56 protein-coding genes (2 of these 56 running past the window's edge) are annotated in these 57,671 nt (G+C 50.5%); 16 read left to right on the top strand and 40 right to left on the bottom strand.

Annotated elements, in window-relative coordinates:
- The 4 genes in view from tatC to AC8GDC_RS03110 are tightly spaced (at most 9 nt apart) and all read left to right on the top strand, a layout consistent with a single transcriptional unit that may run on beyond the window.
- Positions 1–727 carry the 3' portion of a twin-arginine translocase subunit TatC gene (gene tatC / locus AC8GDC_RS03125; protein ID WP_506558425.1) on the top strand. The gene continues 65 nt to the left of window position 1, outside the view, so only the last 727 of its 792 coding nucleotides appear in the window; the start codon falls outside the window, past its left edge; the stop codon is at positions 725–727.
- Positions 728–735: 8 nt separating this feature from the next.
- Positions 736–3,180, top strand: a complete 2,445-nt coding sequence (locus AC8GDC_RS03120) for a DEAD/DEAH box helicase (protein ID WP_506558424.1) — start codon at positions 736–738, stop codon at positions 3,178–3,180.
- A 9-nt stretch (positions 3,181–3,189) separates the two neighbouring features.
- Positions 3,190–4,740 (top strand): apolipoprotein N-acyltransferase, encoded by a 1,551-nt coding sequence (lnt, locus tag AC8GDC_RS03115; RefSeq protein ID WP_506558423.1) that lies wholly within the window; start codon positions 3,190–3,192, stop codon positions 4,738–4,740.
- Entirely contained in the window at positions 4,737–5,441 is a 705-nt protein-coding gene (locus AC8GDC_RS03110) for a polyprenol monophosphomannose synthase (RefSeq protein WP_506558422.1), read from the top strand. The genes lnt and AC8GDC_RS03110 overlap by 4 nt, the downstream gene beginning before the upstream one ends.
- On the opposite strand, the gene AC8GDC_RS03105 is transcribed toward AC8GDC_RS03110, so the two are convergent.
- Both AC8GDC_RS03105 and AC8GDC_RS03100 read right to left on the bottom strand, forming a co-directional pair.
- Positions 5,438–5,800, bottom strand: coding sequence for an RNA polymerase-binding protein RbpA (locus AC8GDC_RS03105; RefSeq protein ID WP_506558421.1), 363 nt, complete (start codon positions 5,798–5,800; stop codon positions 5,438–5,440). The genes AC8GDC_RS03110 and AC8GDC_RS03105 overlap by 4 nt on opposite strands.
- A gap of 101 nt (positions 5,801–5,901) precedes the next feature.
- Entirely contained in the window at positions 5,902–6,678 is a 777-nt protein-coding gene (locus AC8GDC_RS03100) for a glycerophosphodiester phosphodiesterase family protein (protein WP_506558420.1), read from the bottom strand.
- An 86-nt stretch (positions 6,679–6,764) separates the two neighbouring features.
- On the opposite strand from AC8GDC_RS03100, the gene AC8GDC_RS03095 reads away from it, so the two are divergent.
- Positions 6,765–7,283, top strand: a complete 519-nt coding sequence (locus AC8GDC_RS03095) for a YczE/YyaS/YitT family protein (RefSeq protein ID WP_506558419.1) — start codon at positions 6,765–6,767, stop codon at positions 7,281–7,283.
- Positions 7,284–7,288: 5 nt separating this feature from the next.
- Entirely contained in the window at positions 7,289–7,747 is a 459-nt protein-coding gene (locus tag AC8GDC_RS03090) for an NUDIX domain-containing protein (protein WP_506558418.1), read from the top strand.
- Positions 7,748–7,831: 84 nt separating this feature from the next.
- On the opposite strand, the gene trpD is transcribed toward AC8GDC_RS03090, so the two are convergent.
- Entirely contained in the window at positions 7,832–8,896 is a 1,065-nt protein-coding gene (trpD, locus tag AC8GDC_RS03085; RefSeq protein WP_506558417.1) for an anthranilate phosphoribosyltransferase, read from the bottom strand.
- A gap of 83 nt (positions 8,897–8,979) precedes the next feature.
- On the opposite strand from trpD, the gene ctaE reads away from it, so the two are divergent.
- The 4 genes from ctaE to qcrB are packed head-to-tail and all read left to right on the top strand — an operon-like array spanning position 8,980 to position 13,113.
- Positions 8,980–9,606 carry an aa3-type cytochrome oxidase subunit III gene (ctaE, locus tag AC8GDC_RS03080; RefSeq protein ID WP_506558416.1) on the top strand — a complete coding sequence of 209 codons (627 nt, stop codon included), beginning with the start codon at positions 8,980–8,982 and terminating at the stop codon, positions 9,604–9,606.
- Positions 9,607–9,615: 9 nt separating this feature from the next.
- Positions 9,616–10,404 carry a cytochrome bc1 complex diheme cytochrome c subunit gene (qcrC, locus tag AC8GDC_RS03075; protein WP_506558415.1) on the top strand — a complete coding sequence of 263 codons (789 nt, stop codon included), beginning with the start codon at positions 9,616–9,618 and terminating at the stop codon, positions 10,402–10,404.
- A gap of 15 nt (positions 10,405–10,419) precedes the next feature.
- Positions 10,420–11,463, top strand: a complete 1,044-nt coding sequence (gene qcrA, locus AC8GDC_RS03070; protein WP_506558414.1) for a cytochrome bc1 complex Rieske iron-sulfur subunit — start codon at positions 10,420–10,422, stop codon at positions 11,461–11,463.
- A gap of 3 nt (positions 11,464–11,466) precedes the next feature.
- Positions 11,467–13,113, top strand: coding sequence for a cytochrome bc1 complex cytochrome b subunit (qcrB, locus tag AC8GDC_RS03065; protein WP_506558413.1), 1,647 nt, complete (start codon positions 11,467–11,469; stop codon positions 13,111–13,113).
- Between the two features lie 55 nt (positions 13,114–13,168).
- On the opposite strand, the gene AC8GDC_RS03060 is transcribed toward qcrB, so the two are convergent.
- The 6 genes from AC8GDC_RS03060 to AC8GDC_RS03035 all read right to left on the bottom strand — a co-directional run bounded on the left by AC8GDC_RS03060 (position 13,169) and on the right by AC8GDC_RS03035 (position 18,471).
- Complete coding sequence (locus AC8GDC_RS03060) at positions 13,169–13,555, bottom strand: RidA family protein (protein ID WP_506558412.1); 387 nt, start codon at positions 13,553–13,555, stop codon at positions 13,169–13,171.
- A 32-nt stretch (positions 13,556–13,587) separates the two neighbouring features.
- On the bottom strand, positions 13,588–14,001 hold the full coding sequence (locus AC8GDC_RS03055) for a cytochrome c oxidase subunit 4 (protein ID WP_506558411.1): 414 nt from the start codon (positions 13,999–14,001) through the stop codon (positions 13,588–13,590).
- Positions 14,002–14,004: 3 nt separating this feature from the next.
- Positions 14,005–15,690 carry an aa3-type cytochrome oxidase subunit I gene (ctaD, locus tag AC8GDC_RS03050; protein ID WP_506558410.1) on the bottom strand — a complete coding sequence of 562 codons (1,686 nt, stop codon included), beginning with the start codon at positions 15,688–15,690 and terminating at the stop codon, positions 14,005–14,007.
- Between the two features lie 5 nt (positions 15,691–15,695).
- On the bottom strand, positions 15,696–16,499 hold the full coding sequence (gene ctaC / locus AC8GDC_RS03045; RefSeq protein ID WP_506558461.1) for an aa3-type cytochrome oxidase subunit II: 804 nt from the start codon (positions 16,497–16,499) through the stop codon (positions 15,696–15,698).
- 169 nt (positions 16,500–16,668) lie between these two features.
- Positions 16,669–17,010 carry an iron-sulfur cluster insertion protein ErpA gene (erpA, locus tag AC8GDC_RS03040; RefSeq protein ID WP_506558409.1) on the bottom strand — a complete coding sequence of 114 codons (342 nt, stop codon included), beginning with the start codon at positions 17,008–17,010 and terminating at the stop codon, positions 16,669–16,671.
- A 51-nt stretch (positions 17,011–17,061) separates the two neighbouring features.
- Positions 17,062–18,471: a dipeptidase gene (locus tag AC8GDC_RS03035; protein WP_506558408.1), complete on the bottom strand. Its 1,410-nt coding sequence runs from the start codon at positions 18,469–18,471 to the stop codon at positions 17,062–17,064.
- Between the two features lie 43 nt (positions 18,472–18,514).
- Between AC8GDC_RS03035 and AC8GDC_RS03030 the strand changes: the two genes are divergently transcribed.
- A complete protein-coding gene (locus AC8GDC_RS03030) occupies positions 18,515–19,084 on the top strand; it encodes a DUF3043 domain-containing protein (RefSeq protein ID WP_506558407.1) in 570 nt (189 codons plus the stop codon).
- Between the two features lie 19 nt (positions 19,085–19,103).
- On the opposite strand, the gene AC8GDC_RS03025 is transcribed toward AC8GDC_RS03030, so the two are convergent.
- From AC8GDC_RS03025 to hisD, 3 genes are all read right to left on the bottom strand, one after another.
- Positions 19,104–20,117, bottom strand: a complete 1,014-nt coding sequence (locus tag AC8GDC_RS03025) for a quinone-dependent dihydroorotate dehydrogenase (RefSeq protein ID WP_506558460.1) — start codon at positions 20,115–20,117, stop codon at positions 19,104–19,106.
- A gap of 17 nt (positions 20,118–20,134) precedes the next feature.
- Positions 20,135–20,608, bottom strand: a complete 474-nt coding sequence (nrdR, locus tag AC8GDC_RS03020; RefSeq protein ID WP_506558406.1) for a transcriptional regulator NrdR — start codon at positions 20,606–20,608, stop codon at positions 20,135–20,137.
- 72 nt (positions 20,609–20,680) lie between these two features.
- A complete protein-coding gene (gene hisD / locus AC8GDC_RS03015; RefSeq protein ID WP_506558405.1) occupies positions 20,681–21,997 on the bottom strand; it encodes a histidinol dehydrogenase in 1,317 nt (438 codons plus the stop codon).
- A gap of 82 nt (positions 21,998–22,079) precedes the next feature.
- Between hisD and AC8GDC_RS03010 the strand changes: the two genes are divergently transcribed.
- Entirely contained in the window at positions 22,080–22,586 is a 507-nt protein-coding gene (locus AC8GDC_RS03010; protein ID WP_506558404.1) for a flavin reductase family protein, read from the top strand.
- Here AC8GDC_RS03010 and dnaE read toward each other — a convergent pair.
- The 21 genes from dnaE to AC8GDC_RS02905 all read right to left on the bottom strand — a co-directional run bounded on the left by dnaE (position 22,556) and on the right by AC8GDC_RS02905 (position 45,371).
- Positions 22,556–26,062, bottom strand: a complete 3,507-nt coding sequence (gene dnaE, locus AC8GDC_RS03005; protein ID WP_506558459.1) for a DNA polymerase III subunit alpha — start codon at positions 26,060–26,062, stop codon at positions 22,556–22,558. The genes AC8GDC_RS03010 and dnaE overlap by 31 nt on opposite strands.
- Before the next feature lie 102 nt (positions 26,063–26,164).
- Positions 26,165–27,082, bottom strand: a complete 918-nt coding sequence (locus AC8GDC_RS03000) for an RluA family pseudouridine synthase (protein WP_506558403.1) — start codon at positions 27,080–27,082, stop codon at positions 26,165–26,167.
- Complete coding sequence (locus AC8GDC_RS02995; RefSeq protein WP_506558402.1) at positions 27,079–27,585, bottom strand: signal peptidase II; 507 nt, start codon at positions 27,583–27,585, stop codon at positions 27,079–27,081. Before AC8GDC_RS02995 ends, AC8GDC_RS03000 begins: the two co-directional genes overlap by 4 nt.
- Positions 27,586–27,594: 9 nt before the next feature.
- Positions 27,595–28,221 (bottom strand): DivIVA domain-containing protein, encoded by a 627-nt coding sequence (locus AC8GDC_RS02990; RefSeq protein ID WP_506558401.1) that lies wholly within the window; start codon positions 28,219–28,221, stop codon positions 27,595–27,597.
- A 73-nt stretch (positions 28,222–28,294) separates the two neighbouring features.
- Complete coding sequence (locus tag AC8GDC_RS02985) at positions 28,295–28,582, bottom strand: YggT family protein (RefSeq protein ID WP_506558400.1); 288 nt, start codon at positions 28,580–28,582, stop codon at positions 28,295–28,297.
- 8 nt (positions 28,583–28,590) lie between these two features.
- Positions 28,591–29,019: a cell division protein SepF gene (locus AC8GDC_RS02980; RefSeq protein ID WP_506558399.1), complete on the bottom strand. Its 429-nt coding sequence runs from the start codon at positions 29,017–29,019 to the stop codon at positions 28,591–28,593.
- A 37-nt stretch (positions 29,020–29,056) separates the two neighbouring features.
- A complete protein-coding gene (locus tag AC8GDC_RS02975) occupies positions 29,057–29,743 on the bottom strand; it encodes a YggS family pyridoxal phosphate-dependent enzyme (RefSeq protein WP_506558398.1) in 687 nt (228 codons plus the stop codon).
- Positions 29,744–30,979, bottom strand: coding sequence for a cell division protein FtsZ (gene ftsZ / locus AC8GDC_RS02970; protein ID WP_506558397.1), 1,236 nt, complete (start codon positions 30,977–30,979; stop codon positions 29,744–29,746). It abuts the gene before it with no gap.
- A gap of 158 nt (positions 30,980–31,137) precedes the next feature.
- On the bottom strand, positions 31,138–31,905 hold the full coding sequence (locus AC8GDC_RS02965) for an FtsQ-type POTRA domain-containing protein (protein WP_506558396.1): 768 nt from the start codon (positions 31,903–31,905) through the stop codon (positions 31,138–31,140).
- Between the two features lie 67 nt (positions 31,906–31,972).
- Positions 31,973–33,358: a UDP-N-acetylmuramate--L-alanine ligase gene (gene murC / locus AC8GDC_RS02960; protein WP_506558395.1), complete on the bottom strand. Its 1,386-nt coding sequence runs from the start codon at positions 33,356–33,358 to the stop codon at positions 31,973–31,975.
- The gene (gene murG, locus AC8GDC_RS02955) at positions 33,355–34,431 is read right to left on the bottom strand and encodes an undecaprenyldiphospho-muramoylpentapeptide beta-N-acetylglucosaminyltransferase (RefSeq protein WP_506558394.1); all 1,077 of its coding nucleotides are present in this window, start codon (positions 34,429–34,431) and stop codon (positions 33,355–33,357) included. The genes murC and murG overlap by 4 nt, the downstream gene beginning before the upstream one ends.
- Positions 34,428–35,642, bottom strand: coding sequence for a putative lipid II flippase FtsW (ftsW, locus tag AC8GDC_RS02950; RefSeq protein ID WP_506558393.1), 1,215 nt, complete (start codon positions 35,640–35,642; stop codon positions 34,428–34,430). The genes murG and ftsW overlap by 4 nt, the downstream gene beginning before the upstream one ends.
- 4 nt (positions 35,643–35,646) lie before the next feature.
- On the bottom strand, positions 35,647–37,116 hold the full coding sequence (murD, locus tag AC8GDC_RS02945) for a UDP-N-acetylmuramoyl-L-alanine--D-glutamate ligase (protein ID WP_506558392.1): 1,470 nt from the start codon (positions 37,114–37,116) through the stop codon (positions 35,647–35,649).
- Positions 37,109–38,194 carry a phospho-N-acetylmuramoyl-pentapeptide-transferase gene (gene mraY / locus AC8GDC_RS02940; RefSeq protein ID WP_506558391.1) on the bottom strand — a complete coding sequence of 362 codons (1,086 nt, stop codon included), beginning with the start codon at positions 38,192–38,194 and terminating at the stop codon, positions 37,109–37,111. Before mraY ends, murD begins: the two co-directional genes overlap by 8 nt.
- Positions 38,191–39,588, bottom strand: a complete 1,398-nt coding sequence (locus AC8GDC_RS02935) for a UDP-N-acetylmuramoyl-tripeptide--D-alanyl-D-alanine ligase (protein ID WP_506558390.1) — start codon at positions 39,586–39,588, stop codon at positions 38,191–38,193. Before AC8GDC_RS02935 ends, mraY begins: the two co-directional genes overlap by 4 nt.
- Entirely contained in the window at positions 39,585–41,078 is a 1,494-nt protein-coding gene (locus AC8GDC_RS02930) for a Mur ligase family protein (RefSeq protein WP_506558389.1), read from the bottom strand. The genes AC8GDC_RS02935 and AC8GDC_RS02930 overlap by 4 nt, the downstream gene beginning before the upstream one ends.
- A 51-nt stretch (positions 41,079–41,129) precedes the next feature.
- Entirely contained in the window at positions 41,130–42,887 is a 1,758-nt protein-coding gene (locus tag AC8GDC_RS02925; RefSeq protein ID WP_506558388.1) for a peptidoglycan D,D-transpeptidase FtsI family protein, read from the bottom strand.
- 20 nt (positions 42,888–42,907) lie between these two features.
- Positions 42,908–43,378 carry a cell division protein FtsL gene (gene ftsL / locus AC8GDC_RS02920; protein ID WP_506558387.1) on the bottom strand — a complete coding sequence of 157 codons (471 nt, stop codon included), beginning with the start codon at positions 43,376–43,378 and terminating at the stop codon, positions 42,908–42,910.
- Positions 43,375–44,340 carry a 16S rRNA (cytosine(1402)-N(4))-methyltransferase RsmH gene (rsmH, locus tag AC8GDC_RS02915; protein WP_506558386.1) on the bottom strand — a complete coding sequence of 322 codons (966 nt, stop codon included), beginning with the start codon at positions 44,338–44,340 and terminating at the stop codon, positions 43,375–43,377. Before rsmH ends, ftsL begins: the two co-directional genes overlap by 4 nt.
- Before the next feature lie 76 nt (positions 44,341–44,416).
- Positions 44,417–44,848 carry a division/cell wall cluster transcriptional repressor MraZ gene (gene mraZ, locus AC8GDC_RS02910; protein WP_506558385.1) on the bottom strand — a complete coding sequence of 144 codons (432 nt, stop codon included), beginning with the start codon at positions 44,846–44,848 and terminating at the stop codon, positions 44,417–44,419.
- Positions 44,849–45,014: 166 nt separating this feature from the next.
- Positions 45,015–45,371, bottom strand: coding sequence for a DUF3040 domain-containing protein (locus AC8GDC_RS02905; protein WP_506558384.1), 357 nt, complete (start codon positions 45,369–45,371; stop codon positions 45,015–45,017).
- Between the two features lie 76 nt (positions 45,372–45,447).
- On the opposite strand from AC8GDC_RS02905, the gene AC8GDC_RS02900 reads away from it, so the two are divergent.
- Positions 45,448–46,560 (top strand): polyprenyl synthetase family protein, encoded by a 1,113-nt coding sequence (locus AC8GDC_RS02900; RefSeq protein WP_506558383.1) that lies wholly within the window; start codon positions 45,448–45,450, stop codon positions 46,558–46,560.
- Between the two features lie 10 nt (positions 46,561–46,570).
- Here the strand turns inward: AC8GDC_RS02900 and AC8GDC_RS02895 are convergent, their stop codons facing one another.
- Positions 46,571–46,918 carry an Rv2175c family DNA-binding protein gene (locus AC8GDC_RS02895; protein WP_506558382.1) on the bottom strand — a complete coding sequence of 116 codons (348 nt, stop codon included), beginning with the start codon at positions 46,916–46,918 and terminating at the stop codon, positions 46,571–46,573.
- A gap of 70 nt (positions 46,919–46,988) precedes the next feature.
- Here AC8GDC_RS02895 and AC8GDC_RS02890 point away from each other — a divergent pair, with 70 nt between their 5' ends.
- Positions 46,989–48,407 carry a LysM peptidoglycan-binding domain-containing protein gene (locus AC8GDC_RS02890; protein ID WP_506558381.1) on the top strand — a complete coding sequence of 473 codons (1,419 nt, stop codon included), beginning with the start codon at positions 46,989–46,991 and terminating at the stop codon, positions 48,405–48,407.
- On the top strand, positions 48,400–50,262 hold the full coding sequence (pknB, locus tag AC8GDC_RS02885) for a Stk1 family PASTA domain-containing Ser/Thr kinase (RefSeq protein WP_506558380.1): 1,863 nt from the start codon (positions 48,400–48,402) through the stop codon (positions 50,260–50,262). Before AC8GDC_RS02890 ends, pknB begins: the two co-directional genes overlap by 8 nt.
- On the opposite strand, the gene AC8GDC_RS02880 is transcribed toward pknB, so the two are convergent.
- From AC8GDC_RS02880 to AC8GDC_RS02870, 3 genes are read right to left on the bottom strand one after another with little or no spacing between them, the layout of a single operon-like run.
- Complete coding sequence (locus tag AC8GDC_RS02880) at positions 50,259–51,620, bottom strand: class II 3-deoxy-7-phosphoheptulonate synthase (RefSeq protein WP_506558379.1); 1,362 nt, start codon at positions 51,618–51,620, stop codon at positions 50,259–50,261. The two genes, pknB and AC8GDC_RS02880, sit on opposite strands and share 4 nt — an antisense overlap.
- Before the next feature lie 4 nt (positions 51,621–51,624).
- Positions 51,625–52,314 (bottom strand): lysophospholipid acyltransferase family protein, encoded by a 690-nt coding sequence (locus AC8GDC_RS02875; RefSeq protein ID WP_506558378.1) that lies wholly within the window; start codon positions 52,312–52,314, stop codon positions 51,625–51,627.
- A 46-nt stretch (positions 52,315–52,360) separates the two neighbouring features.
- Positions 52,361–53,311: an ROK family protein gene (locus AC8GDC_RS02870; protein WP_506558377.1), complete on the bottom strand. Its 951-nt coding sequence runs from the start codon at positions 53,309–53,311 to the stop codon at positions 52,361–52,363.
- A 143-nt stretch (positions 53,312–53,454) separates the two neighbouring features.
- Here AC8GDC_RS02870 and AC8GDC_RS02865 point away from each other — a divergent pair, with 143 nt between their 5' ends.
- Positions 53,455–55,287: an AMP-dependent synthetase/ligase gene (locus AC8GDC_RS02865; RefSeq protein WP_506558458.1), complete on the top strand. Its 1,833-nt coding sequence runs from the start codon at positions 53,455–53,457 to the stop codon at positions 55,285–55,287.
- Here the strand turns inward: AC8GDC_RS02865 and def are convergent.
- The 3 genes from def to AC8GDC_RS02850 form a co-directional block, all read right to left on the bottom strand.
- The gene (gene def, locus AC8GDC_RS02860) at positions 55,284–55,784 is read right to left on the bottom strand and encodes a peptide deformylase (protein WP_506558376.1); all 501 of its coding nucleotides are present in this window, start codon (positions 55,782–55,784) and stop codon (positions 55,284–55,286) included. The two genes, AC8GDC_RS02865 and def, sit on opposite strands and share 4 nt — an antisense overlap.
- A 6-nt stretch (positions 55,785–55,790) precedes the next feature.
- Positions 55,791–57,002, bottom strand: a complete 1,212-nt coding sequence (locus tag AC8GDC_RS02855; RefSeq protein ID WP_506558375.1) for a MinD/ParA family ATP-binding protein — start codon at positions 57,000–57,002, stop codon at positions 55,791–55,793.
- Positions 57,003–57,068: 66 nt separating this feature from the next.
- Positions 57,069–57,671, bottom strand: the end of a protein-coding gene (locus tag AC8GDC_RS02850) for a pyruvate carboxylase (protein WP_506558374.1). The gene runs 2,802 nt beyond the window's last position; 603 of the gene's 3,405 nt are visible here — the last part of the coding sequence; its start codon lies beyond the right edge, outside the window — the gene reads right to left on this strand; the stop codon is at positions 57,069–57,071.

Below are 57,671 nucleotides of genomic sequence, written 5' to 3'. Positions count from 1 at the left end.
TCGACTCTTTTGGTCTGCTTTGTTCATCATCGGCGGATCTGTCGCCGGATGGTTCATGTTCGATTTCGTGTTCAATGAACTGCAACGACCAATAGTTGAGCTCGCTTCAAAGCCTGGTAGCAACGTCACCATCAACTTTCCAACCGTCGTGTCTGCTTTTGATGTGCGCTTGCAGGTTTCGATTTTCCTTGGAATCTTGATGAGTGCCCCGGTTTGGCTTTACAACCTCTGGGCGTTCATTACTCCAGGACTAAAGAAGCGAGAGAAGCGCTACACAATCGGATTCGTGATCGCATCCGTGCCATTGTTTATCGGAGGAACTGCTCTGGCTTGGTCCTCACTGCCAACATTTGTGGTCGTGCTTGTTGGATTCACCCCAGACGGCGCAGCTAACGTAATCAACGCTAGTGAATACATTCTCTTCACAATTAGAATCCTGCTCGTTTTCGGTCTGGCCTTTGTCCTCCCAGTTGCCTTAGTGATGTTGAATTTCGCAGGAGTCATCACAGCCGAGAACATCATCAAGTCTTGGAGGATGGCAGTGTTTATCTCGGCTGTGGTTGGAGCAATCGCAACACCGGTAGCAGAACCAATGGCCATGTTTTTACTCATGGTCCCGCTGTTGATTCTCTACTTCCTTGCAGCAGGGGTTGCTTTCTTGCACGATAAGCGTGTTGCGAAAAAGCTTTCAGCACTTGAATTAGCCAACCCACAAGACGCGATTTAGTTCTTGTGGTGAACGAGGATCTAAGCGCTGCGGAGCGCTACGCAAGGGCGAAGGTAAAACAGACCGCGCCCAGCTACAACTCTTTTCTAGAACTGCTTGATTTCGCACTTGACCCGTTTCAGGAGCAAGCCTGCCATGCGCTTGCGAAAGGTAAAGGTGTGCTGGTTGCGGCCCCTACCGGTGCTGGAAAAACCATAGTTGGCGAGTTTGCTATTCATCTGGCCATTGAAAAGAACCAGAAGGTCTTTTACACAACTCCCATCAAGGCTTTGAGCAATCAAAAATTTGCAGAGCTCGTAGCACGCTACGGACCAGAGCGGGTAGGACTGCTAACCGGCGATACCAACACAAACTCCGATGCCCAGATTGTTGTTATGACCACTGAAGTTTTGCGGAACATGATCTACGCGAATTCAGACTCTCTTATCGAACTGGGATTTGTGGTTATGGACGAGGTTCACTATCTAGCCGACAGATTCCGTGGAGCGGTCTGGGAGGAAGTGATTCTGCATCTTCCCAAGGACGTGAAACTCGTATCTCTAAGCGCAACAGTTTCAAACGCTGAGGAGTTTGGTGCCTGGCTTGAAGAAGTGCGCGGCGATACCGAAATTGTTGTATCCGAGCACAGGCCAGTTCCACTTGATCAGCACGTACTGTTTGGTGATGAGCTTATGGAATTATTTGCTGCGGGGTCTAAGAATCAACGAGTGAACGCAGAGCTGGTTCAAAAGCACTCATCGAAGCTAAGAATTCCAATTGGAAAGTACACCAAAGGCAAAAAGCCTAAAGGCGAGCTGGACGGCCGCTTTTCTAGAATCCCGAAGATTAGCAAGCCTGAGGTTGTTGAGATATTGGAAGACAATGACTTGCTGCCTGCAATCTTTTTCATTTTCTCTCGGGTTGGCTGCGATGCCGCAGTCAGGGCATGCCACCAGTATGGAGTTCGCCTAACCACTCGCGAGGAACAGGCTGAGATTCGCTATCTTGTTGAAGAAAAGACTGCCTCGATCGCTGATGAGGATCTTGCGACACTCGGATACTTCGAATGGCTCAGTGGTCTAGAAAGGGGAGTGGCAGCGCATCACGCCGGAATGTTGCCGGCTTTCAAGGAAGTAGTTGAAGAACTCTTTCTAAGAAAACTAGTGAGGGTTGTCTTCGCAACTGAAACCTTGGCCCTTGGAATCAACATGCCAGCCCGCACAGTTGTACTTGAGCGATTGGATAAGTTCAACGGCGAGTCTCGGGTCCAGATAACCCCAGGGGAGTACACACAACTGACAGGGCGAGCCGGCAGACGAGGCATCGACACCCTCGGGCATTCAGTGATTCAGTGGTCGGGAAATCTTGATCCTGCAAGCGTTGCTGGTCTTGCTAGCAAACGAAGCTATCCGCTGATCAGCCCTTTCAAGCCAACAGCCAACATGGCAGTGAACCTGATTGAAGCTTTTGGACGAAAGCGTGCCCGAGAAGTGCTGGAAACTTCCTTTGCTCAATTCCAAGCTGATAGGTCCGTAGTTGGTCTGGCAAAGGGAATTCGAGAAAAGCAAATATCACTTGATGGCTACGCCAAATCAATGGAATGCCATTTGGGGGATTTCTTCGGGTACTCAAGCATTAGACGAGAGCTAAGCGATATTGAAAAGAGTTTGGCTTCTGGCCGAACCAGGCAAGAGCGTGGCAAGGACATCAGGCAAACCAAAGGCCGCAGCGCACAAGAGCGAAAGCTAGCGGAGCTAAAGGTAAGAATGAAAACTCATCCTTGTCACTTGTGTTCGCATCGTGAAGCTCACTCCAGATGGGCTGAGCGCTGGTGGCAATTGCATCGTGAGACTCAGGCGATTCTTGACCAGATTGAAGGACGAACAAATCTTGTTGCATCCACCTTTGACAAAATCTGCGAGCTACTAATTGAGCTTGACTATCTTGACGATTCAGATCAAGACTTGCAGGTCACCGAGTCTGGAAAGATGCTTGCTCGAATCTATGGTGAGCGTGACTTGCTAGTAGCAGAAGCACTTCGCCTAAAGATCTGGGACAACCTTGATGCTCCTTCATTGGCTGCTATGGCCGCGGCACTGGTTTACGAACCAAGGCGAGACGACGAAAACTTTGAGCCTCGTGCAGTAAAGGGAAACTTTCAGCAGAGTTTTACCAATACCCAGTTGCTTTGGGATGATCTCGAGAATCTTGCGAAAAAGCACAAACTTCCGCGTTCGTCCAAATTGGAGATGGACCTAAGCTATCCAATTCATCGCTGGGCAACAGGAGCAAAGCTAGATCTGGTTTTGGAATCAGCTGATTTACTACCAGGAGATTTCATTAGGTGGTGCAAGCAGATTATCGATCTACTCGAGCAGCTTGCCAAAGCAAGTGAGGGTCCGATTTCCGCTAAAGCCAGAGACGCAGTAGATCTGGTCAAGCGAGGCATCGTTGCCTATTCGTACTATGCATAGGCTAGATACATGAGCAAACAAAGCGGCAATGGAATTTTACTTTGGCGCCTTCCGGTTGGAATCACTGGAGGGCTGCTGTCTTCTCTGGCAATGCCCCGCGAGAACATATGGCCGCTTATTTTTGTTTCAGTTGCGCTAATCCTTGTATCTCTGCGTGGACTGAAGTTCTTCACAGCATCTCTGATTGGTTTTGCTTCGGGTGTTGCTTTCTACATGAGCCAGATTGAGTGGATCAGTCTCTATCTAGGGCCGGTGCCTTGGATTGCGCTTTCAGTTATGGAAGCACTCATCTTTGCAGTAGGTGCAGGCGTTATTGCCGTGGTGTGGGCTTGGCTTAGCAAGTCACCTTCGCGCGGATACTCATCAGCGCTGATTGCACTTGCAATAGCCACAGTGTGGACTGCACGTGAGTGGGTTTCAATCAATTTGCCCTATGGAGGATTTCCTTGGTCCAGAGTTGCCCAAGCGCTCTCCGATAGTTTTCTTTCCTCCCTTGTATATTTCGTAGGCATTTCCGGGCTTACTTTTGTATCGGTTTTCATGACAGTTGCATTACTGCAAGCCATCGAATCGGGTTGGAAAAACTTGCGCTTGCATGTTCTACCTTTGATTTCAACAGCGGCGGTCTTAGTTTTGGCGGGATTGTTTGTGGTGCCGGCTGGATCTGAATCAGGCGATCTCACCGTTGCGGCCGTGCAAGGCAATGCCAACGCTGGGTTGTTTGCGAATGCCGAGCGTGGAACTTTCCTTCGCAATCATCTTGAGGCCACGGCCCTTATCGATAATGACCCGCTCAGGGAGTCAGTTGATTTCATTGTTTGGCCAGAAAACGCATCTGATCTCAACCCACAATCAAATGATCTTGCCAAACTACAAATTGACGCAATTGTTGAGAAGTACCAGGTGCCCTTGATCTTTGGGGCAATCACCGAGTCCGGCGAAGAGATCTTCAACAGTTCGCTTTACTTCGCACCCGGGCAAGGTCAAATCGACCAGTACGACAAGAAGCGACCGGTGCCTTTTGCTGAGTACGTACCAGATAGGGACTTCTGGTACTTACTGGCACCAGATCTAATCGGAATGGTTTCTCGCGGATACGCCTTCGGGACACGCGATGGCATCTTCGAATTTGAAGGCAAGAATTTGGGTGTGCTGATCTGCTTTGAAGTCGCTATTGACGACATCGGCCGAGAGCTGGTTAGTGACGGTGCCGAAATCATCCTTTCTCAAACCAACAACGCCGACTTCGGTCGAAGTGATGAAACATTCCAGCAGGCAGCTCTAGCCAGGCTCCGCGCCATCGAAACGGGTAGAACGTTAGTGAATATCTCCACCGTAGGAGTTTCCAAGATTTTTCTTGCCGATGGATCAATAGTTGATCAGCTGCCTATTTTCGAGCCCGGAGTAATGGTTCAGACTCTGCCGCTTCGAACTTCAATCACTCCGGCCATGGCTATTGGGCCAGGTTTTGATTTGATTGTCAACTTCTTAGGGTTGGGTCTTTTTGCATCAGCAATTGGGTCTTGGGCTCGACGCCGGACAAAGAAATCAAGCGTGTGAAATATCTCGTTGTCATTCCTACCTACAACGAGGCACAGACGATTGCTGAAACCGTGAGCCTAGTTCTTGCAGTAAAACCCGAACTAAATGTGTTGGTAGTCGATGACACATCACCCGATGGCACTGCAGCCATTGTCAAGGAGTCTTTTGCAGACCAACCGAGAGTCCACCTTCTAACCAGAAGTCAAAAGCAAGGTTTAGGACTTGCCTACCTCGAGGGGTTTCAGTGGGCCTTTAGTGAAGGTTTTGATTTTGTTGTCGAAATGGACGCTGATGGATCTCACCGGGCTTCGGATTTAGCATCCCTTGTTGAAGCATCTATTTCGGCAGATTTGGTAATCGGATCTCGTTGGGTTCGCGGGGGAGAAGTCGAGAACTGGCCTTGGTTTAGAAAACTGATTTCTAGAATTGGCAATCGCTATGCCAAAGCAATGCTTGGAACCGAGATTTTGGACATGACATCGGGCTTTCGCGTTTACCCTGTCAAGTTTTTGCAGCAATTGGTATCTGAGCCAGTTTCTTCGCACGGCTACTCATTCCAAGTTGAGCTTGCCTACCGGGCTTCGAGAACGGGTTCGGTTGTTGAAGTGCCAATCACTTTTGTGGAGCGGGTCAATGGGAAATCAAAAATGACCCTGGCCATTGTGCTTGAAGCACTGACCAAGGTCACCTTTTGGGGGATCAGAAGAGTATTTAGCTAGACATCTGCTTTTCCGGCCTTACGCCTTGCTCTGATGTAGGAAATTCTCTCTTTGAGAATCTCTTCGAGTTCATCCTTTGAGCGTCTTTCGAGCAGCATTTCCCAATGCGATCTTGGGGTCTTGAGTTCATCGAGGTCTAGTTTGATTAGTTTTCCCTCGTTTAGCAAAGTTGCCTGCTCCGGACAGGTTTTGCACTGCCAAGTCTTTGGAAGCTCGGCGTCTTGAGCGAACACCAGTTCGCTGATGTGGGAGTTTTTACATTGATAGCTGTGCTTGTTTCTGGGGGAGTAGGTAACCCCGATCTCTGATTCAAGCGAATGCGCTCCCAATCTGATGCCGCGCATTGTCTGTTGGGCCATGATTTCTCCTGGTTGCATTTGGCTGACGAATTAGTCAACGCTTAGGGCAACCAAGAGTTGGTTAAAAATCATCCTTTAGTTGAGTAGTTAACAGAAATTTCTCAGCTAAAGGTTTTGACCGCCAGATCGGCTCGGTCTGTGACAATGCCGTGGGCTCCAAGGGCGAAAAGATCCAACATGGTTTGAGGGTCATTTATTGTCCAGAAGTGAACCTCAACACCTAGGGGCAATATTTGTTCCAGAAATTTGGGATGAGTGAAATCGATGCCATAGAGCCTGATTGGAATCTGAAGCGCATCGATACCAACCAATTGCTTGGCTAGCGATTTTTCCATTCCAGCTCTAGCTAGTAGATAGCTGAGTAAAACCTTAGAGCTTCCTGCTGAGGTTGCCAGGGGAGTAGGGGATATTGCGAGCGCACGTTTTCTTGATGCCTCGCTAAAGCTTGAGACCAGAACGCGATTTTCAGCATTTAGTTTCAAGATTGTTTGAATTCCAACCGTCTCAGCCTGTGGGGTTTTTAGATCCAGATTGAACTTGGCCTCTGGGAATGCAACCAAGGCTTGTTCAAGAGTTGGGATTTTTCCCAAGTGAGGTAATTCAATTTGCTTGATTTGGGCCAAGCTCAAATCGGAAACCTTTGTCTTTTTTCCCACCAGCCTGGTTAGGTCGCCATCGTGAAACAGAACGGGAACTTTATCTCTCGTGACTTGAACATCTGATTCCAGATAATCTGCACCTGCCGCAAGGGCAAGCTCGAAGGATTGAAGAGTGTTCTCATCTGCTACCGATTTGTCGCCCTGGAAAGTGAGTCCACGGTGGGCAAAAATACGCGGTCTGGTGCCAGGGTGAGTGTCTAGATAACCAGTAGTCTTCATAGGTGCGTCCTGAATCCAACCGTAGCCTGAGCTTTCGCCTTCTAATCCTTATCTTCGGATTGTTTGTTTACGGTCTAGGAGTCGCAATGACGGTTCATGCGAGCCTCGGAATTGCCCCCTGGGATGTATTTGCACAGGGGATTTCAATACAAACGGGCCTGAGCTTTGGTGTTTCCACGGTGGTCGTGAGCGCACTTGTGCTTTTGGCTTGGATACCGCTCAAGGTCAAACCTGGCATTGGAACTATCGCCAACGCGATCTTGATTGGGCTATTCGCAGACTTTTGGCTGTTGATTCTTCCTGATACCTCGATCTACTGGCAAAGACTGCTGATCTTCCTAGTTGGCGTGGTTATCGTCGCTATCGCTACCGGTTTGTATATCAGCTCAGCCCTCGGATCAGGCCCAAGAGATGGACTAATGCAGGGGACAGCTAACGCCCTGGATAAGCCCTTCTGGATGATCAGAACAGGCTACGAAGGCACAGTATTGACCCTGGGAGCTCTAATGGGCGGGCAGGTTAGGGAAGGAACCCTGATTTTTGCCTTGAGTATCGGATATCTGGTCCAGCTGTCCATGAAGTTCTTCAAAATCCCTATAGGCTAAAGCTTTTGGCACTGATCAGACACCGAGAAACAGCCAGAGTCCTGCTACAGGCCGATTCTGGAAGGTTTTTGCTGCTGTACTCGCTTTGGAGCCCAGAAAGTGCCCTAGAACCGCGCTGGATGAGCCCAGGAGGCGGTATTGAGCCCTCTGAGGACCTTCAGGCGGCAGCTAGCCGCGAGCTCATGGAAGAAACCGGATTGATCGTCCCACCGGAGGCTTTGGGGCCGAAAGTGTCGGAAATTGGTTTCAACCAGCCTTGGAAATCTGGAGACTACGAGACCGGAATTGCCCATTTTTTCAAATTTCGAATTTCTCAAGAATTCGTCGTTGATCGTTCGATGTGGACAGCTGAAGAACATCGAGACATTTTGGATGTGCGCTGGTGGTTTCCGGAGGACCTAAAAGCATCTGGAGAGACTGTGGGGCCGCCAGGGCTTACCGACCTTCTGGTGGAACTGGGTTAGCTGAATCCCTTGTGCCGATAATGTACATTATGACAAGTAATGAAAATCTGGCCCCTAGGGCCACTCCCCGCGAAGTTTGTAGTTTTACTGTTGGGTCGCTGAGACCCATTGCTCGATTTTTGCGGCGGCTTTGCCTGAGTCCAAAGCTTCAGTGACGGTAGCTATAGCTGAATCAAACTGTGACTTGAGGCTAGAACCTGATAGCTGGGGGTTCTTTGCGGCCCTGTAGGCCACTACTCCCCCTGCGGCGTTCAAAATGACGATATCGCGCACCGCACCGAGGTTACTTTCAGTCTTACCAGCGAATAGATCTCTTGCTACCTGAGCATTGTGCTGGGCGTCTCCGCCGATGAGGGAGTCCTTCGAGGCTGTTTTGATACCAAAGTCTGTTGGGTCTAATTGCTGTTTTTGGACCCCTTCAGGGCTCACAAACCACAGCGTGCTGGTTGTGGTGGTGGTTAGCTCATCCAGACCATCATTTCCTCTTAAAACCAGCCCAAAACGGCCTCTTTCGGCCAATTCTTGGGCCATAAGTGGGGCAATATCAGCGTTTGCAACCCCAAGCGAGGTCGCTATTGGCTGGGCTGGGTTTGCCAGGGGTCCCAAGAAGTTGAAGGTGGTTGGGACACCAAGCTGTTTTCGAATGGGTGCTACATGCCTCATGGCTGGGTGGAACACAGGAGCGAAAAAGAACGTTATTCCGGTTTCTTTGAACACCTCAGCTACCCGTTGAGGAGAAAGATCCAATTTGATTCCCAGCACCTCGAGCATTTCCGATGATCCGGTCTTTCCCGATGCTGAACGAGAACCGTGCTTCATCACTGGTATTCCTGCGGCGGAAGCAAGGATCGAAGCCATGCTCGAAACATTCACGGTGCCAACTAAATCGCCACCGGTTCCAACGATATCCAACGCATCGTTTCCGGTGTCCAACAAAACTGCCTGTTTGAGCATTACATCAACAAGACCTGCAAGTTCAGAAACAGTTTCGCCTTTGGAACGAAGTGCCAACATAAATGCAGCTATTTCCGCTTCACTTGAATCGCCGGCCATGATTTGCGACATCGCCCAATTCGCTTCCGAGCGCTCCAGGTCAGCTTTTGCGATTAGCTTTGCCAAAATGCTCGGCCAGCTTGGTTGCGGATTCATGTGTCTCAGCTTAGTGTTCGAAACTTCCGCGAACTAAGCCCAAATTGCCCAACTGACGCGGATTCTCGGGTTAGGATTAACCCATGACATCAACTCCCTTGGCCCAAAACACCTCTGTTGTAATCAACAGGCCAAGCGCGACCTCAGTGGGAACTATTGTCTGGCTAGCCAGCGAGGTCATGTTCTTTGCTGGTCTTTTTGCCATGTATTTCAGCCTTCGCGCCAATGCCCCAGAGATCTGGGCCAACGATACTCAGATTTTGGATGTCGGATTTGCTCTTATCAACACCTTGATTTTGGTTGCCTCGTCCTTCACAGCTCAGTTCGGCGTGTTCGCCGCTGAGCGGATGCAGCCTCGTGCCACCGGTAAATCCCCTGCCAAGTGGGGTCTAGTTGAGTGGTTCTTCATTAGCTACGTACTTGGGGCAATCTTCGTAGCGGGTCAGGTTCTGGAATACGCAACTTTGGTGTCTGAGGGCATCAGCATCAGCAGCAACTCCTACGGAAGCGCCTTCTACATCACAACAGGTTTCCACGCTCTCCACGTGACCGGCGGACTTATCGCCTTCTTGTTGATTATCGGTAGGACCTTCGCCGCTAAGAAATTTGGTCACGCTGAGGCCACTGGTGCCATTGTGGTGTCCTACTACTGGCACTTCGTCGATGTGGTTTGGATCGGCTTGTTCTTGATCATCTACGTTCTGAAATAGAAAGAAGTCATGGGAAATCGCTTTAACCGCTCTCGAAGAAAGCCGCTGGCAGCAACACTGGTTATTGCCGCTGGACTTTTGTTCTCGGGTGGCGGATACGCAGTTGCAACTAGTGTGGTGGCAACTACTGCTGCAACTGAGTACACCGCCGAGCAGATTTCCGAAGGTAGAAAGCTTTTCCTTGCTAACTGTGCAAGTTGTCACGGACTAAATTCCGAAGGATCTGCCGCAGGCCCAAGCTTGATTGGTGTTGGAGCTGCTTCAGTTGATTTCCAGGTTGGGACTGGCCGCATGCCAGGTCAAGGTTCCGGCCCACAACTTCCAAAGAAAACAGTTCAGTTCACTGACGAGCAGATCACTTTGATGGGTGCCTACATCGCATCCTTGGCTCCTGGTCCAGCTATACCAGACCAAAAGTACCTCGAAGCAACTGGAGATGCCACCCATGGTGGAGAGCTATTTAGAATCAACTGCGCGATGTGCCACAACGCCGTTGGTGCAGCCGGTGCTTTGACCGAGGGTAAGTACGCTCCGAATCTTGATGGGGTTGAAGCCAAGCACGTTTATGAAGCGATGCTTATTGGCCCACAGAACATGCCAGTGTTTAACGATGCCAACATCACACCTCAGGACAAAAATGACATCATCACTTACCTCGCATACCTTGAGGAAAATCCCTCTGCCGGTGGCTTCGAACTTGGAAGCCTAGGACCGGTAGCCGAGGGATTATTCATTTGGATTTTTGGGTTGGGCCTGATTGTTGCCATCACTGTATGGCTTGGCGCCAAGTCGAACTAGGAAGGAAGACGCTAATTGGCAGGTAAGGACTTAGAGAAGGGCTTAGAAGCCGAAGGCTTCGAGCACGACTTCGAATCCGGTTTGGCTGTTATTCCGCCAGACAAGATCAAAGACCCAGGTCTTGAGCCTCACCGCGTCCGCATGACCGACAAGTCCCCTGCCAAGGCTAGAAACGCCGAAGTCCAAGTAGCAGCAATGTTCTTGATTTCAGTATTGGGATCGTTCTTCGCACTATGGGCCTACGTCGCCTTCCCAATTACCGAAGACCTATCAACCGTTCGCGCCAACAACCTATTTTTAGGTCTGGGTATGACCCTTTCGCTATTTGGAATCGGTATTGGTGCCGTTCACTGGGCTAAAACTCTTATGCCAGATTTCGAAGTAACCGAGGCCAGACACCAAACCCGCGGTAGCGAAGATGTTCGCGCTGCAGCAGTTGAAATCGTAAAGCTTGCCGATTCTGAATCTGGTTTCAGCAGAAGAAAACTAATTCGCAGAACTCTTTACGGAGCGCTAGCTTTGTTCCCGCTTCCAGCTCTGATCGTCTTTGGAGACCTCGGTCCCCCAGTTGGTAACACCCTGCGCCAGACCATGTGGAAAGCCGGAACCAGGCTCACCAAGGACCCAACTGGAATTCCTATCAAGGCATCTGATGTCACCCTTGGATCAGTTTTCCATGTGATCCCAGAAGGTCTTGCAGAAATGCACCATCATAAACTTGAAGAAAAAGCCAAAGCAGCTGTTTTGCTTGTTCGCCTACCACAAGAGGATTTAAAAGAAGCTCCAGAAAAGACCAGTTGGTCTTACGACGGAATCGTCGCCTACTCAAAGATTTGTACACACGTTGGATGCCCGGTGGCATTGTATGAGCAGCAAACACATCACCTGCTGTGCCCATGCCACCAGTCAACATTTGACGTAACCGAGCACTGCAAGGTTGTATTTGGCCCTGCAGCTCGTCCCCTACCGCAGCTGCCGATATCGGTGGACGCGGAAGGTTACCTGATCGCACAAAGCGATTTCTTAGAGCCAGTCGGACCAAGTTTCTGGGAGCGTTAGAAGATGACCACAACAGTTGAAACTAAGAAGCAGGGCGGAGCATTAGCCGCAACCGCTAACTACCTTGACGAACGAGTCGGTGTTGGAGGAATCCTAAAAAACTTCGGTCGCAAAGTCTTCCCCGACCACTGGTCCTTCATGCTCGGTGAGGTCGCGCTATACAGCTTCGTAATCTTGCTGATCTCCGGAACATTCCTTACGTTCTTCTACCAGCCAGCGATGACTGAAGTTATCTACGACGGTGCGTACGTCCCGCTAAAGGGCGCTCAGATGTCGATTGCTTACGCCTCAAGCCTGGACATTTCATTTGAGATCCGCGGTGGAATGCTAATGCGTCAGGCTCATCACTGGTCAGCGCTTTTGTTTGTTGCGGCCGCCGGTTTACACATGCTTCGCGTGTTCTTCACTGGGGCATTCCGCAAGCCTCGTGAGATCAACTGGTTAGTTGGTTTCATGCTATTCATTCTTGGAATGGCTGCGGGATTCACCGGTTACTCACTTCCTGACGACTTGCTTTCAGGAAACGGTCTTCGAATTATCGATGGAATGATCAAGGGAATTCCGGTTATCGGAACAACTACCTCCTCATTCTTGTTCGGCGGAGAGTTCCCTGGAACTGAAATCGTTGCTCGTCTTTATGGACTGCACATTCTTTTGGTCCCAGCACTAATTCTTATCTTTATCGCCATTCACTTGTTTATGGTGATCATCCACAAGCACACCCACTACTCTGGGCCTGGACGCACCGACGAGAACGTCGTTGGCTACCCGTTGATGCCTGTTTACGTCGCAAAAGCCGGTGGATTCTTCTTCATTGTCTTCGGTGTCGTGATGGCAATTTCGGCAACCTTTACCATCAACCCAATTTGGAACTACGGACCATACGACCCCTCCCCTGTTTCTGCAGGAACCCAGCCGGACTGGTACATCGGTTGGCTAGATGGTGCACTTCGATTGGCTCCTAGCAACCTTGATGTTTCGATTCTTGGATACACCTATCCATTCGGTGTTCTAATTCCACTGGTTGGAAGCTTGGTATTCCTAGGCCTAGTAGCTATCTACCCATTCGTTGAAGCTTGGGTCACCGGAGACAAGCGAGAGCACCACGTGCTTGACCGTCCAAGAAACGCTCCTGTTCGCACAGCAATCGGTGCAGCTGGAGTGACTTTCTACGGTGTTCTATGGGCTGCTGCATCAACTGACTTGATTGCGGTGTTCTTCCAGATGTCGCTAAATCACGTTCTGACAGTGATGCAAATCATGTTGATTGCTGGACCTTTCGCGGCTTACATCATCACCAAGCGAACCTGTCTGGCTCTTCAGCGCAAGGACCGCGAGATTGTTCTGCACGGTCGCGAGACTGGAAGAATCGTCCGTTTGCCACACGGTGAATACATCGAGGTTCACGAGCCACTGGATAAGTTCGAAATGTACAAACTAGTTGACTTCAAGGACTACCGCCCAACCGTGGTTCGTCCAAACAAGTACGGAAAAATCACAGTTGGAACCAGGCTCCGTGCGGCACTATCGAGAGTGTACTTCGAAGACCGTATTGCACCTGTGACCCAGACAGAGCTCAACGAAGCTCAGTCTCACGACCACTCCCCTGCAGTTTCTGCACCAGCATCTCAGGATCAACTAACGAAGTAAGAATTCAAAAAGAAATCCCCCAGGCATTTAGTTTGGGGGATTTTTTCTTAGCCTGCTAAGGCTTATAAGAATCAACTTCAATTTCGACCAGCATGCCTGGGTTTATAAACTTTATGCCGGCAAGCATCGCTGCTGCTGGTCTAATTTCCGAGAACAATTCACCATGAGCCTTACCAACCGCGTCCATGTCCTCTTGGTTGGCAAGGTAGAGACGGGTTCGCACGACATCGTTGAGTGAGTGACCGCCTTCAGCTAGTGCTTTTTCAATAACCTGAAATGCCACTTTGGTTTGACCGTAGGCATCACCTTCGTGCTGCAGAACGCCGTCAATGGTGGCTGTGGAGCCTGAGACGTGGATGTATGGGCCAGCAACTACCGCTCTTGAGTACCCGATTGATGCTTCCCAGGGTCCTCCTGAGGAAATCTTCTTATCTGCTGCCAATTCACTCCCCTAACGAAAGGATCAAGAAAAAACTAGTGAGCGTGATGGCCTCTGCTGTGCTCGAAAACATAGCCAACGACACCGATGACGGCAAGTGGTACTGCGAAGTAAGTTAGCCACCATCCGATTGCAAGGGATGAAAAAACCAGTGCGCAGGCGATACCGAGATAAAGTGGCCACCAGCTCCAAGGCGAGAAGAATCCAAGCTCGGACTCTCCGTCTTCAATGTTGGCATCTGCTCTATCCTCTGGCACCAAACCTTGCGAATTTGAAGTCTTCCAAAGATAGAAACCTAGAAAAGCACTCATGAATGTCAGCATCGCTAGAGCTGCTGTTCCGATTGGCTCCCAACCTCCGTAGGTAAGAAACCACCAAAGCGCGTAGCCCGCAGTCACAAGAGCGTAAAAACCAGTCAAGAACAGCCAGAGGAGATAGTTAGTTTTCATGGGCTACTTCTTCGCTGCAGCTTTAGCTTCGGGTGATGCGTAATCGGGGTGGTGGAGATCGAACGCCGGGGATTCAGAGCGAATCCTAGGGATCGATGTGAAGTTGTGGCGAGGGAACGGAGTAGCTGTTGCCCACTCAAGAGATCTTCCATAACCCCACGGATCATCAAGGGTCACAACCGGAGCACTTCGGTACGTGATGTAGACGTTCCATAAAAATGGAATCACGGAAAGCGCAAGCAATATGGAGCCGAAGCTCGAGACCGCGTTCATCCAGGTAAAGCCATCTTCGGGAAGGTAAGTTGCGTAGCGACGTGGCATGCCGATTACTCCAAGCCAGTGCTGGATCAAGAATGTGATGTGGAAACCAAAGAAGGTTAGCCAGAACTGAATGTAACCAAGACGCTCATTCAGCATCTTTCCGGTCATCTTTGGCCACCAGAAATAGAATCCGGCGAACATCGCGAACACCACGGTTCCAAACACTACGTAATGGAAGTGCGCAACCACGAAGTAGCTATCCGACAAGTGGTAGTCAAGAGCAGGTGAAGCCAAGATAACTCCGGTTAGACCACCGAAGATGAAGGTGGTCAAAAAGCCAAGGCTCCAAAGCATTGGGTTTTCAAAAGTAATTGACCCGCGCCACATGGTTCCAATCCAGTTGAATATTTTCACACCGGTTGGAACCGCAATGAGCATCGTCGTGAAAGCGAAGAATGGCAACAGCACCGAGCCTGTGACGTACATGTGGTGAGCCCAAACGGTCATCGAAAGTGCAGCGATGGCGATTGTTGCAAACACCAGTGTCTTGTATCCAAAAATTGGCTTTCGGCTAAACACCGGGAAGATCTCGGAAACAATTCCAAAAAAAGGCAGAGCAAGAATGTAAACCTCGGGGTGGCCGAAGAACCAGAACAGATGCTGCCAGAGCATCGCTCCACCGTTGGCTGGATCAAAGATGTGAGCATCTAGTCGTCGGTCAGCTCCTAGTGCGAACAGTGCCGCGGCAAGAGGTGGGAAAGCCATGATCACCAGGATTGAAGTCACCAGTGTGTTCCAGGTGAAGATTGGCATGCGGAACATGGTCATTCCCGGAGCGCGCATGGTCAAGATGGTTGTGATGAAGTTCACTCCACCGAGAATGGTTCCAAATCCACCGAGGGCAAGACCAAATACCCATAAGTCGCCACCTATACCTGGCGAGAACGTCGTATTTGATAAGGGCGCGTATGCAAACCACCCAAACGAAGCAGCACCCTGAGGAGTAAAGAATCCTGAAACGGCCACGAAGGAACCGAAGAAGTAGAACCAGTAAGCGATTGCGTTCAGTCTTGGGAATGCAACATCAGGTGCGCCAATTTGAACTGGCATCAAAACATTTGCGAATCCTGCAAAAAGCGGGGTCGCAAACATCAAAAGCATGATGGTTCCGTGCATGGTAAATAGCTGGTTGTACTGCTCTTTGGTCTGAACAATATCTAGTCCAGGAGCTGCCAGTTGAGCGCGAATAACCAAAGCCATTACTCCCCCGATGAGGAAGTAAGCGAAAGATGTAATCAGGTACAGGTAGCCGATTTTTTTGTGATCGGTTGTTGTTAACCAGTCAACGAGGATCTGACCCTTGGACTGCTTCTTCTTTGAAGGGAAGCTGCCTCCGCTTGATGGGCGGGTTTCAGTTAAGGTGGCCATCTTGACTATCCTCTGATCTCTATGTTGTCACCGGGGAGGTTCTGGTTTCGATCGTAAGTTGTATCCAGCTGACCGGTCTGCCCCTTGGCAACCAGAGTTGCTAGATAGCTGTCGTACTCGGCTTGAGAAACAACCTTTACTTGGAAAAGCATCATCGAGTGATACTCACCACAAAGTTCCGCACACTTACCAGAGTAAGTTCCCTCGACTTGCGGCGTGAAGTACATGGTGTTGGTCTTGCCAGGGAACATATCTTTCTTGTACAGGAAGTCAATTACCCAGAAGGAGTGAATGACATCTCGCGCTGACAAGTCAATTTTGACGGTCTTGTCTACTGGAAGGTAAAGAGTAGGAAGGGTTTCCGGGACACCCTCTTGCCCATCAAACTGAGCCTGAATTCCGGATTCGAAAACGTTGGCGTCAACGTAGTTAAAGTCCCAACTCCACTGCTTAGCAATAACTTGAATCGTAACTTCTGGATTCTCGGTTGGCTGCTCAATAGCTGCCATGTCTCGGGCTGTGAAGGCAAAAAAGCCGATTACCAATATCAGTGGCACCACGGTGAAAAGAACTTCAATCGGGTTGTTGTATCGAAGCTGTGCAGGAATTCCAGTTTCTCCCTTGCGACGCCTGTAGACCAGAATTGCCCAGCCCATCAAGGCCCAAGCAATGATTCCAACTAGCCACAAAACGATCCAGGCGGTGTTCCATAATCCGGTGATTCGATCGGTGTGGTTGGTGACTCCCCAAACTCCAGGCAAAAAGCCCCTAGCAAACTGGTCGGAACAGCCAGAAACCAGCAAAACCATGGTGGTCGCTATCGGAACAATGGCCCACTTGAAACGTTTACTCACTGGAGAAAATGACCCTTCGGCTATCGAAATCCTATGAGTCTTAGTCTAAGCGAGGAAAATCGTACGGCCGTGCCAAAACGCCTATAAATTCGGGGTTTTCGAGCAGTCCTAGGAACTAAATCAGTTAGTTGAAGGAGTCTCCGCAAGCGCATGAGCCAGCTGCATTTGGGTTGTCAATCGTGAAACCCTGCTTTTGAATGGTGTCCTCAAAATCAATCGATGCACCCTCAAGATATGGAACGCTCATCTTGTCTACGACAACCTGAACACCATCAAAATTGGCAACAGCGTCGGACTCTTCCAAAACTTCATCGAAGAACAATTGATAGATCAAACCAGAGCATCCGCCTGGCTGCACTGAAACACGAAGTCTGAGGTCATCGCGGCCTTCAGCAGCCAGCAACGTGCGAACTTTGTCCTTCGCGGTGTCTGTGAGGCTTACTTTGTGGCTGAGTGTCTGCTCCATGCTTACTCTCCTAGAAAACTCGATGTTGCTACTACTCTAACAAGGCTGAACCTAGCTAAGGGTGATCTGATTCCCGCCTAGAAGAAATAGCAGCTGAGCCAAAATGGCCGACTGGAATCCCTCCAAATGAAGACTCTCGTTGGGCGAATGAGCCCTGGAATCAGGGTCTTCGACTCCCGTGACCAGCACCTGAGCTGAAGGAAAAACCCTCTCCAAATCGGCAATAAATGGAATTGACCCTCCGATGCCGATATCCACCGATTTCTCTCCAAAAGCCAGAGAAAGGGACTGCTCGGCTAGTGTCTTAGCCCAACCGGACTGCCCCAAACTGAAGGGTTTGCCAAGCTCTACGGCCCCAAAAGTGATCTCCGCGCCCAAAGTGTTATGGGCCAAGATGTGGCCCTTCAGGGCCTCCAGAGCCCGTTCTGGGTCATCTCCAGGGGCGATTCTAAGGCTCAGCTTGGCCTTGAGGCTCGGGACTAGGGTGTTGGAGGAAAGGGCCACAGTTGGGTAATCCAGCCCAATCAGGGTCAAGGCGGGCTTGGTCCAGATTCGAGGCAGAATTGGACCAGTGCCGATGGGCAAAGTGGAGGGCAAAAGCCCCGAATCGGACCTAAATTGGGCCTCGGAGTAGTCTAAATTGCTCTTTTCGGCCGAAAAAAGACCTGAAATGGTGACCGACCCGTTTTCATCCCACATGGAACCTAAAATCCTAACCAACGCCAGCATTGCGTCCGGAACAGCCCCTCCATACATACCGCTATGCACGGCGTGATCCAAAGTCCGAACTTCGAACTCAAGGGAAGCTAATCCCCGCAGGGTTGTGGTGATTGCCGGAACTGAGGTGCTCCAGTTGCCAGAGTCCGCTACAACAATGACGTCCCCTTCGAGCTGGTCTTTATGGGTTTCCAAGAAACTAGCAAAAGAGGGCGATCCCGCCTCTTCTTCACCTTCGATGAAAATAGCTAATCCAAGATCGAAGTCGGCTCCTGCAATTTCGGCAAGTAGTTTCACCGAGGCATAGTGGGCGATAATTCCCCCCTTGTCATCGGCGGCGCCTCGGCCATACATTCTGCCGTTTCGAATCTCGGGTTCAAACGGAGTGGAAACCCAAAGAACATCATCCCCAGGTGGTTGAACATCATGATGCGCGTAGAGCAAAATAGTGGGCCGTGAGTTTTTTGCTTTCCGGGTTGCCACAATTGCGGGGGCACCCAGTTGCGAGTTTCCGTAGCCAGCACGCAGAATCTCGACTTTGTCAAAAACGCCTAGTTCTTCAAACAATGACTTGACCGCCTCTGCGCTTTTGTCCAGCTGGCTGGCATCAAAAGCTTCCCAGGCGATTCCAGGAATCCGCACTAAATCTTTGAGGATTTCAAGTGCTTCAGGAAACAGAAGCTTGACGGCTGCGCTTGCCTTCTCCAGCTGCGCGGCAGAGGTGGTCGGTGGGATCAAGGTCATGAGGGTAATCTTAAGCGAAACCAATCAAAATCGAAGGACCCTAATGCCAGAGCAGACACCTCAGTCACAGCAGCCTAAAAAGGACGGCAAGGGTAAGCCAACTCCAGCTCGCAAGCAGCAAGAACAGCTGCGCAAAAAGCCAGTGGTTGGCAACCGCTCCCCTGAGGCCAAGAGGTTGGCAAAGCGAGCACTCCAGGCTGAACGCCTCAAGGCTCGAGAGGGTTTAGCGAATGGCGAAGAGCGCTACCTAACCAGCCGAGATCGTGGACCTCAAAGAAAACTCGCACGTGACATCGTTGACTCTAGATTCACCGCAGGTGAACTAGTTCTGCCGGCGCTATTTTTGGTGATAATCATCTCTTCAATTAGCACCGACGACGCGGTGACTGACCTGTACATCCAACTTGGAACTCTGATTGCAATGTGGGGGCTATTTGTAGCCGTCGGTCTCGACGGATTCATTCTTGGCAAGAAAACCCAGAAGATGGCCGAAGCTAAGTATGGAGATAAGGCCGAAAAGGGATTGCGCTGGTACGCAGCGATGCGCTCTATCCAAATGCGCGGCATGAGACTTCCAAAGCCACAGGTAAAGCGCGGAAACAAAACTTTCTAACAGAATGCTTAAAGACTGCTTACCTGAGTAAGCCGCGATTAATCTTTCTTGCCCAAAGCGGTCCCTCGTAAACGAAACCGGTGTAGCCCTGAACCAGTGCTGCTCCAAGCTCTAATCTCTGCAAAACATCGGTTGGGGTGAAGACTCCTCCGACCGAAACTATTGCAATTTCATTCGGCAAATTGGCGCGAAGTAGTTTGAGCACTTCGATGGATCTATCCTTCAGAACTGGGCCAGACAAACCTCCAGCGCCCATGTCCGAAACTCTTTGGCTATCGGTTCTCAAGCCAACTCGAGAAACAGTTGAATTAGTTGCTATAACTCCGGCAAGCCTGAGCTTGGTGGCTAATGCCGCAACAGCCACAACATCTTCATCTGCCAAATCAGGAGCTATCTTCACCAACACTGGCTTGCCAGCAGCTTTAGCAATTACGGCATTCAAAATCGGTTCAAGTTGATCAATTGCCTGAAGTGATCTAAGCCCTGGAGTGTTTGGAGAAGAAACGTTGACCGCAATGTAGTCAGCAAACGGGGCAAGCTTCTCGGCGCTGTACTGATAATCAGAAACCGCATCTTCCAACTCGGTAATCTTGCTCTTGCCTATGTTCACTCCAATTATCGGAAGTGTTGTACCGCTTGATCGAAGTTTCTCTAGTCGTCTCGCAACCGCATCGGCACCGTCATTGTTAAAACCCATTCGATTGATAAGGCTTAGGTCTTTCTTGAGTCTGAAGAGTCTTGGCTTAGGGTTTCCATCCTGTGCGTGCCGCGTGACTGTTCCAATCTCAACATGAGAAAAACCCAACTGTCCAAGTTCCTTCACCATTTCAGCGTTCTTATCGAATCCGGCTGCCATCCCGAATGGGCCTTTGAATTCAAGGCCCATGACCTTGACAGCACCTGGCTTGGTGCCTAAACGAGCTAAATCTGCAAGTCCTGTGGCTCCAAGAAATTTAATTAGCACCACACCAAGGTCATGAGCGGTCTCCGGATCAAAGCGGGAAAAGATTAGGTTGAAAAAAGCCCGATAGATCAATGTGCTAGATCACGCTAGCCTTTGCTGCCCTCGGATTGAATATCACTACTGGCACGAAGCACGCTGATAGCAGCCTCAAAATCTTCCAATGATTCCCAGCCCTGGTAAACACTCGCAAACCTCATAAAGGCAACTTCATCAAGAGCTCGAAGCGGTTCCAAGATGGCAAGTCCGATCTCGTGCGCCTCTACTTGAGCAGCACCTGATGATCTGATGATTTCCTCTACCTGCTGAGCCAAAACGGCAAGATCGGCGTCGGATACGGGTCTTCCTTGGCAGGCCTTACCTACACCGCTGACAATCTTTTCGCGACTGAAAGGCTCAGTAACCCCACTTCGTTTGATTACCGTGAGGGATGCAGTTTCAGAGGTTGTAAATCTCTTGCCGCACTCTGGGCATTGACGGCGCCTTCTGATAGCGGACCCATCTTCGCTGGTTCGGGAATCAGTCACACGTGAATCGGCATAGCGACAAAACGGACAATGCATTCTGAATCCTTCCCTTAATCCAATTTTAGAGCGCTGCTATTGAAATTGCACTTGTTTTCCGGTTCCAAATAATTACTTTTCTTCGAAGCGCTTTGAAACAGCACTTCCGTGAGCTGGAAGATCCTCGGCTTGCGCAAAAACCGGTAGTGATTCTGAGATTTCAGCTAGTCCTTCCTCGGCGTAATCAATTACTTGCTGTGTGCGCAAAAAGGTGTGAACACCGAGCCCTGAAGAGTATCTGGCGGTACCGCCGGTTGGCAGAACGTGATTCGACCCGGCCAAATAGTCTCCAACACTAACTGGTGAATACTCCCCCAGAAACACCGCTCCGGCATTGGTGATTGAGCTAAGGAGAGCAGCAGGGCCTGCAACTAGCAACTCTAAGTGCTCAGTTGCGTAGTGATTGGAAACTGCTACGGCAGCTTCAATGTCATCAACCAACACAAGTGCCGATTGCTGTCCGGCAAGCGCTTGTGAAATGCGAGCTGAGTGTTTAGCAACACTTAGTTGGCTCTGTAGTTCGACCAGAACGCCTTCAATCAACTCTGCCGAGTCGGTCACCAGCACCGCAGCAGCCGCCTCGTCGTGTTCGGCCTGTGAAATCAGATCAGCGGCAACAAACTTTGAATTTGCGTTCTTATCGGCGATGATCAAAATTTCTGTTGTGCCCGCCTCGGAATCAATTGCCACATCCGAGCGAACCAATCTTTTTGCCGCAGCAACATAGGCGTTGCCAGGGCCGGTGACTAATCGGACAGGCAGCAAATTGGCATCATCGAGGCCATATGCAAAAGCAGCAATCGCTGCAGGCCCTCCCATGCAATAGACCTCATCCAAACCAAGCATTGCTGCAGTAGCAAGAACACTTGGGTGGGGACGGCCGTCAAACTGCTTTTGTCCTGGGCTGGCTAAAACAATTCGAGGAACCTTGGCTATTTGAGCGGGTATCGCATTCATAATCACGCTGGATGGATAGACAGCTTTTCCACCTGGTGCGTAAAGTCCCACCGAGTCCATCGGTACGTAGCGTTGAGAAACCTTAGAACCGTTTGCCAGCTCAATCGTGAATGGCTTAGGCATTGCAGCTTGAGAAACCAAGCGATTACGTTCAATTGCCATTTCAATTGCTGACCGAAGTGCTGCATCACAGCTTGCAAGTGCGGACTGGAGTTCTTTATTGGAAACCCTCAAGGGTTCCGGATCAAAGCCGTCCAAGTCTTGAGTTAGCTTTCTTAGGTAGCTTGCTCCCCCACTTTTTACGCCTGCAATAACCTCAACTGCTACCTGCTCGGCCGATCGGCCATCTTGTTTAGCCCGAGGAAGCAATGATTTGATCTTCGCTTCGGTCAAAAGCTGCCCACGAAGATCCAGCTGGCGAATAATTGGCATTGGCCCGAGCTCTCTTTTCGATGATTGTGACCTAAGTCTATTTGGTCGGTTATTGCTGGAGGCTGAGCTAATCTTGTAAGCGATGCTTGAAAAAGACCTAAACCAAGACCCCTCTGATGCCTTGAAGGCTGCCTTTAGGCGCCACGCGTCCGGAGTTGCCGTGATCACAACCAAATCAGAATCTGGTGATCCTGTTGGTTTCACAGCAACCTCGATGACTTCACTTGGTTCAAACCCGGCATTGGTGACCTTCAATGTTTCACAGGGCTCATCTTCTTGGGCGGCCTTATCTAAGTCAACGCATTTAGCCCTTCACATGCTTGGATCAGAAAACCTTGGGCTGGCAAAGAAAATGGCAGAAGACCAAGCTAAACGCTTCGCTGATTCGGACTGGGAGTTCTCCGACTTTGGGCTTCCGGTGTTTAGAGACGCAACTGCTGTGCTTTTTGTAAAAGTTAGAGAGTTTCACCGAGTTGAGAACAACGCAGTGTTTATCACGGAAGTGCTTTCGGGCAAACTTGGGAAGCTAGACAAGGGGCTGTTGTATTTCCAGCGCTCTTATTTCAACCCAGCAGACACCGCACTCTGAACCAAAGACCCCGAACCCAGCAAAGCCTTTAGCTCGCCGATAAGGTCATCGCTGATTCTTACTCTTGGAGATAACTTAAAGCTTCTTGGGTTCAGCTCATCAATGAAAGTCAGCTGTACTTCTTCTTTGCCAGGATGAGCTCTCAAAGTTGCATCCAGGTTTTCGAGTACAGACCTAGTTGCATCAGCTTCTTGAATCTGAAGTCTAAGTGGCCCGTGGTTAGCTCCTTCAGAACCCAGAGCGATAGTTTCCATTGAGAAAGCTGAAATTGCATAGCCCTCATCTCTGGCATTTATTCGGCCACGAATCAGAACTACCTCATCGTTGATCAATGCTTCCGAATACTCTTTGTAGGTTTTGCCCATAAACATCACAGACATCTCACCTTCAAAATCTTCGATGATCACATTGGCGTATGGATTACCTGAGGATCTGGCAACCCGGTGGGTGACACTTGAAATCAGACCCGCTATAGTCACGGTCTCACCATCGCGGATTTCCTCACTGGTTAGCAGATCACCAATTGTAAAGTCTGCAAACTGAGCAAGCTGTTTTTCTCTACCGGCAAGTGGGTGATCAGATACGTACAGACCAAGCATTTCGCGCTCGTGCGCAAGCTTTTCAGCCTTTGGCCATTCTGGTCGATTAGGAATAACCAGCTGCGAATCGGATTCAGCAAATAGATCGCCAAACAAATCAACTTGACCGGTTGATTCGTTTCTCTTAATTACTGATTGTGAATCAACAGCTTCTTCGTGAATTTCGATCAATGAACGCCTAGTGTGGCCAAGCGAGTCAAATGCGCCAGCTTTAATTAGCGACTCGATGGTTCTCTTGGAACAAACCTGAGCGGGCGCTCGTCTCAAGAAATCAGTGAAGGATGAAAAAGGCTTATCCTTGCGCGCCGTGATGATTCCATCAACTACGTTGTGGCCAACGTTTCGGATTGCGCCAAGCCCGAAGCGAATGGTGTCCCCAACTGCGCTAAATGGTCCAATCGACTGATTAACATCTGGGGCAAGAACCTGAATGTCCATTCGACGACATTCGTTCAAGTAGATTGCCAGTTTGTCTTTTGAATCCCCCACAGAGGTAAGCAGCGCAGCCATATACTCGGCTGGGAAGTTTGCCTTTAGGTATGCAGTCCAGTAACTCAAAACTCCATAGCCAGCACTGTGTGCCTTATTGAAGGCGTAGTCTGCGAATGGAAGAAGAGTTTTCCAAAGAGTTTCAATAGCTGGTTCTGAGTATCCTTGGCCGGCCATACCTTCGCTGAAATCTTTGTACGAGCGATCCAGCTCTTTCTTATCTTTTTTACCCATCGCTCTTCTGAGAAGATCAGCCTGCGCAAGTGTGAAGCCAGCTACCTTTTGCGCAACGGCCATTACCTGCTCCTGATAAACAATCAGTCCATAGGTTGGGTCTAGAATCTCTGCCAGCGGAGCTGCAAGCTCCGGATGGATCGCTTCTGAATTTTGAAGAGCATTCTTGCGCAGAGCATAGTTAGTGTGGGATTTTTCTCCCATTGGACCTGGTCGGTAAAGCGCGATAACAGCGGAGATGTGTTCGAATTCACTCGGCTTTAGCATTCGAAGAAGAGAGCGCATCTGAGCACCGTCGAGCTGAAAAACCCCGAGGGTGTCCCCTCTGGACAAAAGCTCAAAGGTGTTTTGATCTGAATTCAAATCAAGTTCCTCAAGAACCACGCTCACCCCGCGGTTGGCTTTGATGTTTGCTAAAGCATCATCCAGAACTGTCAGGTTTCGAAGCCCTAGAAAATCCATCTTCAGTAGACCAAGTTTTTCGCACGGTGGCTGATCAAACTGGGTGATTACCGCACCGTCATCCTCTCTGCGCATGATTGGAATTACATCCAACAGTGGCTCAGCGGACATGATTACACCGGCTGCATGAACACCCCATTGGCGCTTGAGATTCTCAAGACCTCGGGCTAGTTCGAAGATTTTTGCTGAATCCGAATCGTTTTCTAATGCCTCGCGAAATTCTGCGGCTTCTTTATAACGAGAGTTTTGCTCAGCCTGTTTGTCCTTTGGCTTTTCAACCAACTCTCCTAAGGTCACATCCCGACCTAGGACCATCGGGGGCATCAACTTTGTGAGCTTCTCCCCTGCCGCATACGGCATGCCAAGAACGCGAGCAGAATCCTTGAGGGCTTGTTTGGCCTTGATGGTTCCAAAGGTCACGATCTGAGCAACGCGATCCTCGCCGTATTTTTGGCTCACGTACCTAATGACTTCTCCGCGTCTTCGATCATCAAAATCAACATCGATATCTGGCGGTGAAACACGCTCGGGGTTCAAGAAGCGCTCAAAAATTAGTCCGTGCACGATTGGATCCAGTTCCGTGATTCCCATGGCGTAAGCAACGATTGATCCTGCTGCAGAACCACGACCTGGTCCCACTCGAATTCCCTGCGCTCTTGCCCAAGCAATAAAGTCTGAAACCACAAGGAAGTATCCAGGGAAACCCATTTGTGCGATGACATTTACTTCGTACTCGGCCTGCTTGGCTTGGCGCTCAGGAACTACCTCGCCGTAGCGGCGCTTCATTCCCTTATCCACTTCCTTTGCAAACCAGCTAGCTTCTGTTTCACCCTCGGGAAGAGGGAATTTGGGCATCAGGTCGCGCTTTTTGAACTCGACATTGCATCGCTCGGCTATCAAAAGAGTGTTGTCACATGAATCTGGGTGATCTCTGAACAGCTCTCTCATCTGTTCAGCGGATTTCAGGTAATACTCACGTCCGTCGAATTTAAAGCGATTTGGGTCAAGTAAGTTTGTTCCCGACTGCACACACAACAATGCCTCGTGGCTAACTGAATCGGAGGCGTGGGTGTAGTGCAGGTCATTTGTGGCTACCAGCGGCAAGGAAAGATCTTTTGCAAGTCGCAATAGATCCGGCATCGCACGGCGTTCGATATCGATTCCATGATCCATAATTTCGACGAAATAGTTGTCTTTGCCAAATACGTCGCGATAGAAAGCAGCTGCTTCTAGGGCTTTGTCGTATTGGCCCAGACGAATAAGGGTCTGGACTTCACCCGAGGCGCAACCGGTGGTTGCAATGATTCCTTTGCCATATTCCTGAAGCAGCTGCCTATCCATACGAGGCTTGAAATAGAATCCATCCAACCAAGCCTTGGAAGACATTTTGAAGAGGTTGTACATACCTTCGGTAGTTTCAGCAAACATTGTTAGGTGTGTGAATGCTCCACCGCCGGAGACATCATCCTCGCCACCGACTCCCCACTGAACTCGGGTGCGCTCTGTTCGAGGGGTGCCTGGCGAAAGATATGCTTCGATACCGATGATTGGCTTGATGCCATTGGCTTTTGCAGTTTGATAGAAATCGTAAGCGCCGAAGTTATTACCGTGATCAGTAATTGCTATTGCCGGCATTCCTAACCGGGCAGCTTCTTCAGTGAGGGGTTTTACCCTGGCCGCACCATCGAGCATCGAATACTCGCTGTGCACATGAAGGTGCACAAAGGAATCCTTAGCTGACAAGTGGGCCTCTAGAAATAGCAGTGGTTGGTGGGATTTTTAGCCTAAGGGTTTCTAGGCTCGGAGCTTTACAAGCACCTCGGCCAAGTCCTTGGGGTACTCCGAGACAAAATGCATTTGCTTACCCGTGATGGGGTGGGTAAATCCGAGTTCTTTGGCATGGAGCCACTGGCGGTCTATACCGAGCTTTTTGGCAAGGGTTGGATCTGCCCCATACATAGTGTCCCCAAGTAATGGATGCTTGAAAGCTGAAAAGTGCACGCGGATCTGGTGAGTTCTTCCGGTTTCAAGGTTCACTTCACAAAGAGCAACGGCGGCGAACAATTCGAGCACTTTGTAATGAGTGACAGAGGGTTTGCCATCTTCCATTACTGCGAACTTGAATTCAGCTTTTGGGTGCCTACCTATGGGTGCATCAAAGGTGCCTTCTATTGGATCTGGGTGACCTTGAATAATGGCGTGATAGATCTTGTTCACGGCTCTATCCCGAAAATCTTGTTTCAGTTTCGAATAGGCCAGTTCGGATTTCGCGAGCATCATCAGCCCACTGGTTCCAACATCTAGTCGTTGGACTATTCCCTGACGCTCCTGGGCTCCGGAAGTTGTTAGTTGAATTCCGCGCGCCAGCAACGCTCCAGCAACCGTTGGGCCCACGTAGCCAACTGTTGGGTGAGCAACAACCCCGGCTGGTTTATCGACGATGACTAGATCATCGTCCTGATAAATCACCAATAGCTCATCCACCGGAGTGGCAACCACCTTGAGCTCTTGAGCTGCTTTTGGTGGTTCAACTTCCAGCAAGTCAGCTAGATTCACCCGATCAGATTTTCCGAGAGTTTTCTTACCAACTCGGGCCCCACCTGTTTCACAAAGTTCAGCCGCAGCTGAGCGCGAAATCCCAAGCAAGCGCGCAATCGCGGTATCAACCCTCTCGCCCGCAAGGGACTGATCAATTTCAAAGCTCTGACTCATTTTTTTCTCGGCGCAACGCCGCCGAGGTTTTCACCCCGGAAGACTCTGATAACTGTAAGGGAAGCCATAGTGACGATAAAGATATCTGCCAGGTTGAATACCGGGAAATTGAAAGGAATTTGGATGAAGTCAACTACGTGACCATTTCCAAAATTTGGCTCTCTGATCAGACGATCAATTAGATTACCGACTACCCCAGCAAGAAAGATGCCGGCCATAACCGCCCAGGATCGTGAAGTAATCCTTCTTGAAAACCAGATTGTTGCCAAAGTGGCGGCGGCTGCTATGACGGCAAGAATCCACGTTTCACCAAAGCCAAGTGAGAAGGCAGCCGAGTCGTTGTAGATAAGTCGCCAAGAAAGCACTTCCCCAATAACCGGATAGCCGATTCCAGGTTTTAGGGTTGCTATCGCAAGATTTTTTGTGAACTGATCAACAGCAATTAGAACAAGTGCAACAACAAGGTATAGCCAGCGGCTAGCTGCTTGTTTTGACTTGCTCAAGAACCTGCACTACCCGCTGATGCCGGGAGTGGATCCGGGAGCCTGCTGCGATGGCGCAACTCCTGCCGAATCTAGCTCGGTTAGCTGAGACTCGATGTAGGACTTCAGGCGTGTGCGGTACTCACGCTCGAAGCTACGAAGCTGCTGGATGCTGTGCTCGATTACTGCCTTTTCTTGCTCTAGGCGGTTCAGGTCGGAGCGTTGCTGAGCTTCTGCTTCGCGAACTAAACGAGCAGCGGTTGCGTGGCCTTCAGCGATGAGCTCATCGCGCTTGACCATACCTTCACGCACGTGCTCGTCGTGCAGCTTACGAGCAAGCTGAAGCAAGTTGTTGGTGTTGGAAGAATCCAAAGTTGATGGGTCAGCAACAGCCTCAGGGAATGCCATAGGAGCTGGTGTGACCTCAGGGGCTGAGACAAGCTGGGATGGAAGATCTGCTCCACTTCGCTGAAGCTCTGCAATGCGTCCGTCTGCAGCCAGTAGGCGGCGGCGAAGGTCCTCGTTCTCCTGGTAGAGCCTTCTTAGTTCGACGACAATCTCGTCTAGAAAGTCATCGACTTCGTCCTGGTCATAGCCTTCGCGAAACTTGGTTGGCTGGAACCTCTTATTGACAACATCTTCTGGAGTTAGTGGCATTACTGTCTTCCTCTTTCGATTGGCCAGCTTGGGCCGAACTTTCTAAAAGCCTAACCCAAGATGAATTGGCTCGCTATATGAGGCCGCGAACCAGACTTTGAGCGAACACTACGCCCAGCACCAGTGCCGTCCAGGCAAAATCCAAAGAAATGGCGCCCATGCGTACCGGCTTTATGTATTGCCTCAAGAACCTAAGCGGTGGGTCGGTTAAGGTGAAGATAATCTCTGCAACCGGCAACAGTATGCCCTTGGGCCGAAACGCTGGATTCACAGACATCAGCAGATCGAGAATTAGGCGGCCGATAAGTGCATAGAAGTAAAGCTGCAGCGCCCAATAAACAATTAGAGCGATTAGTCCCATAGCGGAACCTATGGACGAACTAGAAGCTCGTCAACCTCGCTGTTGGTCTCTGCTGCCTGCTCCTCGTTGACTGCAACGTGGGTTGGGGTCAGCAAAAATACCTTTGGGGTCACGCGACGCATGTGGCCTTCTAGACCCTCTTTTAGTCCAAGCATGAAATCAAGCATGCGACGAGACTCAACTTCGCTCATCTCTCCCATGTTCACAATCACTGGAATTCCGATTCGGTAGTGAGCTGCAACCATTGGCGCCTCTTCGTAAGACTTTGGCTCGATGGTGAAAATCTCCGCGACATCATTTGACCCGCGACGAGGTCGTGGGCTCATTACGCGAGCAGGTCGCGCTGCAGTAGACACTGAATCCTGGCGAGTTGGCAGCTCGTTGGACTCCTCGGCAAATCCGAGAAATTCCATGCTGCGCTGTAGTATTCCGGCCATTAGTTCCTCCTGGGGTTTAACTTCTCTAAGAATATGGCTAAGTAGGCCGATTACCCGTTATTGCGGTACCTATTCGCAAGTGTGTCGCGCCATAAGCAATAGCTGTTTCAAAGTCCCCCGACATGCCCATTGAGAGCCTGTTCGCCCCTGGAGCAAGCTTTTGTAGCTCGACCGACAATGCGGCCAGTCTTTCAAACTCGAGCTCTGGGGCCACCTCGAGGCCCCCAACCCCCATTAGGCCAACAAGCTCAAGTCCTGGGCTCGAAAGCACTCGCTCGGCAAAGGCCATCAGATCTTCTGGGTTTACTCCCCCTCGCTCTGGATCCTCGGTCATGTTGACCTGGACAAAGACCTTGAGCGGATTCTCGCGCTCGGCTGTGCGCTTTTGAAGTTCGTCAAGCAAGGAAGGTCTATCTAGCGAATGAAGAAAGTCGGCATATTCAAGAACCGATTTGACCTTATTGGTTTGAAGCTGGCCAATAAAGTGCCAATTGAACCGCTCGCTGGATTCGGAAGCAATCAGCTTGGCCTTGGGGCCGGCTTCCTGGTCCCGGTTTTCACCAAAATCTCTAGCACCCAGTGCCAGAAGATCGTGAACCAACTGGTGAGGGTGGTTTTTGGTCACCACAACGAGCGTGATTTGACTTGAATCTCGATTGGCCGAACTCGCTGCAGTCGCTATTGAATCAACGATTGCTTGGTAGCGCTGGCCAAGCTCGGTCAATTAACCTCTGAGGAACTCAGGGATGTCGAGGTCGTCACCGAAGGTGCCATCGGCAGTCTGCGGTCGCTTTGGTAAGGAGGGTGACTGATCGATTTCAATGTCAAGATCTGCGGCGTAGTCCATCGCGAAAGACTGAACCGGCATTGGCAGTGGCTCCTCCGCAATCTCGATTGCTGGAGTGTCGAAGAATGAGATTGACTCAACAACAGGTGCCGCAACTGGAACAACTGGAGGAAGTGGTTGCTCAACTTCTGCGAAAACTGTTCTTGGGCTCTTGCGTGCTTTCGGGAAGCCACCGTCGAAACCAGCAGCGATAACCGTGATGCGAACCTCGTCGCCAAGCGTGTCATCGATTGTGGTTCCGTAGATGATGTTCGCTTCTGGGCTAACAGCTTCTTGAACCAGTCTTGCCGCCTCGTCAATTTCGTGAAGACCAAGATCGGAGGCTCCCTGAACTAAAAGTAGAACACCGTGAGCGCCATCGATGCTGGACTCAAGCAGCGGAGAAGAAACTGCCATCTCGGCTGCACGGATTGCGCGGTCCTCACCCTTGGCAGTACCGATACCCATCAAGGCAGAACCTGCACCTTGCATAACTGACTTCACATCGGCGAAGTCCAAGTTGATTAGTCCTGGAGTAGTGATCAAATCAGTGATGCCCTGAACACCGGCACGAAGCACATCGTCAGCCGTCCTGAAAGCTTCCACTACAGAAACTGACTTGTCAGCAATTTCGAGAAGCCTCTGGTTTGGAACAACGATCAAAGTGTCCACCTCGGCGCGAATAGCTTCGATTCCGCGCTCAGCTTGCTGCATTCTGCGCTTACCTTCAAAACCGAATGGCTTGGTGACTACTCCAACGGTTAGAGCACCGACGCGCTTAGCAACACGGGCAACAATCGGTGCAGCACCGGTTCCAGTTCCTCCGCCTTCACCGGCGGTTACGAACACCATGTCTGAGCCACGAAGAGCTGCCTCTATTTCTTCCTCGTGATCTTCAGCAGCACGCTTACCGATTTCTGGGTCAGCTCCTGCTCCAAGTCCACGAGTCAAGTCTCTTCCGATATCCAGCTTCACGTGAGCTTCACTCATCAGCAGAGCTTGTGCGTCAGTGTTGATTGCAACGAACTCCACACCGCGCAAGCCAGACTCGATCATGCGGTTGAGTGCGTTGACTCCACCTCCACCAACTCCAACGACCTTGATAACGGCCAGGTAGTTTTGGTTCAGACCCATGATGCTCCTTCAAATCGACAGCCGTGACTTTTGCAAGTCACTGCGAAATTACAAACCCTCAAGCTCAGCTTTAGCCTTAAGCTCTACGGCTTTTTGAACTCCGCGCCAAAAAAATAGGCCTAGATGGCCCATTTGTGGCGTAACGGGTACGGGCGTGTCTAAAAGTTGTCGAATCGTACAACCGGTGCGTTTGGAGAGGAAACGTCAAAGGTCACCGACTGGGTTTTTCGGTGATTTGCCATCAAAGCCTGAAGCACCTTTGACTTTAGAACCGAATCGGAACTGTCGCCCCAAATAATCCTCTGCTCGCGAGAAGTTCTAAGGCTCATCTGAACATCGTCCTTAGAACGAGCTTCGATGAACTCTACTTGATGCAGTAAATCCTCGGGAAGTGCCATTAGCACTTCGATCGCGTTTCTATAGCGCTGCGAGTTCCTAGGTTCTTCACTGATTTGAATCTCAGGTAATTCCTCGGAACCGGTCGCCTGGGCCACCTTGACCCCCGCTGGGTCATAAAGCCAACGCTCGCCCTTGACTGCAACAACGCTGATTGCCTGGCGCTCTGAAATCTTTACCTGCAAACCATTTGGCGGCACGGCAGTTGCAGAAAATGACTCAATGAGAGCAAAGCTAGCTAACGATTGAGCTACCGCGTTCTCGTCCAGAAGCGGCAATGGAGTTCCGATGTGCCCCTGGAGTGCCTTTGAAATTAGTTCTGGCTGAATCCGCTCGGTACCCGTGACGTAAATTTCCTTGATGGCTAAAGCGGGAGAGAAAGTTGCGCCTGCGACTATAGCCAGCAGGATAGCTATTGAACCAACACTGATCGATGCAATGATGCGTTTTGCGCGTCTGGATGTAACCATCCGACCAATAAGTGAGTTGTCAAGCTCTCGCTGAGTTATGCGCCTGGGTGCTTTAGCCAAAGTATTAAGCCGTTGCCTTTGGAGCTTTTCTCCAGGAAGCTTTTTCGAACCGGGGCGCTTCAATCTACTAACTCTTCTTTAGTGCTTGAAGAAGCTGAGGAACCATGCGATAAACATCGCCGCAACCCATGGTTACGATGAAATCTCCCGAGTCGGCCAAGCTCGCCGCCTTAGCCGATGCCTCTTCCCAGTTCGGAACGTAGTGAATTTTTGACTGGTCGGAGAAGTTGTTCAAAATAAGCTCACCGGTGACACCTGGTTCTGGATCTTCACGGGCTGCATAGATATCTAGCAGAACCACTTCATCACTTTCGGCCAGCACCTGAGCGAACTCTTTGGCAAACAATCTGGTGCGTGAATAAAGGTGTGGCTGAAAAACAGTTATTAGCTTGCCAGAACCAACTACCGCTCTAGCGCCATTTAGAGCCGCCTGCACTTCAGTTGGATGATGAGCGAAATCGTCATACACGCTAACACCTCGCTCTTTCCCGTGAAGCTCGAACCTTCGCTCTGTTCCTTCAAATTTTGCGACCTCGAAAACTGACGCTTGAAAATCTAAACCAAGGCTCACCAGAGTCGCGACCGCTCCCGCAGCATTTAGAGCGTTGTGTCGTCCGGCAAGAATCAAAGTGGCGCTTGATTTCTCGTCTTTGTAAACCAACTCAAATGAAATGCGGGCGTCTTCTTTTATGTTCTGCACTCGAACCGTGGCGTCTTTAGCCTCGCCGAACGTGATCATTGGCTTTGTTATCAGTTTGGCGACTTCCTTCGCGCCATGATCATCGGAGCTGATCACAACTAGCTCCTTAGATTTGTTGGCAAAGTCTGCAAAAACTCTATGGAAAGCCTCGATGCTTCCGTAGTGATCAAGGTGGTCAGGGTCAACGTTGGTAATCAAGCTAATTGCAGTGTCATAGAGCAGAAAAGAACCATCTGATTCATCCGCCTCAATCACAAAGAATTCACCTGTTCCCGAGCTGCTGCTTTGTCCTACCGAATTGATAACTCCCCCGTTAACAAAAGATGGATCCTGTCCCATCGCCATAAGTGCGGTGATCACCATTCCGGTTGAAGTTGTCTTGCCGTGGGCCCCGGCTACTGCGATCAATCGTTTACTTGATGCCAGTTTCGCCAACGCTTGAGAGCGATGAATAACAGGGATACCTTTTTCCTTCGCAAGCAGATACTCCGGGTTAGTTGGCCACAGTGCACTTGTGACCACAACCGTGTCTGGATTTCCCAAATGTGACTGATCGTGCCCGATGTAAATCCTCGCTCCAAGTTCGCGAAGCGCCGCCACGTTTGAGCTATCCCGAAGATCGCTACCGGTCACAACATGTCCCATGCCAATTAAGATCCTCGCGATGCCGCTCATGCCAGAACCACCAATGCCAATGAAGTGCACCGTACCTAGCTGATCTGGTACTGCCTGTGTGAAATCTGGTTTGATCATCTTCTTGCCAGCACCTCGTCAATAAGGGCGACAAAACGTTCGGTACCATCCAAAACCCCGGCTTGTTTAGCAAACTCTGACATTTCAGCAAGGCGCTTGCTGTCGGAGAGCATAGGAATCAATGTCGAGCGCACGTAATCCAGGGTGAATTCTGAATCGGCAATTGTGATCGCGCCACCGGCAGCCAAAACATCCTGAAGATTGAATTTCTGCTCACCATTGCCCACCGGGTAGGGGATGTATAAAGCTGGCAAACCGATTGCCGAGAATTCAGAAACCGTTGCAGCCCCCGCTCTCGATACGGCAAAATCACTTGCTGCGATAGCCAATTCCATTTGATCGACGTATCTCACTCTTGCGTATTGAGGCTCCGATACTTCATCAAGTTCGCTGGCGCCTCCAACAATGTGCAGCATTTGGATGCCAGCGGCAGCAAAAACCGCCCTGCTGGATTCGACAGTTTGATTGATGCTTCTGGCGCCTAATGAACCGCCGGTGACCAAAAGAGTCAGCTGATCGGGCCTTAGACCAAAATGCTTTCGAGCTGCTGCAGCATCTTTTTTGGTTGCAAGAGCGACGATTGATTCTCGAAGCGGCATTCCAACAAACTCGGTGTGTGCCATGTTAGCCGAGCGAAAAGTCTTTCCTGCAGCACTGGCAAAACGGTTACCAACTTTGTTGGCGATTCCAGGTAAGGCATTTGCCTCATGTATAACAATTGGGACCTTCTCGCGTTTAGCCGCGACATATGCTGGCGCACTTACATAACCGCCAAAACCAACCACAATGTTGATTGAGTGCGCCCGGATGTACTTTCTTACCTTGGACACTGCAGATGCGAACTTAAATGGAAAGACTATGGCCCATAAACCGGGACGTCTTGGAAATGGAAGTTTTTCAATAAACAACAGTTCGATTCCGGCTTCCGGTACCAGTCTGGACTCAAGACCCTCTTTGGTTCCCAGCGCTAAAACTTGATCTTGGGGTGAACGCTTGCGCAAATAGTCTGCAACTGTGAGCAGCGGATTCACGTGACCAGCGGTTCCGCCGCCGGTCAACAAGTAATTTGTCAACGCCTTACTCCCCGAAGTGGCTGTCGGTGATTGTCCTTTTCAAATGCCAGGACCAAACCGATTCCGGCCAATGTTGCGATCAAAGACGAACCACCTGCTGATATCAGTGGCAGCGGAACGCCAAGAACCGGAAGGACTCCAAGCACAACGGCTATGTTTACCGCAGACTGACTGAGTATCCAGATCACAACACCCAGTGTTGTCACTCGCGCAAAAGTAGATTGAGCTCGCAACATAACTCTTATAAGCGAAGCGATAAGCAAAGCAAACATTCCAATTACAACCATGGCGCCAACTAGACCGAGCTCTTCACCGATAACAGCGAAGATAAAGTCATTTTCAACTTCCGGAATCCAGGACCACTTCATCTTGGAGTTTCCAAGTCCAACTCCAAACACTCCACCGGCAGCTAGCGCCCAGGTGCCATGTTCAAATTGCCAGTTGAATGCATCCGAGGAAGCAGATCCTGGGTTTAGCCATGCAGTGATTCGCGCCATGCGCGAAGCGCTGGTTGCAGTTGCTACTGCAGCAAGTCCTATTGCTAATAGGGCCACTCGACCCAGAATTTTCCCTGGCGCTCCAGCCATCAGCAGCGTTCCAAAGATTATGAAGGAGAAGATAACCGCAGTACCAAGATCTCTACCAAACATCACCAAGAGCACCGCTCCGCCACCAACTGCCAGCAGTGGGTAGAGCACTCGCTGAGGATTGTCCATCTCAAACTCGCGGTTTGAGATAAACCATCCCATGTACATAATCAACGCCAGCTTCAAAAACTCAGAAGGCTGCAAGGTGAAACCTGCAATTGAAAGCCAGTTGGTGTTTCCGTTTACCGAAATTCCAATAAATGGAACTGCAAGCTGCAGCCCAAATCCAATCATCAGCACTAGCCCAACTCGGTTTCTAATGAAACTCACCGGAAGGCTTGCGATAACTAGCATCAGGGCTAGCCCAATCAATGCGTATAGAAATTGCCTCGAGAAAATGTAGTAGGCATCACGATTGGCAACCAGGGAATCAATTGATGAGGATGAAAGCACCATCACCAAGCCGAAGACCACCAAAAAACCGGTTAGTCCGGCTAGGCGGTAGAAGTAAATCGATTCAGCGCGGAAGTTATCTTGCAACCACGCTTTGAAATTGTTTAGCGGATTTGAACGGGTTTTTCTCACCTGTCTAGGTGCGTTAGTTCTGGGCTGGATTCTGGTCACTTACTCACTCCCCGCCCAAGCTTTGCACTGCGGCAATGAATTGATCTCCGCGCTCCTGGTAGTTCAAGAATTGATCCATTGATGCTGCCGCTGGTGCCAACAAAACCACGTCACCAGCTTTGGCCATGGAAGATGCAAGGGTGACAGCTTGTGACATCACTGCGTCCCCTCCTGAAATTTCCACCATTGGCACCGCAGGTGCCAGTTTTTCGAACGCTTCAACAATTTCAGCACGGTCAACACCGATTACCACCGCACCACGCAGTCGAGGGGCAAATTGACCAATCAACTCGGAGATATCCACACCTTTTAGTAGTCCCCCAAGAATCCAAACCACCGATTCGAAAGAAGTCAGCGAAGCTGCTGCCGCGTGAGCGTTGGTGGCTTTTGAATCATTGATGTATCTAACACCCTCAATTTCGGCAACCAGCTGTATGCGATGCGGAGAAATCTTGAACTCTCTCAAAGCTTTCCTGCAAGCAGCTGGCGGGACACCGAAGCTTCGAGCAAGCGCGGTTGCAGCGGCGATGTTGCTCAAAAGATGCGGAGTTAGAACTCCAAAGTTATCAAGATCTTCAAAGCCTGCAATCTCAAGTGCTTTATCAGCGCGTTCCTCGAGGAAAGCACGATCAACGAGTAAATCTTCAACGTATCCGACGTTGCTGCGGGCGGGAGTGCCCAAACCAAATCCAATTGCCCGCGCGCCTTCGCTCACATCTGCAGCTTCTACTAGGGATTCGGTTACTGAATCCTCGAGATTGTATACGCAGGCCACTTTGGTGTTTTCATAAATTCGGCCCTTGGCTGCTCGGTAGTTTGCGAAGCCCCCATGCCAGTCCAAGTGATCGTTTGCAAGGTTTAGAACGGCCGAACTAAATGGCTCGATGCGATCCAAGTAGTGAAGCTGAAAAGAAGATAGCTCAACAACCAGCACCTCAAAAGCTGCCGGGTCTCTGATGCAATCAAGGATTGGTTTTCCGATGTTTCCGCAGGCGGCAGCTCTAACATCCGCTGCCAAGAACATAGCTTCGGTTATTTCCGTCGTGGTGGTTTTTCCGTTGGTTCCTGTGATGCAGATCCACTCTTGGTTCGGAATGTATTTATCTCTTAGCCGCCACGCTAAGTCGATGTCAGTCCAAATCAGAATGCCGGAACGATTAGCTTTTTCAACTATCGCCGTGGTTGGTGCAACTCCTGGAGAAACAATCATCAGATCTGGTGCGAAGGCATCTAGAGCGTCTTGTAAGACCTGGGCGTTTTGATCAATAACGCTCTCCACGCCTAGAACATCCAAGATGTCTAGAATTTCCTCGTCAGCTGCTTCGGATACGACAAGCAGTTTGCTACCCAACTCGTTGAGGGTGTCAGCTACTGAGAAGCCAGATTTACCTAAGCCCAAAACTGCCACCTTGATGCTGGACCAGTTAGAGCTCCAACTATTTAACTGCTGGAGGTCAGGCGCCTGGTTAGCCATAAATCCACTCGAGGTAGAAAAGACCAATTCCGGCAAGAACCGAAAGTCCTGCGATAATCCAGAACCTGACAACAACCGTAATTTCTGCCCAGCCCTTTAGTTCAAAGTGATGATGCAGTGGTGACATCAAGAAGATGCGTTTTCCCTTGGTGATTTTGAAGTAGGCGCGTTGCAAAATAACTGAACCAGTCACAATCACAAACAGTCCGCCGATAAGCACCAGCAAGATTTCAGTGCGGGACAGTATGGCAAGAGCGGCTAGAGCTCCACCGAGGCCCATCGCACCGGTGTCTCCCATGATGATTTGGGCTGGTGAAGTATTCCACCACAAGAAACCAATCCCAGCGCCAGTAATGGCAGCTGCGATAACCGCTAAATCAAGTGGATCGCGGACTACGTAACAGCGCGTGAGGTTCTCAACCGCAGTGCCACACAGCTGGTTGAATTGCCAGAACCCAATCACCGCGTAAGCACCGATTGCCATGATGCTGGCACCGATTGCCAGACCATCTAGCCCATCGGCAATGTTCACACCATTAGAAGTTGAGGATATAAGCAAAAAGATCCAAAGCACAACTAGTACTGATCCGACCACGGTTCCAAACATCATCAAATCGAATCCGGTGTCTCGAACAACGGAGATCTTGGTTGAAGCTGGTGTCACGCCTTGCGCGTTTGGATATCCAAACGCGAAGGCTGCAAAAGCCAGAGCCACCAGTGCTTGACCAGCAATCTTTGCCCAACCACCCAGACCAAGAGATCGCTGTTTCTGTGTCTTGATGAAATCGTCAATGAACCCAACTAACCCGAGCCCCACCATCGCAAGAATAACAAGTAGAGCCGATACCGAGGGGGTTTCGCCGTTTAGAAGTTTTCCGGCAAAGTATCCGGTGACGCTGGCCAAAATAATGACCAAGCCGCCCATGGTGGGGGTGCCTCGTTTGGTGTGGTGTGACTCAGGTCCGTCATCACGAATGAACTGTCCCCAGTTCCACTTCCGAAACAACCAAATGAATATAGGAGTCAAAAACAGTGTGAAGGCCATAGATGCGGCTCCAGCTAACAGCAGCGCTCTCACTTAGCCACCTCCATTAAGTCGTCTCCCAGAAATCTGAGGTTCGCCGACTTGGATGATTTGACCAAGACGGTATCGCCATCTGCGAGTATCCCACGCAGGTACGCCAAAGCCTCGGCAATCGAGGGGAAAAACTTCGATTCGCCATCCCAGGACCCCTCTTGGCTTGCCCCCATGTGAATTAGCTTTGCGCCGTCACCGACCACCACGAGCTGGTCAATGTTGAGTCGAACTACCAACCGCCCGATGGAGTCATGCTCATGCCTCGAGTACTGACCTAGCTCGGCCATCTCACCCAAAACTGCAATAGTTCTTGTTCCCATTCGCCCAAGCTGAGCCAGGGTCTGAAGGGCAGCCTTCATTGAATCTGGGCTGGCGTTGTAGGAGTCATTGATTACCGTGACGCCATCAGACCTAACAACTCTTTGCATTCTCCAGCGCTCAGCCAACTCCATTGCTTCGAGTGCGCTAACTACTTGTTGTTTGCTTGCTCCTAGTAGGTGTGAAACTGATGCGGCTGCAAGTGCGTTTATTACGTGGTGCTCACCAAGAATCGAAAGCTGGATAGCGGAATGCTCACCGTCAGGCCAGTGCAAGACAAAAGATGTCCCGATTTTCGACAGAGAAATATCCGAAGCCCAATACTCTGATTCCGAAGAAGTTCCAAACCACTTCACGGCTGCCTTGGTGCGATCTTTCATCGCGGCCACCATGCCATCATCGGCATTCAAAACTAATTGGGCATCGGCTCCAAGTGCCTCGGCGAGTTCGCCCTTAATCTTGGCAGTGACATCTATTCCACCAAATTCTCCGGCGTGGGCCATTCCCACTTTCAAGATCACGCCAACATCCGGCTGTGACATCTTTGCCAAATAGGCAATAGTTCCCAGACCTTCAGCACCCATCTCAACAACTAAAAACTCTGTGTTTAGATCTGCTCTCAAAATCGAAATTGGGGCGCCGACTTTGTTATTGAAAGATTCGATTGGCGCGATTGTGTTGCCAACTTGGGAAAGAATTGCTCGCAGCATGTTCTTAGTTGTGGTCTTACCGTTAGATCCTGTGATGCCTACGACTTTGAGCTTTCCATTTACCTTAAGCTCCCCAATTAGCCAGGCTGCCAGAACTCCAAGCGCATCCACCGTATTAGCAACAACCAGCTGAGTGATATCAACATCGACTCGGTGCTCGACAACTGCAACCACTGCCCCGCGTGATTTAGCATCCGCCACAAAATCATGACCGTCAGCTTGCTCGCCCGGTTTTGCAAAGAAGATACTGCCTTCAGAAACCAAACGAGAATCAGTTTCGGCACTTCCAGTGACGTTTACTTCTTTATCACCCAGCAAATCGGCGCCAAGAATATCTGCAAGCTTTGTCGCAGATGCGGTAATCATTTCCAGCCTGCTTCGGCTAGGGCGGCTTTTGCCTGAGCTCGTCCGGAGTATTTAGTTCTAACTCCCATGATGTCTCGGTGTTCTTGGTGTCCTGGTCCAAACCAAATAATGGTGTCACCGGTGGTGACCATGGAAACCGCGATGCGTATCGCACGCTCTGGTCCCTCAAGATTTCTGATGTCATGATCTGGACGTTCAGCAATAGCGCCGTCGTAGATCATTTTCCGAATGATGGCCGGATCTTCAAATCTTGGATTGTGGTCAGTGACAATCATCGCGTCGCTGAGCCTTGCGCAGATTGCACCGATCATCGGACGCTTTATCTTGTCTCGATCTCCATCAAGACCCACAACAACCACCAGTTTGCCCTTAGTGATTTTTCTAGCAGCCTCGATTGTCATCTCGATGGAATCTGGAGTGTGTCCAAAGTCCACATAGACGCTCGGCGCACCCGGTGGCGCAACGTTGTCACCTCGACCTGCGATCGGTGCGTCAATTCCATCCTTCAAATCAACTGCAAGCTTCTTCCAATCGTGTCCAGCTTGAATTGCCATCAGGATTGCAACCCCAGCGTTGGAGGCCATGTAATCGCCAATAATTGGAACCGAAGTCGATATCTTTTCTCCGTTTGGTCCAGTTAGGTCAAAGGCTGTAAGCCCTACTGCCTCATCGGTGACTTTGACTTTCCAGTCGGATTTGACGTCGTCTCGAAGAGTGATGGTGACGCAAGGAATCTCGCTGGCCTCCAAAAATGTTTGTCCGTAGTCGGTATCGAGGCAAACAACTCCCTTACCTGACCGGGATTTGTGGAACAGCGGCATTTTGGATTCTAGGTACTGCTGATAGCTATCGAATTCGTCGAAGTGATCGTGGCTGAGATTAGTGAACGCGACGACATCGAAAAAGATGCCATCAACGCGATGTTGTTTTAGCGCCTGGGCTGACACTTCCCAACCAACGTCAGTGACCTTGTTTTCTCTCATCCGGGCAATAAGTGCATGCGACTCTGGAGCCTCTGGAGAAGTCAGCCTTGAGATGATGATGTCGTTAGCGATGTGGCGCTCAACACTTGAGCTCATGCCCGGTACTGCCCCGATTTGCCTAAAGATTGCCGAGAGGAAGTGAACCGTGGAAGTCTTTCCGTTGGTGCCCGTTACCCCGTACATCAAAGGCATCTGCTGGCGTGCATTGCCGTACACAAACCTTGCAGCTTCACCAAGACGAAGTCTTGGGTTTTCAACCACAATCACTGGTACTTGAATACCTTCTAACAAGGCCAAACCTTCAGTGTCAGTAGCAACCGCCACCGCACCGTCGGCTACCGCCTGCGCTGCAAATTTTGCACCGTGAGTTTTCAATCCAGGCATTGCAAAAAAGATATCCCCGTGTCTGACATCCGAGGTGTTCATGGAAACCCCTGTGAGGTTCACATCCTGAGTGCCAGGCGCAAATGAAACAGAAAGTTCTTTGGCAAGCGCGCTTAGCGACACCTGATTGGGTTTATCCGGCCTAAGAATTGGAGGTATGGATTGCTCGACCAACTATTTCCATTCGGTCGGAAGATCTGGTGACTTGCCAGTTGATGGCGGTACACGATTGGCAAGCAAAACCTGAGAGAGAATCTTCTGATAACCGGCTGCAGCTGCCATCGAGTTAGTCCAAACCTTCTTTGGTTTGTAAATCATCACGCCCATTGCGTACTTGGGGTCATCAACCGGTGCCATGCCATAAAAAGAAGCCGCGTAATACTGACCGTAGCCAGTGCCTTCCTTGATTTCAGCAGTTCCGGTTTTGCCAGCCGAACGATATCCAGCAACTGCAGTTGCCTGTCCGATACCACCTTGCTCAACGATTTTCTCGAGCATGTGCATGACATCATTTGCGGTACTTGGTGAAACCACCTGAATTGGGTCTGATTTTGGAACAGCGGTTAGGTTGCCGTCTTCATCCTGGCAACCTGCAACCAAAATCGGATTGAGCTTTACACCTTCGTTAGCAAGAACTTGGTAGGCAGCGGCCATCTGGACAGGAGAAACAGACAGTGCCTGACCAAACATCGTGGTGTAGTTGGTCACACCATCCCAGTCGGTGTAGTGATTTAGCACTCCCCGTGTTTCACCCTCAAATCCAACAGCAGTTGGCTTCCCAAACCCAAAAGCTTCCATGTATTCGTACCTGGTCTTAGCTGGCACTTTTTCCGCAAACTTAATGGTTCCAACATTCGATGAATAACGAAGTACGCCAGTGACGGTCCAATTGGTAGCCGGGTGCGAGTAGCTGTCGTTGATTACGTGATCGTAAACTCTCATTGAATCTGGAGCTCTGACTGGAGTGTTTACTGTGGCGTAGCCGGTATCAATAGCGGTAGCTGCAGTGATCGCCTTCATCGTGGAGCCAGGCTCAAATGCAAACTGAAATGCCCTTGCGCCACGCTCAGACTCAGGAGATTTTCCGGGATCGTTTGGGTCAACGCTCGGTGCTTCAGCTGCCAAAACAATTCGACCAGTTTTTACTTCTATGACAACTGCTGTTGCCCAGTCTGCGTTTAGGCGCTTTACTTCTGTTGCTAGAACCTGCTGCGCTTGATACTGCAGATCGGCATCGATGGTCAAAATTACATTTCGACCGGGCTTAGCTTCCTGAGTGACAACTGTGCTTGATGGAATCTTGATTCCATCGACTCCTTTTTCAAAAGTCTCTTTGCCATCTACTCCAGCAAGACAAGCGTTGAACTGTCTCTCGATTCCAGCTAGTGCCTCGCCGTCAGTTCCAACAAAGCCGGTGAGGTTTCCAGCAACCGCTCCGTTTGGGTAAAGGCGATTTTGGTGCGGGTCGGCAAAAATCCATGGGATCTCTAGTTCAACGATCTGCCGATGAGTTTCCGCATCGACTCGCTTTTTGAGATTTACGTAGTGAGAGGTTCCAATCAACTTTGGCAAAAGCTCTGCCACATCAAGATCGAGAATTCTTGCCAGTTCGGTAGCAATTGACTCAACAGATACAACCTGGTCAATTCCATCAATCTTGCGCTCCACTGGCCGCACAATCGCTGGTGCTGCGTTGATGTCGTAGCGATAAACACTGGTCGCGAGAATGTTGCCGTTAGCGTCAAGAATGTCGCCTCGCACAGCCGGAACGGTTCTTGCTACGGCTCGCTTCTCATATGACTCTTCGTTGATCGCCTCGGCGCGCACCACTTGAAAGTCGATAAGTCGAATTAGAAAAACAAAAACTAGAATTCCCGAAAGGGTTATCAGCAGCCTGAGTCTTCTTGTGCTGACAGGCCCCGCGTGATTCATGTTGAATGACCTTTCGGGGACTACCTTGTTGGTGAAGCTGGGATGGCGCTCACGCTAGCTACCTTAGGTAGCTCTTGCGGTTGCGCCTGGCTTGCCGGCGCTGTTTGCGCCTTCGCTGGCTTAACATCAATCATCGCCGAGTTGGCTACTAGATTGCGGGATTGACTGGCTGAGCCAAGAGCAGGTTTTGGCTTACCCAAGACGCTCTGGTCTTCAAGTTTTAGAAAAACTGGGTTGGAGTTTGCAACCATTCCAAGTTTGGCTGCTGTATTCAAAAGGTTCTGCTGAGAAGAAAGTGAGGCAACCTCTTCGGCGATGATCTGCGAAGTGGTATCCAGTTCGCGCTTTTCGCGCTTTAGGTCTGAAAGCTCGTAAACCGACTGCGAAGTCATGATTGTTAGCAGTAAGTGCAGAAGTGAAATGGCTAGAAAGCCCATCACGACAATCATCACTATGGGGCCGCGTGCCCTAGTTCGACTTAACGTTTTCATGCCACTTTCCTTGTCTTTTCGCATGCTCTGAGGCGAACCGAAGCTGACCTTGGATTGCTGGCAATTTCCTCGAGGCTGGCCTTTTCGGCTCCTTTGACCACAAGCTTTAGAACCGGAGCGTGCTCCGGAAGTTCGAATGGAAGCTCCAGTGGAGCTGAAGAAGTGGAGGCCTGAACGATTGCCTGCTTGACAATCCGGTCCTCGAGCGAGTGATAGCTCAGAACCAGTAGGCGCCCGCCAACAGCCAAGGCATCGATAGCTGCCGGAACGGCGTTTTCCAGGATCTCAAGTTCCTCGTTCACTGCAATGCGCAGCGCTTGAAACACCCGCTTGGCTGGGTGCCCAGATGATTTTCCTGGGATAAACGGAACAACATTGCTGATTATTGAGGCGAGCTGCTTGGAAGAAACGATTGGGTCTTTAGTCCTGAGAGTTACTAATTCGCCAGCAATCTTGGATGCAAAGCGCTCTTCGCCATACTCGCGGAAGATTCGAGTTAGCTCAGCTTCGGAGGCTGTTGCAATCAGCTGCGCGGCAGTGATTCCGGAGTCGGTATCCATTCGCATATCCAGCGGAGCATCAAAGCTATAGGCAAAGCCGCGGTCAGCGTTGTCAATCTGCATTGAACTAACGCCAAGATCCATCAGGATTGCAGCCACATCGCTATAACCGTTGACCTTGATGGCTTCGGCAATCTGGTCGTAGGTTCCGTGAAAAAACTTCACTCGCTCGCCAAATGGCGCGAGGCGCTTTTTTGCTAGAGCCAGTGCGGCTGGATCACGGTCTATGCCGATAATCGTTAGCTTCTCGAATGCCTTTAGGAAAGCCTCGGAGTGTCCTCCAAGGCCTAAGGTGCAATCAACCAGCACAGCTGAATCGCCAGAAAGTGCTGGGCTGAGAAGTTCTAAGGTGCGCGAGAGCATTACTGGTTCGTGGAGGGTATCTAGGTTTGCTGTGTTCATCGGTGTACAGGTCCCCCGGCTTCCTGATCTTTTTGACATCGGGGAAGAGTGTCAAAACCCGATCAGGGAGCCGAGGTTAGAAAAGACCTGGAACCACCTCCTCGGAAATCTCCGAGAAGCTGTTTTCTTGCTTAGCCAGGTAGTCACTCCAGGCAGCTGAATCCCAAATTTCGGCCCTTGAGCCAACGCCAATTACTACAAGCTCTTTGCCCAAACCTGCGTAGCTGCGAAGGGTAGGTGGAATGGTGACGCGGCCCTGTTTGTCAGGGATCTCATCGGATGCGCCGGAAAGAAAGATTCGTAGGTAGTCACGGGCTTGCTTGCTAGTGATTGGAGCTTGGCGAATGGTCTCGTTGACCGATTCGAACTCCTTGGTGGAAAAAACATACAGACAGCGGTCCTGGCCACGGGTTAGAACCACTCCGGCAGATAGTTCTTCGCGGAACTTGGCCGGAAGAATAACGCGGCCCTTCTCGTCCAGCTTGGGGGCGTGAGTGCCTAACAGCATCTGATTCCCCTTCCCCGAGAAATTGGCGGCTGTGCCGATTTCCTCCACTATACACCACTTTTACCCACTTTGGTCAAATATATCCATATTTTCCTCCACTGGGCGTGTTGGATTTGTAACGCAAAAAGACCCCCAAAAAGGGGGTCTTTTCCGAGGTTTTTAGGGGCTATTGGCCGCCCTGGCGCTTGTCCCAGCGATCTTCGAAGAAGTTTCTGCCTGGTCCTGACTGCCCTGATCCTGGCTTTGGTAGGCCCTTCGACATGTCCGGAAGCTGAAGATTTGAGGTGGCAAGAACTAGCCCGCCCAACATGACCAAAAAGCCCACAACTCCAATGGCGGCAAATTGAATAAATACTCCGGTCAAGAGCACTCCCAGGCCGATAATGGCCAGCAATGCTCCCGCGATCATTCTTCCGGCGGGGTTTCCAACTCTTTGAGCTTTGGCAGCAAAGCTGCTGTCGCCTTCCATGAGTCCGCGCTCAAGCTCCTCAAGAAGCTTTTGTTCACGCTCCGATAGACCCATGATCTCCTCCAAGTACTTGAGCTAGGACGACTTGTAGTTTTCAGTCTATTCCGATTTCGCTAGTTAGGCTATTGCTGTGAACGAATCCGAAACCCTGCTCAAGCTTGTTCAAGAGCACCTGGATGAGTTTTGTTCAACCCAGCGACAGGATTTTTCGGCTATTTCGGATGATCTTGCTCCACTGGTTGACTACACCCAGTCCCTGCTGGGTGGAGGAAAGCGATTCCGGGCCCTGTTTTGCTACTGGTCTTGGGTTGGGCATCTCCCGGTCTGCCCTCCCCAGAGCTCACAGCAGAAAGCTCTTTCTGCCGAGGCCATGGTTGGCATCGCCGCATCTCTGGAGATGTTTCATGCCGCAGCTCTAGTTCACGATGACCTTCTAGACCAGTCCGATACTAGGCGAGGTCAGCCAGCGGTTCACAAAAGATTTGAAACACTTCACGCTGCATCCGGCTGGGCCGGATCGAACGAACGCTTCGGGGTAGCCGGCTCGGTCTTAGTTGGAGACTTGATGCTCGGTTGGAGCAGCGAGATCTTTGGAACCGCCCTGCTGAATGCTCCAAGCTCGGAAGTGTCGGCAGCTTGTAGGGATGAGTTTTCAAGAATGCGCGTTGAGGTAATGGCTGGCCAGTACCTGGACATCGTCGAGGAAAATGCTGCCATCACAAGACCGGTGGAAGATGCCGTAGGTCGGGCCAACAACGTGATTTTGTTTAAGAGCGCAAAGTACTCGATCGAGGCTCCCTTGTTGATTGGTGCGGCTTTTGCCGGCGCCAGCCCTGACCAACTGCGACAGGTTTCCGAGTTTGGTGTTCCTCTAGGAATGGCTTTCCAGCTTCGGGATGATGTGCTGGGTGTTTTCGGAGATCCGGCTGTGACTGGTAAGCCTGCCGGCGATGACCTTCGTGAGGGAAAGCGCACTGTTTTAGTGGGCTATACCCGAGCTTCTCTTTCAAATTCTGTTGGAAAACTCTTTGATGAGATGCTTTCTTCGCGCGAGCTCACAAACGAGCAAGTTGGATTTTTGCAGCAGACCATAATTGGCTCGGGCGCTCTAGAAAAAGTCGAACGAACAATTACTGAACTAGCCGATCAAGCAATGGCAGCTCTTAATCGAATCACGCTCGAGCCCCAGGCAATGGCACACCTAAAGACCATGGCCGAAAAGGTAATCAACCGCCAGGCTTAACTCGTTTGGTTTAGAGATCAATCATCTGGGCTAAGCGGCGAACCGGAGCTTTTTTACCCTCAAGCAATGACTGCAGTGGGGTCTGCCCCAATACATCTGAGTGCGTGTAAAGCCACTGAACTGATTCTTCGATGCTGTAGCCAGAATCAAGAAGCAAAATTATTGTTCCGCGAAGCGGTGGTAGCGGTTCGCCATCGACTATTAGTTCAGCTGGAATCATCAACTGGCCATCTTTTTTGACAGCTACCAGGCTGTGCTCTTCCAGCAGACGATTGACTCTGCCTTTAGGGATGCGCAGAGCTTCAGCGGCCTCGAGGACGGTGAGCCAATTGGTTACACTGCTGGTGGAATCATTCACCCTCTAAGCCTGCCACACCCGCGGGGTTCAGGGAATAACCTATTGGGCTGTGTGAAGCTTGAATGTGCCCATGGACCGCAACGATAAGTCAAAGCTGCCAATGAAACTGGCATTTCTTTCGGTGCCACTGGCTGCCGCCTCCCCCGTGTTTGCAGACTTACCCGCCACCGCAACCGAGACCTCAGAGATTCAAAAGAGTTCCGATGCTCCAACCCCGGTGGCTTCAACTCCAACCACCGAAGTTACCGCCGCAATTCCGGTGGTTTCGGAAACTACAAAGCCATCGACCTATCGGGTCAAATCTGGAGACACCGTCACTCAAATTGCCAAACGTTTTGGTCTATCGATTACCGCAATTGCGAAGCTCAATAACTTAGGGCCTAAATCCCTGATTCGAGTAGGGCAGGTAATCAAACTGGTCGGAAACACCCCGCCAGATATAGATGCAGAAAGCTACCGAGTAAAGCCTGGAGACACTCTTTCAGGTATTGCCAGCCGCCACAAGCTCACGCTTTCGGAACTGACATCTATAAATCGAATTAGCTCATCGACTTTGATTTACCCGGGTCAATTACTTAGGGTTGCAAAAGTCATTCCTACTTCTCAACCGCCTGTAAACGCCCCGGAGACTTATCAGGTGGTAGCTGGAGACTCACTGGACTCGGTGGCCCAGAAATTCGGGATGACTCTTAGCACTTTGCGCGAATACAACAATCTAGCTAAAGCCTCCATAATCTACGTGGGTCAAGTTCTAAATCTGAAACCTCCGGTGGGGCAAGCTAATGCCCCCGCGCCAAAACCCCCAAAGCCCGCTAGCTCAGCCAGCACACTCAGCGATGAGATTTCAAGCTTGGATCCTATGCGGCCCACAGGTGCGTGTTCGATTCACGGATTCCACACTGTGCTCTCAGGTGAAACCATAAGTCGAATTGCTGCGGTGTACGGAGTAAGCACGCAGTCGGTTCTAAGTGCAAACTCGCTTAGCTGGTCCAGCACCATTTACGTGGGCCAGCGTCTTATGATTCCTGGGGTTCACGAAATCAAGAACTGCCCGAGCATCACAAAAATGAGCCAAGAAATGAAGCAGAATGCTCAAGTTGTTTACCGGGTTGGAAAAGACCTGGGAGTTAGTGACTACGGAATCGTAATTGCGCTGGCAGCTGCAATGCAGGAATCAAGCCTTATAAACATCGACTACGGCGACCGGGACTCGGTGGGACTATTTCAGCAGCGCACCTCCCAAGGCTGGGGAACAATTTCACAAATCATGGACCCGAAGTATTCGGCAAGGGCTTTTTTCGGTGGACCAACTGGTCCTAACCCCGGAAAAATCCGAGGACTACTGGATATCAAAAACTGGTCAGCTATGTCCCTTGCCAAAGCCGCCCAAGCGGTTCAGATTTCGGCTTTTCCTGACGCCTATCAAAAGTGGGAACTCTCGGCTTGGAGCTGGTTCGATCAGATCGAATCAGAGATAAACAATGGCTAACTTATCCGGGCAACTGATTGCCAACCGCTATCAGGTGATCTCGCTGGTTGCCTCCGGTGGCATGGCCAGTGTGTATCTCGCCAATGATCAAGTGCTTGAGCGCAAAGTTGCGCTCAAGGTTATTCATCCACACCTTGCTAAAGACAAGTCCTTCGTTGAGAAGTTCCAGCGAGAAGCCAAGATGGCAGCGCAACTATCTCATCCGAACCTGGTAAACGTTTTTGATCAGGGCACTGACGGCGAGGTGATCTTTCTGGTCATGGAGTACGTGCCAGGAATAACTCTGCGCGATGCGATGAATGACTTCGGAGCGCTAGATACCAAGAAGGCACTCGAGATTATTGAACCGCTAACGGAAGCGTTGGCTGCCGCACATGCTGCCGGAATCTTGCACCGCGACCTAAAGCCAGAAAATGTCTTTCTTTCCGATGGCGGCAAAGTCAAACTCGGTGATTTTGGCCTGGCTCGAGAAATCACAGAACACACTCAAACCGGATCGGTAGTTGGAACTGTCGCCTACCTCTCCCCTGAGTTAGTGCTTAGAGGACAAGCCGATGCCAGAAGCGATATTTACTCTCTCGGAGTAATGATCTTCGAAATGCTAACCGGCAAGCAGCCCTACCAAGGTGAGCAGGCTGTTCAGGTTGCCTACCAACACGCTAACGAAAACATTCCTGCACCATCCACGCTCAACTCAAATGTCCCCGAGCTTTTGGATGAGATTGTGCTTTGGACTACCGCCAGAAACCCAAGCCAACGGCCAGCCTCAGCTGTGGCACTGCTTCCTGTTATTGCCAGGGCCAAACAGGACTTATCGCGCGGGCTCACCACCACCCTTTCCGAAATCGACAAGACGGCTCGAATCAATCTCGATCAAGACTTTGTTTCACCGGCTGGTGCAACGGAAGTTCTGAACGTTGCGGATATTGAGGAATTTGCATCCTCATCGTCTCTTGCCACCAAACTGGAAAAATCAAATAAGCGTTCAAAACTTTGGCTAACGATCTTTACGGTGATCGCACTGATGGGCGGTGCCGGCTCGGGATGGTGGTTCTCCTCTGGTCCTGGTGGACTGGCGGCAGTGCCTGACCTAACTGGTCGTACCTTGGAAGCTGCAGCAGAGGCACTTGACCCGCTCGGTGTGGTAATCGAGCAGTTGGAAGAAAACAGCGGCACCGTTGCCGAAGGTTTCATAACTCGAACTGAACCTGCAGCAGACTCCAGGGTGTTCAAGAACTCGGTTGTGAAGGTCTTTATCTCTCTTGGTCCTAAACAGCTGCCCGTTCCCGAAGCAAAAGGCCTAAGTGTGGAAGCAGCCAAGAAACTGTTGACTGATTCTGGATTTGTTGTCGGCTCCGTCAAGAACTTCTTTGGTGAAAAAGCTTTCGGGCAAGTAATTGGGCTATCTGCCCCAACTGGAACAATTCTCAATCAAGGCAGCGTGCTAGACCTCCTGGTATCAATTGGTGCGATCCCAGATGTTTTGGGGCTTAGTGCCGAGGCGGCCAGGGCGTTGCTCGCGGAAATTCCGATAACTATCGAAGAAGTTGAAGTATTCAATAACCAAATCCCTGCCGGTCAAGCGGTTGGATTAGTGCTTGCCGAAGACCCGCTGCCAGAAAATGGCAGCGCTGTCCTGGAAATTTCCAAGGGTCCAGAAATTGTGATCATGCCAAATACCGTTGGTGAAACAATCGCCGCTGCCAAGTCACTGCTTGAGAATCTTGGGCTACTGGTTGTAGTTGACACCAACCAACTCTCGACCAACTTTGGAATAGCCAAGGTAAAGCGTCAAAGTCCAGAAGCAGGCTCAGAAATTAGAGTCGGCGACAGCGTGACTATTATTTCTCGTTAGCGCTTAGCTAGAGCCTCAGAAACCAAGAATGCGAGTTCTAGTGACTGCATGTGATTAAGTCTTGGGTCACAAAGTGATTCGTAGCGAGACTCAAGTGTCTTTTCATCAATCATCTCTGAACCACCCAAGCACTCCGCAACGTCGTCGCCGGTTAGCTCGATGTGGATTCCTCCAGGGAATGTTCCAGCGTTACGGTGCACCTCGAAGAAGCCAGCTACTTCATCCATAACGTCATCAAATCTTCTTGACTTGTAGCCGTTCTTGGTTGTCATGCCGTTTCCGTGCATCGGATCGGTGATCCAAAGCGGCTTAGCATCACTTGCTTTGACTGCCTCAACGAGTTTTGGAAGCTTGTCGCGAATTTGACCTGCGCCCATGCGGGTGATGAAGGTCAAGCGGCCCGGTTCGCGATTTGGATCTAGCTTCTCAATCAAAGCCATGACATCCGCAACCTCTGTGCTCGGCCCGAGCTTGACACCAATTGGGTTTCTAATTCGAGACATGAAATCAACGTGAGCGCCATCAATGTTTCTGGTTCGCTCTCCCACCCAAAGGAAATGACCACTGGTGGCGTAGGGGTTTCCGGTTCGGGAATCAATGCGAGTCATTGGTCTTTCGTAATCGAACAACAAAGCCTCGTGCGAAACGTAGAATTCGGTAGCCTTCAGGGCGTCAAAGTCAGCTCCGCAGGCATCCATGAATCTAATCGCTCTATCAATTTCAGCAGCCAGCTGTTCGTAGCGAACGTTTGCTGGGTTGTCAGTGAAGCCCTTGTTCCATTCGTGAACCGAACGAAGATCTGCAAAACCACCGGTAGTGAATGCCCTAATCAAATTAAGAGTTGAAGCTGAGGTGTGGTACGCGCGTACCATTCTGTTTGGGTCAGTGGCTCTAGCCTCTGGAGTAAAGTCGTAGCCGTTTACTGCATCTCCGCGGTAGGCAGGAAGCGTCAAGTCTCCGCGGGTTTCAGTGTCGGAGGAACGAGGCTTGGCAAACTGTCCAGCCATGCGACCCATTTTTACCACCGGCATAGATGCGCCATACATCAAAACAACTGCCATCTGCAAAATGGTTTTTACACGACTTCGAATTCGATCGGCGGTTGCGTCAACGAAAGTTTCAGCACAGTCACCGCCCTGAAGCAAAAATGCCTTGCCCTCTGCAGCTGCTGCCAATCTTGTGCGAAGAGTGTCTACCTCACCGGCAAATACCAACGGAGGTAACACCGCAAGCTCATCGCGCGCAGCTTGAAGCTTGGCTTCATCAGTCCAGGTAGGTTGCTGAGCGGCAGTGAGGTTGCGGTAGTTATCCAGACCCTTGAGCACGGCCGGATCAGCTGCAATATTTGGTTCCTTCATCTTCTTACCTAGCGAGCGCAGCCCGCTTTTCCTTCACTGTTGAGGCGTACTGGTCAACGTACTCCTGGCCGCTTATCTTCTTTAGCTCGTACATGATCTCGTCGGTTACCGCTCGTAAAACAATGCGGTCACCTTCCATTCCATCAAATCTCGAAAAATCCAAGGGTTTGCCATAGACAATTCCAACCCTACGAACCCTAGGCAACCTGGTGCCAATTGGTTGAACTTTTTCGGTGTCGATCATGGCTACTGGAATAACCGGCACTTTAGCCTCAAGCACCATACGTGCAATTCCAGTACGTCCACGATAAAGCCTGCCATCGGGAGATCTTGTCCCTTCTGGGTAAATACCTAAAAGCTGGCCCTGCTCCAAAACACTTAGTCCGGTGTTGAGGGCGGCTTCGGATGCTTTGCCTCCGGAGCGGTCAATAGGTAGTTGTCCGGTGGATTTGAAAAACCACTTAACAAACCAGCCCTTAATGCCCTTGCCAGTGAAGTACTCACTCTTGGCTAAAAACACCACCGGTCTTGGGCACTGCAGCGGCAAAAAGATTGAGTCGGAAAACGATAGGTGGTTGCTTGCCAAAATAGCCGCTCCACTAGAAGGAACGTTTTCAACTCCGCGAACCCAAGGTCTAAAGATAAAGCGCAGCAAAGGTCCAAGAACGAACGTCTTTAGGATGAAATACGTCACGAAACCCTCCTTCGCTTACTCAAAAGTCTTAGTTTAGTTCTCTGGGCTAGGCAAACGCCTGGCGAGCTAGGTCAGCTGCCCCAATTAGGCCAGCCTGATTCAGGAAAGTTGCCTTTACTACCTTGAGTTCTGGGCGATAACCCTTAGCTGGCAGTGACTTCTCAAAAGATTCCCGGATCGGGTCAATCAACTTGTCCCCCACTGCGCTAACCCCACCGCCAATAACTGCCAGTTCTGGATCAAGAACCGGGACAAAAACTGACCCAAGGGCCGTCCCTAGGTGAGAACCGAGTTCGGTAATTAACTCACTGGCTCCAGGGTCATTTTCCAAAATCGCTTGATAGACCATCTCGCCACTTAGCTCACCATCGGCAGCGGCAAGCTCCTTGAGCCTTTGCCCTTTAGGTGAATCTGAGTAAGCAAGCTTCCTAGCAGCCAGAAGCAAAGCGGTTCCAGACGCGTAGGTTTCAAGGCATCCCTTGAGTCCACAGCCACAGATCCTTCCTCCCGGAACTGCTAAGACGTGGCCAAGTTCTCCTCCGATACCAAAACCACCCTTGAGCAATCTGCCTTCGGAGATAATCGCTCCACCAACCCCAGTTCCGATGGTGAGCATGATCATGCTCTGAACGTCCTTGCCCGCACCAAACCTAAATTCGGCCCAGCCGGCAGCGTTGGCGTCATTTTCCAAAAGCACGGGATAAGAAGTCTTGCTCTCAATGCGAGATTTCAAAGGTTCGTTGCGCCAGGCTGTGATATTCGGCGCGTGGTACATAATCTCGCGGTCAACGCTTAGAAATCCTGCCGCAGCCACTCCGACTCCAACTATTTGGCTATCGCCGGTTAGTTGGTCAATTACGGAGGCAATGGCTTCTACCATTTGGCCGGAATCGCCAATTGGAGAGGGGACGCGAAGCTCTTTGAGAATTGCTCCGGATTCGTCGACCAGCGCCCCGGCGATTTTGGTTCCACCGATGTCTATGCCAACCGCGTGCATCAAAGCCCTATCAAGAATTGTCGGAAAATAAGCTAAGTATGGAGTTTACCTTGCCCATACAGCCCTTTATAAGGCCTAATTAGATGCCTGCTGGCGGGGTTTTGACTATAGTTATTGGAAATCCCGAGAAGACGGAGTCAAAGATGAGATCCTACGAGCTACCTAGCCTGGTTGTATCCCGAAGCACCGAAAACATCACCGATCTGTTGATTCAGAGAGTCAAGAAAACTCCTGGCATTTCTTTGTTTGGGATTGAAGATACCCCCGGCACCTGGCGCGACGTCAGCGCTCAGGCATTTCTAGAGCAGGTCCAAGACTTAGCGCGAGGATTCATCGCGGCAGGAATCAAGCCCGGCGATGCAGTTGCTCTGATGAGCCGCACGCGCTACGAGTGGGCGTTGATTGATTTCGCTCTTTGGTTCGCAGGCGCGGTTTCTGTTCCCATCTATGAAACCAGTGCTCCAGCACAAATTGAATGGGTGCTTGCGGACTCCGAAGCTGTGGCTTTGATCGTTGAGACCAAGGATCACCAGGACAGGTTCGAAAAGATCAAGTCCAACACCCCGCTTGTCAAGCAACTCTGGAGGCTGGACGATGATTCACTGTTCAAGCTTGTTGGTTTGGGTAAATCTGTCACTGAAGACCAGGTCGAGAAAGCCCGCACCTCTCGAGGTCTAGATGATCTTGCAACCATCATCTATACCTCGGGTACAACAGGTAAGCCAAAGGGCTGCGAACTTTTGCACAGAGGATTCGTGGATCTTTCAAAAAACTCACAGCTAGAACTGCCTGAGGTTGTAAAGGAAGGAAATGGCACCTTGCTGTTCCTTCCACTAGCCCACGTCTACGCCAGGTTCATTTCTATTCTTTGCGTTCACGGAGGAATCCGCGTTGGCCACCAACCAGACACCAAGAATGTGGCAGCCGGTATGCAGTCCTTCAAACCGAACTTCCTTTTGGCAGTGCCAAGAGTATTTGAAAAGGTTTATAACTCTGCCGAGCAGAAAGCCGAAGCAGGCGGCAAGGGCAACATCTTCCGCAAAGCCGTTCAAGTTGCCATCGACTACTCAAGAGCTCAAGACACAAAGAAGGGCCCCTCTCTTGGGCTCAAGCTTCAGCACAAGGTTTTTGATGCACTCGTTTACAAGAAACTCCGCGCTGCTATGGGTGGAAAAGTTGAGTATGCGGTTTCCGGTGGAGCACCTCTAGGTGAGCGCCTAGGACACTTCTTCCGCTCAATTGGGCTAGTTGTTCTAGAAGGCTATGGCCTTACTGAAACTTCTGCTCCAGCGATGATCGGTAGGCCGAACGATGCTCAAATCGGCAAAGTGGGTCGAGTGCTTCCAGGATGTGCCGTAAAGATAGCTGACGACGGTGAGATCTTGCTGAAAGGCTCCAATGTGCTTCGTGGCTACTGGAAGAATCCAGAAGCCACAAAGGCATCCATCCAGGACGGTTGGTTTAGAACTGGAGATATCGGTGAGCTCGACGAGCAGGGCTTTATCTCAATCACCGGACGCAAGAAAGAGCTAATTGTTACCTCGGGTGGTAAAAATGTTGCCCCGACCGCCCTTGAAGATCCGCTACGTGCAAGCCCGATTATTGGCCAAGCTGTTGTGATTGGTGATCAGCGTCAGTTTGTTTCGGTACTGATTTCCCTTGACCCAGAAATGCTTCCGGTGTGGCTAGGCAACAACGGCCAAAAGGCTGATTTGACCTTGGCGCAGGCAGCTAAAAATCCAGTAGTTTTGGCTGAGCTTCAGCGCAAAATCGATGAGGTCAATGCCACGGTTTCTAATGCCGAAGCCATCAAAAAGTTCGCAGTTATTGAAAGCGAGCTTTCTGAAGAATCTGGGCACTTAACTCCATCGCTGAAAATCAAGCGAGAGGCAGTGACGAGGGACTTCGCACCTGTTATCGATGAGATCTACGGCGGAGCGCCAACCACATCAGAGGCGCTCAAGATTCAGGATTAGTTGCGCATAAACCAGGTGGTGTCGCGAAGCGCTGCCATGCAGACTTTGCGTGCCTCAACTTCGAGTCGGTCTAGATAAACCAGACCATTCAAGTGGTCAACCTCATGCTGAAACACCTGGGCAAGCAAGCCTTCTGCTTCTTGCTGAATCACTTCACCTGTCACTTTCTGGCCACGAATAACCACTTTGGAATACCTCGGGGTTTTGCTCCAGATTTCCGGCAATGATAGGCAGCCTTCATCAACTTCAATTAGCTCACCTGATTGCTCAATGATTTCAGGATTTATAAAGTGCCCAACAACGCCCTCGACGTGATAGCCAAAGGCTCGAAGGTCAACCCCGATTTGATTGGCAGCTACCCCCGCTCGACCCGTGATTGCGGTGGTCTGCTCTAGATCGACAACAAGCGAACGAACGGAATCAGAAATCTCGTTGATCGGTTGAGAGACGGTTTTGAGAATGGGGTCTCCGAATAACCGGATCTCGCGCACTGCCATTTGCTGTTACAGCGGTGTGACGATTGAACCGATTACTTCGGCAGCTAGATCGCGCGCAGCGTCTCTGGTCTGCTTTTTCAGTTCGTTGAATTTGATTACAGATCCAGCTGCAAGAGCAGGGTCGTAAGGAATACGAATCACTGAGCGAACTCGAGTTTTGAAGTGCTGTTCAATTTCGTCAAGCTTGACCAAAAGAGTGGCTTGGGTTGCTGTGTTCAAAGCCACAACTGAGTTTCTTACTAGCTCGCCGTAGCCATTGGCCTCGAGCCAAGTCAGGGTTTCAGAAGCAAGTCTTGCCTCATCAACCGAGCCACCGGAGACGATAACGATGGAACTAGCTCGCTGAAGTGTTGGACGCATCACGGAGTGAACAATTCCGGTACCGCAGTCCGTGATCACAATCGAATAGTAGCGAGCTGCCATGTCGGCAACTACGTTGTAGTCGCCCTCGTTGAAAGCTTCTGAAAGCATTGGGTCGGCATCGGATGCCAGAACATCCAACCTAGTTTCATCTCTGGAGACCATGTTTGAAAACTCGGAGAAACCGTCGATTGCTGCAGCACGGTTTACAACATCTCGAACGGTGAATCTGGTTGATTTACTTACTCGCTCAGCCAGTGTTCCACGGTCTGGGTTTGCATCAATTGCAATGACGCGGTCTTCACGAACCTGGGCGAGAGCCATTCCTAGAAGAGTAGAGATGGTGGTCTTTCCAACTCCTCCCTTTCGAGTAAGAACCGGAATGAACTTGGCTCCACCTTCAAGCACTGCACCAATGCGGGCATCCATAGCTTTGCGAGCCTTGACCTTAGGTGAGTCACCTGGGTTCCAAAGCTTGAGAGTTAGGTAGTAAGCAAACTTTCTCCAACCTGACTCAGGTGAAGGACGGAACTTAGCTGAGTCGTCCAATAAACGATCGGCAGTAAGCATCGCGGCAGGTTCTGGCTCATCAAATACTTCGCCGCGCAGGCTGTCTCTTCTGGAGTAGCGGGACTTGGTTGTTTCGATCTCGCTGGAAGCCGGTTCTGCTTCTACTACGGCAGCGGTTGATGCCACAACGGCAATTGAAGACGTTGCCGGAGAAAGATCAATTTCCTCAGAAGCTGCTTTCGAATCAGAGCCTGAGAGTGAGCCGAAGTCAGCAGGGTTGACATCGGGTGCGCTTTCGCCAAGACCCTTGCCCTCTTCTTCAAAGCGCGTCTCTTTTTTCTTTGCCAAGAAAACTCCTAAATTTGCCCCCGGTAAATCAACTCGCCCTATTCTAAAGCAGTTGAGAAGGTGCTGCTAGCTGGCCTCTATTTCAAGGATCAAGTCCCCAGCTTCTACGGCTTGAGTAGCTGGAATAGCCAGTCTTTTGACCACTCCGGAGATGCTGGCAGTAATTGTTGCCTCCATTTTCATAGCTTCAATGCTCGCAACGGCTTGACCCAACTCGACCCTGGTGCCAACAACAGTTTTTAGTGTGACTACTCCCTGGAACGGAGCAGCAACGTGACCTAAGTTTGATGGATTAGCTTTTTCAGCAACGATTACATCGCTTACAATCTTGCGATCTCTAACGTTCACAGGTCGAAGCTGACCGTTGAGTGTTGTCATGACAGTTCTAAAGCCCTTGGCATCAGGAGTTCCAATGGCCTCGAGACCGATGTAAAGTCGAAGACCCTTGGAAAGCTCGATCATGTGTTCAACACCTTGTTCAAGCCCATAAAGAAAATCAATGGTGTCAACTTGATCGAGACGACCATAGTTCTCGCGCATCTTGCTGAATTCCTTGAACGGTGCTGGGAATAAAAGTCTGTTCAGAGTAGCTCGACGATCAAGGGAACTTCCCTCAAGCATTGCCAGATCTTGGTCTGAAACAGGCTCAATTCCGAACTTTAGCTGGCG

The sequence above is a fragment of the Rhodoluna miladensis (SeqCode) genome, assembly GCF_965234705.1.
In the GTDB taxonomy this organism is placed as follows: Bacteria; Actinomycetota; Actinomycetes; order Actinomycetales; family Microbacteriaceae; genus Rhodoluna; species Rhodoluna miladensis.
This window is presented reverse-complemented; position numbering and strand designations above follow the sequence as displayed.

Bases quoted from the DNA above. Each gene is read 5' to 3' on its own strand.
- lnt (WP_506558423.1), top strand. From the start codon at position 3,190: ATGAGCAAACAAAGCGGCAATGGAATTTTACTTTGGCGCCTTCCGGTT.
- AC8GDC_RS03105 (WP_506558421.1), bottom strand. From the start codon at position 5,800: ATGGCCCAACAGACAATGCGCGGCATCAGATTGGGAGCGCATTCGCTT.
- AC8GDC_RS03100 (WP_506558420.1), bottom strand. From the start codon at position 6,678: ATGAAGACTACTGGTTATCTAGACACTCACCCTGGCACCAGACCGCGT.
- AC8GDC_RS03095 (WP_506558419.1), top strand. From the start codon at position 6,765: ATGACGGTTCATGCGAGCCTCGGAATTGCCCCCTGGGATGTATTTGCA.
- trpD (WP_506558417.1), bottom strand. From the start codon at position 8,896: ATGAATCCGCAACCAAGCTGGCCGAGCATTTTGGCAAAGCTAATCGCA.
- ctaE (WP_506558416.1), top strand. From the start codon at position 8,980: ATGACATCAACTCCCTTGGCCCAAAACACCTCTGTTGTAATCAACAGG.
- qcrC (WP_506558415.1), top strand. From the start codon at position 9,616: ATGGGAAATCGCTTTAACCGCTCTCGAAGAAAGCCGCTGGCAGCAACA.
- qcrB (WP_506558413.1), top strand. From the start codon at position 11,467: ATGACCACAACAGTTGAAACTAAGAAGCAGGGCGGAGCATTAGCCGCA.
- AC8GDC_RS03055 (WP_506558411.1), bottom strand. From the start codon at position 14,001: ATGAAAACTAACTATCTCCTCTGGCTGTTCTTGACTGGTTTTTACGCT.
- ctaD (WP_506558410.1), bottom strand. From the start codon at position 15,690: ATGGCCACCTTAACTGAAACCCGCCCATCAAGCGGAGGCAGCTTCCCT.
- ctaC (WP_506558461.1), bottom strand. From the start codon at position 16,499: ATGGTTTTGCTGGTTTCTGGCTGTTCCGACCAGTTTGCTAGGGGCTTT.
- erpA (WP_506558409.1), bottom strand. From the start codon at position 17,010: ATGGAGCAGACACTCAGCCACAAAGTAAGCCTCACAGACACCGCGAAG.
- AC8GDC_RS03035 (WP_506558408.1), bottom strand. From the start codon at position 18,471: ATGACCTTGATCCCACCGACCACCTCTGCCGCGCAGCTGGAGAAGGCA.
- AC8GDC_RS03030 (WP_506558407.1), top strand. From the start codon at position 18,515: ATGCCAGAGCAGACACCTCAGTCACAGCAGCCTAAAAAGGACGGCAAG.
- nrdR (WP_506558406.1), bottom strand. From the start codon at position 20,608: ATGCATTGTCCGTTTTGTCGCTATGCCGATTCACGTGTGACTGATTCC.
- hisD (WP_506558405.1), bottom strand. From the start codon at position 21,997: ATGCCAATTATTCGCCAGCTGGATCTTCGTGGGCAGCTTTTGACCGAA.
- AC8GDC_RS03010 (WP_506558404.1), top strand. From the start codon at position 22,080: ATGCTTGAAAAAGACCTAAACCAAGACCCCTCTGATGCCTTGAAGGCT.
- dnaE (WP_506558459.1), bottom strand. From the start codon at position 26,062: ATGCTCGATGGTGCGGCCAGGGTAAAACCCCTCACTGAAGAAGCTGCC.
- AC8GDC_RS03000 (WP_506558403.1), bottom strand. From the start codon at position 27,082: ATGAGTCAGAGCTTTGAAATTGATCAGTCCCTTGCGGGCGAGAGGGTT.
- AC8GDC_RS02990 (WP_506558401.1), bottom strand. From the start codon at position 28,221: ATGCCACTAACTCCAGAAGATGTTGTCAATAAGAGGTTCCAGCCAACC.
- AC8GDC_RS02985 (WP_506558400.1), bottom strand. From the start codon at position 28,582: ATGGGACTAATCGCTCTAATTGTTTATTGGGCGCTGCAGCTTTACTTC.
- AC8GDC_RS02980 (WP_506558399.1), bottom strand. From the start codon at position 29,019: ATGGCCGGAATACTACAGCGCAGCATGGAATTTCTCGGATTTGCCGAG.
- ftsZ (WP_506558397.1), bottom strand. From the start codon at position 30,979: ATGGGTCTGAACCAAAACTACCTGGCCGTTATCAAGGTCGTTGGAGTT.
- murC (WP_506558395.1), bottom strand. From the start codon at position 33,358: ATGATCAAACCAGATTTCACACAGGCAGTACCAGATCAGCTAGGTACG.
- murD (WP_506558392.1), bottom strand. From the start codon at position 37,116: ATGGCTAACCAGGCGCCTGACCTCCAGCAGTTAAATAGTTGGAGCTCT.
- AC8GDC_RS02935 (WP_506558390.1), bottom strand. From the start codon at position 39,588: ATGATTACCGCATCTGCGACAAAGCTTGCAGATATTCTTGGCGCCGAT.
- AC8GDC_RS02925 (WP_506558388.1), bottom strand. From the start codon at position 42,887: ATGAATCACGCGGGGCCTGTCAGCACAAGAAGACTCAGGCTGCTGATA.
- ftsL (WP_506558387.1), bottom strand. From the start codon at position 43,378: ATGAAAACGTTAAGTCGAACTAGGGCACGCGGCCCCATAGTGATGATT.
- rsmH (WP_506558386.1), bottom strand. From the start codon at position 44,340: ATGAACACAGCAAACCTAGATACCCTCCACGAACCAGTAATGCTCTCG.
- mraZ (WP_506558385.1), bottom strand. From the start codon at position 44,848: ATGCTGTTAGGCACTCACGCCCCCAAGCTGGACGAGAAGGGCCGCGTT.
- AC8GDC_RS02905 (WP_506558384.1), bottom strand. From the start codon at position 45,371: ATGGGTCTATCGGAGCGTGAACAAAAGCTTCTTGAGGAGCTTGAGCGC.
- AC8GDC_RS02890 (WP_506558381.1), top strand. From the start codon at position 46,989: ATGGACCGCAACGATAAGTCAAAGCTGCCAATGAAACTGGCATTTCTT.
- pknB (WP_506558380.1), top strand. From the start codon at position 48,400: ATGGCTAACTTATCCGGGCAACTGATTGCCAACCGCTATCAGGTGATC.
- AC8GDC_RS02880 (WP_506558379.1), bottom strand. From the start codon at position 51,620: ATGAAGGAACCAAATATTGCAGCTGATCCGGCCGTGCTCAAGGGTCTG.
- AC8GDC_RS02870 (WP_506558377.1), bottom strand. From the start codon at position 53,311: ATGCACGCGGTTGGCATAGACATCGGTGGAACCAAAATCGCCGGGGCG.
- AC8GDC_RS02865 (WP_506558458.1), top strand. From the start codon at position 53,455: ATGAGATCCTACGAGCTACCTAGCCTGGTTGTATCCCGAAGCACCGAA.
- def (WP_506558376.1), bottom strand. From the start codon at position 55,784: ATGGCAGTGCGCGAGATCCGGTTATTCGGAGACCCCATTCTCAAAACC.